Below are 55825 nucleotides of genomic sequence, written 5' to 3'. Positions count from 1 at the left end.
TGTCCGACATGATAATTTTCACCCGACGCCGCTGTGAGCTGGCGTTACCATCGGCATCCATCGACAGGCCGGGCTGACCGGCTACCGCCACGCACCGTTTGTGAGGAGACGCCCATGACTTCATCTGCCCCGCGCGCCCAGTTGTTGATGATGGGGCCGCTGCTGCCGGCCCTGGTGACCCGCATCGAGCAGGATTACTGCGTGCACCGCTTCTGGGAAATCACGGATCAGGAAGGTTGGCTGCGTGCCTACGGCGGTGCCATCGACGGGATCGCTACCAGCGGCGTGTTCGGCGCCCCGGCGGACCTGATCGGTCGCCTGCCCCAGCTCAAGGCCATCATCAGTTTCGGTGTCGGCTACGATTCCATCGACGTGGACGCCGCCCGTGCCCGCGGCGTGGTGGTGACCAACACCCCGGAAGTGCTCAACGACTGCGTGGCCGACACGGCCGTGGCCAACCTGCTGGCGTTGGGTCGGCGCATTTGCGAGGCCGACCGTTTCGTGCGCCGCGGCGACTGGCTGCAGGGGCGCTTCCCGCTGACCCACAGCATCGGCGGCAAGGTCTGCGGCATCGTCGGCATGGGCAACATCGGCCGCGCCATCGCCAAGCGCGTGGAGGCCTTCGGCATGTCGGTGATCTACCACAACCGCCGCCGCCGCGATGACATCGACTACCCCTACTACGAAGACCTCAACGCCCTGCTCGCGGCCTGCGACTACGCGGTGCTGGTGGTGCCAGGCGGGGTGTCCACCGACGGCCTGATCGGCGCCGAACAGCTCAAGGCCCTGGGGCCCAAGGGTTGCCTGGTGAACATCGCCCGGGGTTCGGTGGTGGACGAGGCGGCGCTGGTCCAGGCGCTGCAGGACGGCACCATCGCCGGCGCGGCCCTGGACGTGTTCGCCGAAGAACCGAAAGTGCCGTCCGCCCTGTTGGCGCTGGACAACGTGGTGCTGACCCCGCACATCGGCAGCGGCACCCACGAAACCCGCCAGGCCATGGCCGATCTGTTCTACGACAACCTCGACGGCTTCTTTCGCGAGGGCAAGGCGGTCACACCGGTGGCATAACCGCTAGGGGAAGGAGCGAGAGCTCGCGGGCAATCGGATTGCCGCCCAGCCGCTCTTGCAAGTGCGTAGCCCGGTCGGACAAAGCCCGTAGCCTGGGTTGAGCGAAGCGATACCCGGGGAGCGCTGCGTATCGCCACCGCCTCAAGCCGCCCAAAGCAAAACGCCCGATGCAGAGCATCGGGCGTTTTTGGTTTCAGCAAGCAGGAACAGGATCAGCGACGAGCGCCGCGTACCCCTTCGGCCAGCTGGGCGCACAGCTCCAGCACACCGTCGACGGCCTTGTCGGCGCTTTCGGCATTGGCGATCTGGTCGATCAGCGCCGAGCCCACCACCACGCCGTCGGCCAGGCGGGCGATGGTCGCTGCGTGATCGGGGGTGCGGATGCCGAAGCCGATGCTGATCGGCAGGTCGGTGTGGCGGCGCAGGCGGGCCACGGCTTGTTCGACGTGCTCGAGGGTCGCCGAACCGGCACCGGTGACACCGGCCACCGACACGTAGTACACGAAGCCGGAGCTGCCGTTGAGGACCTTGGGCAGACGCTTGTCGTCGGTGGTCGGGGTGGTCAGGCGGATGAAGTCCAGGCCGGCGGCCTGGGCCGGGTCGCACAGGTCGACGTTATGTTCGGGCGGCAGGTCGACCACGATCAGGCCGTCGACACCGGCGGTCTTGGCGTCGTCGATGAAGCGCGCCACCCCGTACTTGTGGATCGGGTTGAAGTAACCCATCAGCACCAGCGGCGTGGTCTGGTCGCCCTCGCGGAATTCGCGAACCATGCGCAGGGTCTTGGCCAGGTCCTGCTTGCCGGCCAGGGCGCGGATGTTGGCCAGCTGGATCGCCGGGCCATCGGCCATCGGGTCCGTGAACGGCATGCCCAGCTCGATCACATCGGCACCCGCCTTCGGCAGGCCCTTGAGGATCGCCAGGGAGGCGTCGTAGCTGGGGTCGCCGGCGGTGATGAACGTGACCAGGGCGGCACGGTTCTGTTCTTTCAGCTCGGCGAAGCGGCTTTGCAGGCGGCTCATCAGTGTTTCTCCTGCTGCGATTGTTCCATGTGGTGCATGACGGTCTGCATGTCCTTGTCGCCGCGGCCGGACAGGTTGATCACCATCAGGTGGTCCTTCGGCAGGGTCGGCGCGCGCTTGAAGGCTTCGGCCAGGGCGTGGGACGACTCCAGCGCCGGGATGATGCCCTCCAGGCGACAGCACTGGTGGAAGGCCTCCAGGGCTTCGTCGTCGGTGATCGAGGTGTATTCGACGCGGCCGATGTCGTGCAACCAGGCGTGTTCTGGGCCGATGCCCGGGTAGTCGAGGCCGGCGGAAATCGAGTGGGCGTCGATGATCTGGCCGTCGTCGTCCTGCAGCAGGAAGGTGCGGTTGCCGTGCAGCACGCCCGGTACGCCGCCGTTCAGGCTGGCGGCGTGCTTGCCGGATTCGATGCCATGGCCCGCGGCCTCGACACCGACGATCTGCACGCTCTGGTCATCCAGGAACGGGTGGAACAGGCCCATGGCGTTGGAGCCGCCGCCGATGCAGGCAACCAGGCTGTCGGGCAGGCGGCCTTCTTTCTCCTGGAGCTGGTCGCGGGTTTCCTTGCCGATCACGGCCTGGAAGTCGCGGACCATCGCCGGGTACGGGTGCGGGCCGGCCACGGTGCCGATCAGGTAGAAGGTGTCATGGACGTTGGTCACCCAGTCGCGCAGGGCTTCGTTCATCGCATCTTTGAGGGTGCCGGTACCGGCGACCACCGGGATCACGGTGGCGCCCAGCAGCTTCATGCGGAACACGTTGGCCTGCTGGCGATCGATGTCGGTGGTGCCCATGAAGATCACGCATTCCATGCCGAAGCGGGCGGCCACGGTGGCGGTGGCCACGCCGTGCATGCCGGCGCCGGTCTCGGCGATGATGCGTTTCTTGCCCATGCGCTTGGCCAGCAGGATCTGGCCGATGCAGTTGTTGATCTTGTGCGCGCCGGTGTGGTTCAGCTCTTCGCGCTTGAGGTAGATCTTCGCGCCGCCGCAGTGCTCGGTCAGGCGTTCGGCGAAATACAGCGGGCTCGGGCGGCCCACGTAGTCGCGCTGGAAGTAGGCCAGCTCCTTGGCGAACTCCGGATCCTGCTTGGCCTTCTCGTACTCGGCGGCCAGGTCGTGGATCAGCGGCATCAGGGTTTCAGCGACGTACTGACCACCGAAGTGGCCAAACAGGCCGGTGGTATCCGGGCCGGTGCGTAAAGAGGTCATGGCGTGCTCCTGCTCTGGCTTCCCTCGCAGGCCAGTGGCTGACGGGAGGGAGAGTGGGTGATGGGGGCATTCTATCGCCCCTGTCCGGCAGGAAAAGCGATTAGATTGAGAAAATACGTCAGAAAAACTCACGAATAGTCGCCGCCACACCCGTGACCCGCTGCACAACCCGGTGACCGGCGCGGCAGAGCGCAGAACTCGCTGTCGGCCACCCGGTCACAGGTGCAGGCGGCCAAGGGGGCCGCGCAAGGGAGAGAGCGCAATGCACAAGGCATTGGGAGTGGGGGTGGTGTGGGCCGTGCTGGTCGGGAGCGCCCAGGCGCAGCCGCTGGAACTCGGCGGCATCGGTGTGTCCCGTGACGTGCCCTGCAAAGGCCAGGACGTAGTCATCACCGGCAACGGCAATCAATTCATCCTCAGCGGCGACTGCGGCCAGGTCGAGGTGCACGGCTCCGAACATGTCGTGCAGTTGGGCAATGCCGCCAGTTTGGCGGTGACCGGTGGGGAGAACCGCATCGACGCCGCTCGCATCGGTGGCCTGCAGGTCGAAGGCACCGATCAACAGGTGAGCGCCCAGGTCGAGGGCGACGGCAAGCCGGCTGCGGTGGCGGTATACGGCGCGGACAACGTGCTCAGGCTCGACTTCCATGGCCCGGTTCAGGTCGAGGTCAATGGCAGTGGCCAGCAGGTGAACTGGCAGGGCGACGAGCCGGAAATCGCCACCAGTGGCATCGATCACCGCATCGAGCGGCAGTGAGCCCGTGCGCGGATTGGCGCCTGCCGGGGAAAGGGATTAGATTGTCCCGACCTGTCAGAAAAAGTCACCGCTAGCATGAGCCGAGAACTGCCCCCGCTGAACGCCCTGCGCGCCTTCGAAGCCGCCGCCCGGTTGCAGAGTGTCAGCCGTGCTGGCGACGAACTGCACGTGACCCACGGAGCGGTCAGCCGGCAGATCCGCATGCTGGAAGAGCAGCTCGGCCTCACCCTGTTCGACAAGGACGGCCGTGGCGTAAAGCTCACCGACGCAGGTGTGCGTTTGCGCGACGCGGCGACCGATGCCTTCGAGCGCCTGCGCGACACCTGCGCCGAGTTGAAGCGGCAGACCGAAGATGCCCCCTTCGTGCTGGGTTGCCCGGGCAGCCTGCTGGCGCGCTGGTTCATTCCGCGCCTGGACCGCCTCAACCGCGAGTTGCCGGAACTGCACCTGCAGCTCTCGGCCAGCGAGGGCGAGCTCGATCCGCGTCGTCCTGGCGTCGACGCCACCCTGCTGTTCGCCGAGCCGCCCTGGCCGGTGGACATGCAGGTGCACGAACTGGCCGCCGAGCGCATCGGCCCGGTGCTCAGCCCCCGCTATTCACGGCATGGCGCCTTGGTGCAGGCCTCGCCTGACAGCCTGCTCGGCGAACCCTTGCTGCACACCGTTTCCCGCCCCCAGGCGTGGCCGCAATGGGCGGCGGCTCATGGCTTGCCGGATGCGGCACTGCGGCTCGGCCAGGGCTTCGAGCACCTGTATTACCTGTTGGAAGCCGCCACTGCCGGCCTGGGCGTGGCCATCGCGCCACAACAACTGGTGGCTGACGACCTGGCTGCTGGTCGACTGGTGGCGCCCTGGGGCTTCGTCGAAACCGAGGCGCGGCTGGCGCTGTGGGTGCCGACCCGGCGTACGGATCGCCGGGCCGAGCGCCTGGCGGCCTGGCTGCGCAACGAGTTGAGCTGATGGCTCACGCCCCACTGTAAGTTTTGTAAAAATCTGCGGGACATGGGGGGCTTGGTTCGTCTTCATGGAAGCGATGCGGTTTTCTGCCTGCCGCCAGCTAATCTGAACGCAAGGTGGTGTTCGCCTGTCTGCACAGGACGAGCACCTGTTTCCCAACCCGAGGAGAGCGTTCATGTCGGATCACCACACCTACAAGAAAATCGAAATCGTCGGTTCTTCGCGCACCAGCATCGAAGAAGCCATCAACAATGCCCTGGAGGAATGCGCCAAGTCGGTGCGCAACCTGGAATGGTTCGAGGTCGTCGAGACTCGAGGGCATATCGAGAACGGCAAGGTCGGTCACTATCAGGTGACCCTCAAGGTCGGGTTCCGCATCGGCAACAGCTGATTCGCCGGCGACTGTCCGTCAGCCTGCTTACCCATTGGTGGCTATAGCACCGAAAAGTGCCTTCTGGTCGTGTGGGCTGGTAATCCTTAGGATGAGCCCAACCCTTTGACTCGGGTATTGGCGCCCTGTGGCGCCGTACACCCTGTAACCAGACAGGCAGGCCGATGAGCGTATTAGCGAACACTAAGTTCTCCATTCTCGACCTTGCTCCGATCCGCGACGATGGCGGCCCGGAGCAGGCGTTGCACAATTCCCTGGCGCTGGCGCAGCATGCCGAGCGCCTGGGCTTCACCCGCTTCTGGGTGGCCGAGCACCACAACATGGACGGCATCGCCAGTTCGGCCACCGCCGTGCTGCTCGGTTACCTGGCCGCCGGCACCTCGACCATCCGCGTCGGTTCCGGCGGGGTGATGCTGCCCAACCACGCGCCGCTGGTGATTGCCGAGCAGTTCGGCACCCTCGCCACCCTCTATCCGGGGCGCATCGACCTGGGCCTGGGGCGTGCCCCCGGTGCCGACCAGTACACCGCCCATGCCCTGCGCCGCGAGCGTTCGGGCAGCGCCGACGATTTCCCCGCGGATGTCGCGGAGCTGCAGCGTTACCTCGGCCCGCGCACGCCGGACCAGCGCGTGATCGCCATGCCGGGCACCGGCACCCAGGTGCCGATCTGGCTCCTGGGCTCCAGCCTGTTCAGCGCCCAGCTGGCCGGCGAGCGCGGGCTGCCCTACGCCTTCGCCTCGCACTTTGCCCCGCGCTACATGCACGAGGCGATCCGCGTGTACCGCAACCACTTCAAGCCGTCCGAGGTGCTGGACAAGCCCTACGTGATGCTCGGCGTGCCGCTGCTGGCCGCCGACACCGACGAGCAGGCCAACCACCTGGCGACCTCGGCCTACCAGCGCATCCTGGCGTTGATTCGCGGCCAGAGCCTGGTGCAGCGTCCGCCGGTCAAGAGCATGGAAGGCCTGTGGCTGCCCCACGAGATGGATGCGGTCGGCAGCTTCTTCGGCATGGCCATGGTCGGCGGCCCGGAGAAGGTGCGGGCGCGCCTGGAAGTGCTGCTGGAGCAGACCGGGGCGGACGAGCTGATCTTCACCTGCGACATGTACGACTTCGCCGATCGCCTGCACGCCTTCGACATTCTTGCCAGCCTGCGCTGAGCCGTTCGCGGTCGAACTTGTGCCGCCGTTGCCGTTCTCAATCCTGTACCCCAACGAACCTGGAGATACCGGATGAAGAAGACAGCATCAGCCCACTGGCAAGGTGGCATCAAGGACGGCAAGGGCACCATTTCGACCCAGAGCGGCGCGCTGAAGCAGTCACCCTACGGCTTCAACACCCGCTTCGAAGACAAGCCGGGCACCAACCCGGAAGAGCTGATCGGGGCGGCCCACGCGGGCTGCTTTTCCATGGCGCTGTCCAAGGAGCTGGGCGAAGCGGGCATGACCGCCGAAAGCATCGACACCACCGCCGAGGTGATACTGGACAAGGTCGATGGTGGTTTCTCCATCAGCGCCGTGCACCTCACCCTCAAGGCGAAGATTCCCGGCGCGGACCGTGCGGCGTTCGAGAAGGCCGTGGAAACCGCCAAGAGCGGCTGCCCGGTGTCCAAGGTGCTGAACGCCGAGATCACCCTGGAAGCGACCCTCGAGAGCTGACCCGACAGCCGTCGGTCAGCAACGGCCCGGGGTCAGAAAATGCCGCAGCGCAGGATCTCGCCTCGGGCCAGCACGTTGCGCTGGTCGTCATACAGCCACGCCTGGGCACTCATGATTGCGGTGCGGGCTTCCATGCGGTAACGCTTGCCCGCTTCGAAGTTGTCGTAGCGGATGCGGATTTCGCAGGTGCGTTGCATTGGCTCCGACATGATGGTGCCGCCCGAATGCACCTCGAACTGATAGCGCGCTTCCAGCTCGTGCGCCCCCGGCGTGACCTGGAAGTAGCGGCCGTCGTTCAGGCGCTCGCCGTCCAGCCGGTTGGCCATCAGCAGGTCGCTGGCGGTGGCATAGAGGTCGACCCAGGCCTGGTTCGGGTCCGGCTTGGGCAGTGGCGAGGAACAGCCGGCGAGGATGGACAGGCTGGCAATCAGGGCGAGCAGGCGCATGGCAGTGGATCCTGGGAGTGGCGGGCATCGCCTGGCTGGCGCTAGATCGCGCCGCAGCGGCCTTCTCGGCCCCTTACCAACAGGCGGTTCTGTGCATCGTAGAGTTTCGACCAGGTGCGAAAGCCGATGTTTCCGGCTTCCAGCCGATAGCGCTGGCCGGCATTGAATTCATCATAGGTCAGCAGCACCTGGCAGTCGCGGGGCAGCGGCTGGGACGTGGCGCCGATGTTGCTGGCGTCGACGTTGAAACGCAGGTGGGCCTGCAGCTCGCGGGTGCCCGGTGCGACCTGGAAGAAACGCGTGTCGTCCAGCGGCTTGTCGTCCACCTCGATGGCCAGCAGTTCGCTGGGCGCCTGGGTCTCCAGGTCGATCCAGGCCTGGCCCGGGTCGTGGGCCGGCAGCCAGGCGCAACCGCCCAGGCCCAGCAGGATGATGGTCAGCAAGGATAGGCGCATGCGTAACTCCAAGACGTGGGGCGAAAAGGCGCGCGGGCAGTGGCAGGCGTGTGGCCGATGCAGTAGTGTCCCGGCATGCCCCACACCCTGTTCTGCATACTCGACCGCTGCCTGCGTCGCTGGGTTCCCCTGGTCGGCGCCGTGGCGCTGAGCGGTTGTTCCAGCGTCGCCTATTACGGGCAGCTGCTCGATGGCCAGCTTGACCTGCTGCAACGCCGCGAGCCGGTGGCGGCGATCGTCGACGACCCTGCCCGCGACCCCGAACTGCGGCGGCGCCTGGCCCTGTCCCAGGAGGCGCGGGATTTCGCCAGCGCCCGACTGGCGCTGCCGGACAATGGCAGTTACCGGCTGTACGCCGACATCCAGCGCCCCTTCGTGGTATGGAACCTGTTCGCCACGCCGGAGTTTTCCCTGACGCCGCAGCTGCATTGTTTCCCCATCGCCGGCTGCGTGGCCTACCGCGGCTTCTACCGCCAGGGCGATGCCCGTGGCGCGGCGGCCCTGCTCAAGCAGGAAGGCCTGGACACCTACCTCGGCGGCGTCGAAGCCTATTCGACCCTGGGCTGGTTCGACGACCCGATCCTCAACACCATGCTGCGCTGGAGCGACGAGCGGCTGATCGCGGTGATCTTCCACGAACTGGCGCACCAGCAGTTCTACGTGGCGGACGACACCGCGTTCAACGAGTCCTTCGCCACCTTTGTCGAGCAGGAAGGCCTGCGCCAGTGGCATGCCGCCCAAGGCACGCCGGTGGGTGACAACGAGGGCCTGCGCCAGCGCGAGCAATTCGTGGCGCTGGTGCTGGACAGCCGCGAGCGCCTGCAGCAGCTGTACGCCAGCGACCTGGCAGCCGAGGCCATGCGTGCCGGCAAACAGGCCGAATTCGAACGCCTGCGCCGCGAGTACCGCGCCCTGCGCGACCGTGAGTGGGGCGGCGTGGGCCGCTACGACGGCTGGATCGAGACGCCGTTGAACAATGCCAAGCTGCTGCCCTTCGGCCTCTATGATCAATGGGTGCCGGCGTTCGCCACGCTGTTCGCCGAAGTAGAGGGCGACTGGCCGGCGTTCTACCGGCGGGTGGCCGAACTCGGGGCGCTGCCGATCGAGGCCCGTACCCGTGAACTTGAGACCCGGGTGAAATCCAACTAGAACTGCCTGATGGCAATTGGGTCATAGACTGGCGGATTCCCGCAAACACAGGAGGTTATGCCATGTACAGATGGACAGTAGCGGTGGTCTTGAGCCTTGTCGGCACTGCGGCGCTGGCTGCGCCCAAGCCCTGCGAAGAGCTCAAGAGTGAAATCGAAGTGAAGATCCAGGCGGCGGGCGTGCCCAGCTACACCCTGGAAATCGTGGCCAACGACGAGGTGCAGGACCAGGCCATGGTGGTCGGCAGCTGCGACGGCGGTACGCGCAAGATCGTTTACCAGAAGAACGGTTGACCCCGCGCCCCGGTCAGGCGCGGGCATGACCGCGCCGCTTTACCGCACGAAGGCCTGATGCAGATCGGCCAGCGTCGAGAAGTGGTAGGCCGGGGTTTCCCCCTGCAATTCCTCCAGGCTGCCGAAGCCGTACCCCACGGCGGCGGCGTCCAATCCGTTGCTGCGCGCGCCGATCAGGTCGTGCTTGCGGTCACCGATCATCAGGCTCTGCGCGGCCTGCAGGCCTTCCTGCTGCATCAGGTACTGGATCAGCTCGACCTTGTTGGTCCGCGTGCCGTCCAGCTCGCTGCCGTAGATCATCTTGAAATGCCGGGCGAAGCCGAAATGCCGGGCGATTTCCTGGGCGAACACCGTAGGCTTGCTGGTGGCGATGTACAGCGTGCGGCCCTGCTCCTGCAGCAATTGCAGCAACTCGAGAATGCCCTCGAACATCCGGTTCTCGTACAGCCCGGTGACCTGGAAGCGCTCGCGGTAATGCTCCACGGCGCGCCAGCCAGTCGCTTCGTCCAGGTCGTAGGTGGACATGAAGCATTGCAGCAGGGGCGGGCCGATGAAGTGCTCCAGCGCCTGCAGGTCCGGCTCGTCGATCCCCAGCTTCGCCAGCGCGTATTGCACCGAACGGGTGATGCCTTCGCGCGGGTCGGTAAGGGTGCCGTCCAGGTCGAAGAGGATGTTCTGGTAATGCATGGGGATCACTCGTGCCGTGGAAACCTGGGGCGCGAGGATACCCGCTCGGGCGACGATTGGCATGTTGCGGTGTGTCGGACAATAAACAGATAATAGGATCGATTATCATTTGTCCTGCGCTGGTGTGCCGCTCCATGTCGACGACCGATCTCACGCTGCATGATGCGATGCACCACCTCTATCGCGAGCACCACGGCTGGCTGCAGGGCTGGCTGCGCAAGCGCCTGGGCTGTGCCGAGCACGCCGCCGACGTGGCCCAGGACACCTTCCTGCGGCTCATGGCCCAGCGCAGCGCCCCTGAATTCCGCGAGCCCCGCGCCTACCTCAGCACCGTGGCGCGCAGCCTGATGATCGACATGTTCCGCCGCCGCGCGCTGGAACAGGCCTACCTGGATGCCCTGGCCGTGTTGCCGGAGCCGGTGGATATCTCCCCGGAGACGCGCAGCATCATCATCGAGACCCTGCTGGAGATCGACGCCCTGCTCGATGGCCTGGGCGAGCGCGGTCGTGAAATCTTCCTGATGGCCCAGCTCGACGGCTTGAGCTTCGTCGAGATCGGCCGCCGCCTCGAACTGTCTACCAACACCGTGCGCAAGCATTTCGTCCGCGCCCTGACCCACTGCCTGCTGCTGCTCGAGGACTGAGCCGGTGCCCGCGCCCCTCGACGTGAAGGTGCTGGAAGCCGCCGCGCAGTGGTATGTCGACCTGCGCGAAGACGGCGCCGAGCCTGGCCTGCAGGCGGCTCACCAGCACTGGCTGACCGCCAACCCCAGCCACGAGCTGGCCTGGGCGCGGGTGCAACGCCTGGAGCAGACGATGGGTCGGGTCGACGCCGGTATCGCCCGGCCGACCCTAGCCGGCCTGCGCGGCAGCCGGCGGGAGGTGCTCAAGGTTCTGTCGCTGCTGCTGGCCGCCGGCGGCAGCACGTACGCCTGGCAGGCGCTGCCCTGGCGTTCCGCCCTGGCCGAGCACCGCACCGACACCGGCGAGCGGCGTCGGCTGATCCTGCCGGACGGCACCCGCCTGACCCTCAATACCCATAGCGCGGCGGATGTGCGCTACAGCGAGCAATGGCGTGAGGTGATCCTGCATTGCGGCGAGATCGCCGTGGAGACGGCGGTCGACAGCCTGGCGCGGCCTTTTATCGTGCATTCCCCCCAAGGCAGCATCCGTGCCCTGGGCACTCGCTTTCTGGTGCGCAACGAAGACGCGCGCACCCGCGTCGATGTGCAGCAGCATGCCGTGGAAATCCGTCCCGCCGAGGCGCCGGACCAGCCCCTGCGCCTGGAAGCGGAGCAGCAAGTGTGGTTCTCGGCGAGCCAAGTCGAGCCGGTGACGCAGGCGACACGCAACGCCGACGCCTGGGTCAACGGCTTGCTGGTGGTCAGCGACTGGCGCCTGGAGACCTTCGTCGACGAGCTGTCGCGCTACCACCCGGGGCACCTGAGCGTGCACCCGGCAGTGGCCGAACTGCGTATTTCCGGCATGTTCCAGCTGGGCAAGCCCGACAGCGTGCTGGACAACGTGGCCGCGACCTTACCGATCCGGGTTCGCCGGTTCACCCGCTACTGGGCCCGGCTGGAGCCCCGTTGAAGGCGTGTGCAAATTTTCTGCTCGCAGGGGTTGTTGATTTTAATTCTCGTTCGTCTTGGTAGTAGAAGCGCAACAGGCGCCGTCTCTACCTGCCATCGGGCGAAAGGAAAATCCATGTCCTGCACGTCGTACCCCCGCATTTCGAGTGCCCACCCTGCTGTCCAGCTGCACCCCCTGCAGCGCGCGGTTCGCTATGCCTTGCTGGGCGCAGCCCTGGCCGTTCCGCTGAGCGCTGCGCTGGCCCCGGCGCCGGCCTGGGCACAAACCACGGCGGCGGAGTACGACTTCTCCATCGCGGCAGGTTCGCTGGAAGCGGCGCTGGTGCAGTACTCGACCACCGCGGGCGTGACGGTCTCGTTCGCGCCGGATGACATGCGTGGGCGCCGCTCCGCCGGGCTCAACGGACGCTACGCGGCCGACGAGGCCCTGCAGCACCTGCTGATCGGCAGCGGTCTGCAGGCGTCGCGCCAGGGTAACGGTAGCTACACCCTGCTGCCGGTGGACACCTCCGGCCTGCTCAACCTGGGCGCCACCACCGTGAGCGCCATGGGCCTGGGCGCCACCACCGAAGGCACCGGCTCCTACACCACCGGCTCGACCAGCACCGCGACCAAACTGCCGCTGTCGATCCGCGAAACACCGCAGTCCATCAGCGTGATGACCCGCCAGCGTATGGAAGACCAGGGCCTGACCCAGCTGAACGACGTGATTCGTCAGTCGCCGGGCCTGAGCCTCACCCAGAGCGGCAACGGTGGTTCCGACACCAGCCAGGTCTATTCCCGCGGCTTTGCCGTCGAGAACTACCAGATCGATGGCGTGCAGTTCCTCGACAGCAACTACAAGTCCACCGTGCAGAGCAACGACATGGCGTTGTACGACCGGGTGGAAATCATCCGTGGTGCCACCGGCCTGACCAACGGCATCGGCACCCCCGGCGCCACCGTCAACATGATCCGCAAGCGCCCGACCCAGGAATTCAAGAGCAGCGTCACGGTCACCGGCGGTTCCTGGGATTACCAGCGCACCGAAGTCGACGTGGGCGGCGCGCTCACCGACAGCGGCAACCTGCGGGCGCGGATGGTGGGCGTGTACCAGGACAACGATTCCTACGTCGACCGCCTGCACGAGCGCAAGAAGGTGCTCTACGGCATCGTCGAGGCCGACCTGACGCCCGACACCCTGCTGACCTTCGGCATGGATGCCCAGTACCACGACGCCGACGACCACGCGCGCAGCGGCTTGCCGCTGTACAACGTCGACGGTACCAAGGCCGACTGGTCGCGTTCGGACTCCGCTGCGTCGGCCTGGGCCTATTCCGAGCGTCACTTCACCTCGGGCTTCGCCAGCCTGGAACATGCCCTGAACGATACCTGGAAGGCCAAGCTGAGCCTGCAACAGGGCCGTTACCAGTACGATGAAGTGATTGGCTACGCAGCCGGCGGCAATCCTGATCCGGCCACGGGCGGCGGGGTCACCGTATGGGCCGGGCGCTGGGCTGCCAAGCCCGTGCAGCGGGCCATGGACTTGAACCTCACTGGCAGCTTCAGCCTGTTCGGCCGCGAGCACGACGCCGTGTTCGGTCACACCCGGCAAACCACCAGCTACAAGACCAACGGTTACCCGCTGTGGTGGCACGATAACTGGTCCGGCAACGTGCCGAATATCTATGGCTGGGATGGCCAGACCCCGGTCAGGCCCAACATGCCGGCGAGCAGCCGCATCGAGTACGACGAAGAACAGAGCAGCACCTACGGCAGCGTGCGCCTGCGCGCCACCGACGCGCTGTCGGTGATTCTCGGCGCACGGGTCAGCGACTGGAAAAGCCGCGAGCAGACCGACTTCTACGACGCGACCCCTGACACCGACGCCAAGCGTTCGGAAACCGGCGTGGTCACGCCCTTCGCCGGCCTGGTCTACGACCTTGACGACAACTGGTCCGTGTACGGCAGCTACACCAGCATCTTCAAGCCCCAGAACAACCGCACCGTCGACGGCGCCTACATCGATCCGCTGGAAGGTGTGGGCTATGAACTGGGCAGCAAGGCCGCGTTCTTCGACGACCGCCTGAACCTCGGCGTGGCGATCTACCAGATTGAGCAAGACAACCTGGCCGTTCGTATCGAACCAAGGGTGCCTGTTCAGGGCAATCCAAGCCAGGATGCCTTCCGCGCCGAATCCGGCACCAAGACCCGCGGCTTCGAGGTGGAACTCTCTGGTGAGCTGGCGACCGACTGGCAAGCCAGCGCCAGCTTCAGCCGCAACATCGTGCAGGACAGCCAGGGCAAGAAACTCAACACCAACGTGGCGCAGAACACCGCGAAGTTCTTCACCACCTACACCCTGCGCAGCATCGGCAATGGCCTGACCCTGGGCGGCGGCGTCAACTGGCAGAGCGAGATCTACAGCGATGGCATGGGTCCGCTCGGCGTGCGCTTCAGCCAGGAAGACTACGCCCTGGTCGACGTGATGGCGCGCTACCCGCTGACCCAGCAGCTCACCGCCACCCTCAACCTGAACAACCTGCTCGACGAGGAGTACTACACCAGCACCTCCTCCAGCTACTTCGGCACGCCGCGCAACGCCACCCTGGGCCTGCGCATGGAGTTCTGACGTATGGCCCATGGGATGTGCCTGGATGACGGGCGCTTCCCGGGCCTGGTCGCTCGCGAGTCGCTGGGCAACATGTTGTTACAGGTAGTCGGGCGTGGGGTATGGCAGTTTTTCCGAGCTCATCCGTCCTTGATGTATGAGCACCGGGTTTTTCAAGCCTATCCCCGCTCCCCCCGATACACCCACGCCATCCGCATGACCCCCGGGGTTACCTTCGTGCGTGCCACGGACGTGGCGCGGCGGTATGACACGACGATTTTTTCAAGGACGTCCGCCCCATGACCCTGCCTCTGCGCTGGTTTTCGCGCCGCTGGATTCTGCTGGCCCTGGTACCGCTGGCATTGCTCGGTGCCTGGTGGTGGCCGGGGGATCAGGCGCCGGGCTATGTCACGGCGAACGTCACCCGCGGCGACGTCGAAGCCACGGTGGTGGCCATCGGCACCCTGCAGCCGCGTCATTCGGTGGACGTTGGCGCCCAGGTGTCCGGGCAGATCATGCGCCTGCATGTCGAGCCGGGCGACCAGGTGGAGAAGGGCCAGCTGCTCGCGGAGATTGACGCCAGCCTGCACGAGGCGACGGTCGAGGCCGACCGTGCCGCCCTCGACGGCCTGCGCGCGCAACTGGCCGAGCAACAGGCGCAGCTCGACCTGGCGCGCCAGCAGCATCGGCGCCAGCAACGTCTGCTCGCCGACGAAGCCACCCGCGAAGAAGACGTGCAGATCGCCGTTGCCACCCTGCGTTCGGCCGAGGCCCGCCTGAAGCAACTGCGTGCGCAGATCGCCGAAGCCCAGGCGCGCCTGCGCGGCAACGAAGCACAGCTCAGCTACACCCGCATCTACGCGCCCATCGCCGGCTCGGTACTGGGCGTGGACGTGAAACAGGGCCAGACCCTCAACGCCACCTACCAGACGCCCACGGTGATGCGCATCGCCGATCTCTCCAGCATGACTGGCTGGACCCGGGTGTCCGAGGCTGACATCCGCCGGGTCAAGGCCGGCCTGCCGCTGTACTTCACCACCCTGGGCGGTGACGAGCGGCGCTGGCACAGCACCGTGCGCCAGGTACTGCCGGCGCCTCCGGTGCCAGCGGGCAGCCAGGGTGAAGCGACCAGCAGCACCAGTGAAACGGAAAAGGTGGTGCAGTACACCGTGCTGTTCGAGGTGGATAACGCCGACGGCGAACTGATGCCGCAGATGACTGCCCAGGTGGTGTTCGTCACGGCTTCGGCCAAAGGCGTGCTGACGGCGCCGCTGGATGCCCTGCAGGGCAAGCCGGGCGCCTATCAGGTGCGCGTCCTGGCCAGCGGCGGACAGCCCGAACTGCGCCCGGTGACCGTTGGCGCACGGGATCGCCAGGTGGCAGAAATCATCGAAGGCCTGGCCGAAGACGAGCGCCTGGTGACCGGCGACGCGCCGCCCGACAGCGGCATGTCGAGGTTCCAGTGGTAGCGCCAGTCACAGCACCGCTGATCGAACTGCAGGGCATCCGCCGCACCTACGGCGGCGAAGACGGCGCCCCGGCGGTCGACGTGCTGCGGGGTATCAGCCTGGCGATCCAGGCGGGTGAATTCGTCGCCATCGTCGGTGCCTCGGGCTCCGGCAAGTCGACCCTGATGAACATCCTCGGCTGCCTGGATCGGCCCAGTGCCGGTAGCTATCGCTTCGCCGGCGAAGACGTGGCGGCCTTCGACGCTGACCAGCTGGCCTGGCTGCGCCGCGAAGCGTTCGGCTTCGTGTTCCAGGGCTACAACCTGATCGCTACCGAATCGGCGCGGGAAAACGTTGAGGTTCCGGCCCTCTACGCCGGCATGCCGGCCGAGCAGCGCCACGCGCGGGCCTGCGCCCTGCTGCGGCGCCTGGGACTGGACGAGCGCCTGGAGCATCGCCCTGGCCAACTGTCGGGTGGCCAGCAACAGCGCGTGTCGATTGCCCGTGCGCTGATGAACGGCGGCCGCATCATCCTCGCCGACGAGCCGACCGGCGCACTGGACAGCCGCAGCGGCACGGAGGTCATGGCGTTGCTGCACGAGCTTGCCGATGCCGGCCACACCATCATCCTCATCACCCATGACCGCGACGTCGCCGCCCAGGCACGGCGGGTGGTCGAGGTGCGCGACGGCGAGGTGATCAGCGACAGCGGCGCCACCGTGCCGGGTAACGCCTTGCCGGCGCCGGACATGCAGCAGGCCGGTCGTGACCGGGGTGCGCCATTCTTCAGCGAGCTGGGCGACATGTTGCGCGGCGCCCTGCGCGTGCTGCTGATCCACCGCTTTCGCACCGCACTGACCCTACTCGGCATCGTCATCGGCGTGGCGTCGGTGATCGTCATGCTCGCCGTGGGCGAAGGCGCGCGGCAGCGCGTCGTGGCCGAGATGGGCGTGATGGGCGCCAACATGATGTACGTGAGCAGCGATGTGCCCCGCACCGGCGGCCCGATTGGCGTGCTGACCCTGGATGACATGGCCGCCATCGGCGAGCTGCGCGAAGTGGCGCGGGTGATGCCGATCCTGCGTGATCCGGCGCTGATTCGTCAGGGCCAGCATGCGTTGCAGACCGAGGTGCTCGGTGTCGGCGAACACCTGCCGCAGATCCACCACTGGCCGGTGGCCCGTGGGCGCTTTTTCAGCGCCGCGGAGAACCGCGAGATCGCCCCGGTGGCGGTGCTCGGGCACGAGGTCTACGAGACCCTGTTCCCGGATGGGGGCAACCCCCTGGGCATGATCATCCTGATCAACAGCTCGCCCTTCGAGGTGATCGGGGTGATGAGTGAAAAAGGCAGCGACGCAGGCGGCAACTACCCCGACGAGCAGGTGCTGGTGCCCCATGGCACGGGCGTGGTGCGGGTGTTTCCCAAACTGCGTGACGAGAGCTATGTGGCAATCCAGGTGCGCAGCAGCGACCTGGTCATGCCGGCGCAAACGGCCATCGAAGAGCTGATGCTGCAACGCCACGGCCGCCAGGACTTCCGCGTCTACAACTCCGCCGCCAAGCTGCAGGCCGAGGCCAAGACGCGGCAGAGCATGACCCTGATGCTCGGCCTGATCGCCGCCGTGTCGCTGCTGGTCGGCGGCATCGGTGTGATGAACGTGATGCTAATGACCGTGCGCGAACGCACCCGCGAGATCGGTATCCGCATGGCCACCGGTGCCCGCCAGCGCGACATCATGCGCCAGTTCCTCACCGAGTCGGTGCTGGTCACCCTGCTCGGCGGCAGCGTGGGCGTGGCCAGCGGCCTGCTGTTCGGCGCGCTGCTGATTCTCTGGAACGTGCCGCTGGTGTTCTCGCTCTCCGCCATGCTGCTGGCCTTCGGCTGCTCGGTGGGCACCGGCCTGGTGTTCGGCTACCTGCCGGCGAAGACCGCCGCCCGGCTCGACCCGGTGGTGGCACTGGCCGCGCAATGACAGGATTTTTCATGACCCGCTCTCTCCCCTCCGTGCTGTGCGTCGCCCTGCTGTTGGCAGGCTGCAGCCACAAACCCGACGCGCCTGCCGAGCTGCCTGCGGCACCCGCGCAATGGCGCCATATGCAGGGCGGCGAGGAGGTGACGGATACCTGGTGGCGCAGTTTTGCCAGCACCGAGCTGGATGCGCTGATCGACCAGGCGCTGCGCAACAACCAGGACCTGGCGGCGGCCGCCGCACGCCTGCGCCAGGCCGAAGCCTTGAGTCGTGCTGCCGGCGCGCCGCTGTTGCCGCGACTGGATGGCAACCTCGGCGCCAACCGTGAAGGTCGCCTCGGCGGTAATGGCGAAGCCGCTGGCAATCGTTACAGCGGCGGCCTGGCCGCCAGTTATGAAGTGGATCTGTGGGGTCGCCTGGCCGCTGACGATGATGCGGCCCGGGCCGAGCTGGCCGCCAGCCGCTTCGACCGCGACGCCCTGCGCCTGAGCCTGACCGCCAGCCTGGTCGACACCTGGCTGCGCCAGGTCGCCCTCGACGAACGCCTGCGCCTGGCCGATCTCAACCTGAGTAACGCCGAACGCGTACTCGCCACCGTGCAGGCCCGCGCCAATGCGGGTGCTGCCACCCCACTGGAACTGACCCAGCAACGTGGCCTGGTCGCCGAACAGCGGCGCAACCGCGAAGCCCTGCGCCAGCAGGCCGATGACGTGCGCAGCGACCTTGCCGTGCTGTTGGGCCAGGGCGAGCCGGCAAGCGGGTCGTCGACCTCGCTCGCCACGTTACAACCGCCTTCGCTGACGGCCGGTTTGCCCAGCGAGCTGCTATTGCGCCGCCCGGACCTGGCCCGCGCCGAGGCGCAGCTGAGCGCCGCCGATGCCAACCTGCGTGCCGCCCGCGCCGCCCTGCTGCCGCGCCTGAATCTCTCCGCGGGTGGCAATGGCTCGGCTGGCAACCTGAGCCGCGTGCTTGCTGATCCGCTGTATTCCCTGGCGGCGGCGCTGACTGCCCCGATCTTCGACGGCGGCGCCCTTGCAGCCGAACGCGATCGCAGCGCTGCCCGGCGTGAAGAACTGCTGGCCAGCTACCGCCAGCGCATCGTCGAAGCCTTTGCCGATGTGCAGATTGCGCTCAATGCCGGCAACGGCGTGGAAGCCCAGTGGCAGGCCCAGCAGGAGGTGCAGGTCCAGGCCGAGCGCGCCCTGCAACTGGCCGAACGGCGTTACCAGGCCGGCGCCGATGACCTGCTCAACCTGCTCGACGCCCAGCGCACGCTCTACGCCGCCGAAGACCAGAGCGCCCAGCTGCGCCTGGCCCGCCTGCAGAGTGGCGTGGCGCTGGCCAGGGCACTGGGTGGCGGCTGGTCGGCCACTGGCGATCTGCCTGCTCCCTGAATCGAGTCGTCGGCAGACTCAGCCCACCAGCAGCCGGTACATCACGTGGCAATCCACCAGGCCCTGGGTGCGGTGCCGGTAGGCGCCGGGCAGGGTGCCGACGATGGCGAAGCCGAGCTTCTGCCACAGGGCGACGGCGATCTGGTTGGTCGACACCACCGAATTGAATTGCATCGCCAGGAAGCCCAGTTCACGGCCGACCCCCAGCGAGTGTTCGCACAACGCCCGGGCGACGCCCTTGCCGCGGGCCGCCGGGGCGGTCATGTAGCCGCAGTTGCACACGTGATCGCCGGGGCCGGCGGCGTTGGCCTTGATGTAGTAGGTGCCGAGGATCTGCCCGTCCTGCTCGGCGACGAAGGTCGCCTTGGGCAGCTCGACCCAGGTTTTCCAGGCGGTCTCGCGGTCCATGGCCGGGTCGAAGGCGTAGGTTTCCTGGGCCTGCACGACGTCACGGATGATCGGCCAGACCTGGTCGAAGTCGGCGGCGGTAATGGGGCGGATGGTCAGCATGGAATTCGGCTCTTCCTCAGTGGTGCGCATGAAAAAATGGGGTGTGTGGCGCTCTCGTGGAGTGGCTTGAGCCACAAGACCTTGGGGCCCGTCGCGGCTAAAGCCCCTCCCACAAGGGTTTCTGTCGGGCCTCGCCACCGGGGCATGTCCACAAAACCGGTAGGAGGGGCTTCAGCCGCGAGCTTGTGTGGATGGGCCGTTGGCCACAGGGCTGGCAGCCGCCTAGCGGTCGTACCCCTCGGCCAGGTGCTGGTCTTTGAGCTTCACGTAGTTGCCCGCCGTGTAGCTGAAGAAGTTGCGCTCCTTGTCGGTCAGCGCCCGCGCCTGTTTAACCGGGCTGCCGACGTACAGGTAGCCGCTTTCCAGGCGTTTGCCCGGCGGCACCAGGCTGCCGGCGCCGATGATCACCTCGTCTTCCACGATCGCGCCGTCCATGACGATGCTGCCCATGCCGACCAGGATGCGGTTGCCCAGGGTGCAACCGTGCAGGGTGACTTTGTGGCCGATGGTCACTTCGTCGCCGATGATCAGCGGGAAGCCGTCCGGGTTGAATGGCCCGGCGTGGGTGATGTGCAGCACGCTGCCGTCCTGCACGCTGGTGCGCGCGCCGATGCGGATGTGGTGCATGTCGCCGCGGATCACCACCAGCGGCCAGACCGAACTGTCGGCGCCCAGGGTCACGTCGCCGAGCACCACCGCCGAGCTGTCCACGAAGACCCGCTCGCCGAGCTGCGGGGTGAATTGCTGGTAAGTACGTATCGCCACGATAGAAACCTCTTGAGCTGCGGATTGCCCGGATTCTAATTAAGATGCACGGCATACGGGTTGTTAAATGCCGCGCGCGGCCCAATAACCCTCTTATCTCCCTTCGCATTACAGGTGCTTGCCCGTGACCGCCAGCAACCCCCTCCTGCAGCAATTCGACCTGCCACCCTACTCCAGCATTCGCCCCGAGCATGTGGAGCCCGCGGTGGACACCATTCTGGCCGACAACCGTGTGGCCATCGCCGAGCTGCTGAGCCGCCAGTCCGGCGCCCCGACCTGGGAAAACCTGGTGCTGGTGTTCGATGAACTGCACGAGCGCCTCGGCCGTGCCTGGAGCCCGGTGAGCCACCTCAACTCGGTGTGCAACAACGCCGAGCTGCGTGCGGCCTACGAGGCCTGCCTGCCGAAGCTCTCCGAATACTGGACCGAACTGGGGCAGAACCGCGCCCTGTTCCAGGCCTACGACGCCCTGGCCACCGGCCCCCAGGCGGCCGGTTTCGACGTGGCGCAGAAGACCATCCTCGAACACGCCCTGCGTGATTTCCGTCTGTCCGGTATCGACCTGCCGGAGGCCGAGCAGCAGCGCTACGGTGCGATTCAGATGAAACTGTCCGAGCTGGCCAGCCGGTTCTCCAACCAGCTGCTCGACGCCACCCAGGGCTGGAGCAAGCTGGTCAGCGACGAAGCGGCCCTGGCCGGCCTCACCGACTCGGCCAAGGCGCAGATGAAGCAAGCGGCCGAAGCCAAGGGCCAGGATGGCTGGCTGATCACCCTGGAATTCCCCAGCTACTTTGCCGTGATGACCTACGCCGACGACCGCGCCCTGCGCGAAGAGGTGTACGCCGCCTACTGCACCCGCGCCTCCGACCAGGGGCCGAACGCCGGGCAGAACGACAACGGCCCGGTGATGCAGGAGATTCTCGACCTGCGCCAGGAACTGGCCCGTCTGCTGGGCTTCGGCAATTACGCCGAGCTGAGCCTGGCGAGCAAGATGGCCGAGAGCACCGATCAAGTGCTGAGCTTCCTGCGTGACCTGGCGGTGCGCAGCAAGCCGTTCGCCGCCCAGGACCTGGTCGAGCTGCGGGCTTTTGCCGCCGAGCAGAGCTGCAACGACCTGCAGAGCTGGGACGTCGGCTACTACAGCGAGAAACTGCGCGAGCAGCGCTACAGCATTTCCCAGGAAATCCTGCGGGCCTACTTCCCGGTGGATAAGGTCCTGTCGGGGCTGTTCGCCATCGTCGAGAAACTCTACGGCATCCAGATCAAGGAGCTGTCGGGCTTCGACACCTGGCACCCGGACGTGCGCCTGTTCGAGATCACCGAGAACGGCAACCACGTCGGCCGCTTCTTCTTCGACCTCTACGCCCGCGCCAACAAGCGCGGCGGCGCGTGGATGGACGGTGCCCGCGACAAGCGCCGCGCCGCCGATGGCCGGCTGATCAGCCCGGTGGCCAACCTGGTGTGCAACTTCACCCCGGCCGTCGGCGACAAGCCGGCGCTGCTGACCCACGATGAAGTCACCACCCTGTTCCACGAATTCGGCCACGGCCTGCACCACCTGCTGACCCGGGTCGAACACGCCGGTGCCTCGGGCATCAATGGCGTGGCCTGGGACGCGGTCGAGCTGCCGAGCCAGTTCATGGAGAACTGGTGCTGGGAGCCGGAAGGCCTGGCGCTGATCTCCGGCCATTACCAGACCGGCGAGGCCCTGCCCCAGGACCTGCTGGACAAGATGCTGGCGGCGAAGAACTTCCAGTCCGGCCTGATGATGGTGCGGCAACTGGAGTTCTCCCTGTTCGACTTCGAGCTGCACGCCACCCATGGCGACGGCCGCAGCGTGCTGGAGGTGCTCGAAACCATCCGCGCCGAGGTGTCGGTGCTGCGTCCGCCGGCCTACAACCGCTTCCCCAACAGCTTCGCGCACATCTTCGCCGGCGGTTACGCGGCGGGTTATTACAGCTACAAGTGGGCCGAAGTGCTGTCGGCCGATGCCTTCTCCAGGTTCGAGGAAGAGGGCGTATTCAACAGCGAGACCGGCCGCGCGTTCCGCGAGGCGATCCTGGCCCGGGGCGGTTCCCAGGAACCGATGGTGCTGTTCGTCGACTTCCGTGGTCGTGAGCCGAGCATCGACGCCCTGCTGCGCCACCTCGGGCTCAGCGCGGAGGCGGCATGAGCGACGCCCCTGAGAACGTGACCCCCAAGCGCTTCATCGCCGGTGCCGTATGTCCGGCGTGCAGCGAAATGGACAGCATCAAGATGTGGAACGTCGACGGCGTGCCGCACCGTGAGTGCGTGCAGTGCGGCTACGCCGACACCCTCGACGAGCGCGGCAACTCGGTGCCGAAGGAGCTGCCGACGCGGGTCAACATCAGCGCCCTGCAGCCGAAGAAAGCGGCCGACCCCAAGGTCAAGGCCGTGCAGTTCTTCCCCAATCCGAAGCTGAAGAAAGACAAGGACTGAGCCCATGTGGCACCTCGTCTGCGGCGACAACGCCGTGGCTGGCGTCCGCCGGGTGATCGGCCAGGCGGCCGCCGAGGCGGGCCTTCGCGTGCTGCGTGATGACTTGGCCGTCGGCCCGCTGGGGGATGTGGACACACCACCCTGCGCTGCCCGCGCCGCGTTCTGGCGCGGTGTCTGGCCAGAGGCAGTGACGCCCGTGCCGGACTTCGCCACGGGCTTGCCCGAGGACGCACGCTGGCTGGCGTCACTGGCCCATCAGGAGCGACCGGTTACCGTCTGGCATGGCGACAGCTGCAGCGAGCAATTGCTGCTGGCGCGTGTCGCCCATGCCCTGCAAGGCAGCGCCGTCGAGCTGTGGGAAGTGGCCTGTGGTACCGGCGACAGCCGTGTGCCGACGCGCAAGGCGGTGGCCATGCACGATCCCGACGCCCTGGCGCAGATCGCTCGACCTCGCCCGGTCGATGCCAATCGCCAGGCCGAGCTGGCGGCGCAGTGGCGGGCGTTGCTCGCGGACGGCGCGCCGGTGCGCCGCTGGCAGGCGGGGATATTCGCCAGTGAAGGCTATGCGGGCACCGATGCCGCGCTGCTGGATCACGCCGGGGATGATTGGCGGCCGCTGGACCGGGTCATGGCCGAGGTCATGGCGCGCAACGACGGCTTCTTCGCCACGGACTTCTTCCTGTACTGGCGGGTACGCGAGTTGGCCGCCGCTGGCCAACTGGTGCTGACCGGCGAGCCCGCTGAGTACGGCTACAAAGGCTTGCAGGTGCGGCGCGTCTGATGCCGTGGTGGTCGCTGGTGGATGAAAACAGCGTCATCCACCCTGCGGTTGCTTCCAGGCCGGGCGGCGGCCCCTGACGAAAACCGGCAGTCTGCTGCAAACAAAAACGCCGCTCCAACTGGAGCGGCGTTTTTGTTTGCCAGGGTGCGCGTCAGGTGCGCAGGATCTCGTTGATCGCACTGGGCTTGGGTCGCATCGAGCTGTAGACCTGCCAGAGGATGAACGCCAGTGCCAGGCCCAGGAAGGTGCCGGCGATGGGGTTGGTGAAGAACTCCGCGAAGCTGCCATCGGACAGCATCAGGCCACGGCGCAGGTTGGTCTCCGCCATCGGCCCGAGGATGAAGCCGATGATGAATGGCGCCGCCGGCATCCCCGCCTTGACGAAGCCGTAGCCGAGTACGCCGAACAGCAGGATCGACCAGACGTCGAACAGGCGGCTGGACAGACCGAAGGCGCCCACGACGCACAGCACCAGGATGATCGGCAGCAGGATGTGCTTGGGCACGTCCAGCAGCTTGATGAAGAGCCGCAGGCCATAGAACTCCATGAACAGCATCATGAAGGTGGCGACGATCAGGGCAGCGAAGATGGTGTACACCAGCGGACCCTGGCTGATGAACAGCAGCGGGCCAGGCTGGATGCCATGGATCAGGAAGCCGCCGAGCATGATCGCGGTGACCGTGTCGCCGGGAATCCCCAGGGTCATCAACGGCATCATGGCGCCGCCGATACCGGCGTTGTTGGCGGTTTCACTGGCCACCACACCGCCGATGTTGCCCTTGCCATAGGTGTCTCCGTCCTTGGCGCGCTTCTTGGCGATGATGTAGGCCACCAGGTTGGAGGTGCCGGCACCGATGCCCGGCAGGATGCCGATGCCCAGGCCGATCAGGCCGGAGCGCCCGGCGTTGGGCAGTTGCTGACGGAATTCCTTGAGCGAGAAGCCGAAGCCCTTGATGTTCTTCATGCTCACCGACTGGGCCTTGCCCTGCACCGAATGGCGGCCGGTTTCGGCGAGCTTGATGATCTCGGCGACGGCGAACATGCCGATCATCACCGTGAGCATGGAGAAGCCGCCGTTGAGCTCGCTGAAGCCGAAGGTGAAGCGGCGAATCGCTTCCACCGGTGCGATACCCACGGTGGATACGGCAAAACCCAGGGCACCGGCGAACAGGCCTTTGGCCATGGAACCGGCGGACAGGGTGGCGATCAGGGTCAGGGAGAACACCGCGATGGCGAAGTACTCATGCGGGCCGAAGCTCAGTGCCACCTTGGCCAGCTGCGGGGCGATGAACATCAGGGCCGCGATGCTGAACAGGGTGCCGAGGAAGGAGAACACGATGCCGACGCCCAGCGCTTTGGCGCCGTGCCCTTGCTCCATCAGTGGCCCGCCATCGAATACCGTGGCAATCGATGAGGGTGTTCCGGGAATTTTCAGCAGGATCGCCGAGATAAGCCCCCCCGAGGTCGCACCGATGAACAGTGCCACCAGCAGGGACAGGCCCGCCTGTGGGCCCATGGTGAAGGTCAGGGGCAGGCACAGCGCCACCGCCATGGTGGCGGACAGCCCGGGCACCGCACCGAAGACAATACCCACGGCCACGCCAATGGCCATGAGTATCAGGATGTTCAGCGAGAAGACGGCACCGAAGCCTTGCTGCAGTAATTCGAGCATGGTCGGATCCTCAGAGGAAATTGTTCAGCAGGCCAGCGGGCAACAACAGGTCGAAGGCCTCGCGGAACAGCAGGAAAATGACGGCCGATGTCGCGGTGGCGATCAGCAGGTAACTGACGTGCTTGACCTTGTGATCCACCGGCGTCAGCACGATGAACTGCAGGTACAGGTAAATGACCGTCATGATCGGGAAACCGACCGGTCCCATCAGGGCCATGTAGCCCAGGATCAGGCCCAGCGTCAGGAGCACGGTCTTGGGTTCGACCACCGGCTTGGCCGTCTCCTCCGCGGGGAGTTCAGGCAGGTCGCTGGGTGCCTTCTCGACCGGCTCGTCGGCAGAAGCCTTGCGCGGGAAGGCACTGAACAGCTGAATCACGCCCAGCAGGGCGAGCAGGCCGGCAAGCAAGACGGGTACGGTACCGGCGTCGACGCCGCCGTGGCCGGGGAGTTGGTAGGCCATCACCATGTAGGCGAGGGCGGTACCGATCATGGCGAGGCCGATGATCAGTTCCTTTTTGTTCGTGGTGGTGCTCATGGGGGAACCTCGAAGAACGAATACGCGGCGGTGACCCGGATCATTCGGGTCGCCGCCGCGTCATGACTCACTTGCCCTGGCGCAGAGCATCCTTGAACTGCATGAAGTCTTCGCGGGTCTTGGCCAGGATCGCCTTCGACTCCTCGGTGCCGAAGTAGGCGACCGGCTGCTTGAACTTCTTCAGGTCCTCGGCGTATTCCGGGATTTCGGTGATCTGTTTCATCAGGTCGGCCATTTTCTTGATGATGGCCGGGTCAGTGCCTTTCGGGAATGCGACCACGTAGGGCTTGTCGAGGGTGATGTCCAGACCTTGTTCCTTGAGGGTCGGGATTTCGCCCAGCAGGGCGTTGCGCTCTTCGTTGGGCTGGCCCAGGGCGACCATCTGGCCGCCGTTCACGTAATCCTGCACCGAGCCGTAGCTGATCGCGCCCAGGTCGAGGCGACCGCCGAGCATGCCCACCACGCGGTCGGAGACGGTACCGCCGTCGACCATCTTCAGTTTGATCCCGGAGAGCTTCTCGAGCATCAGGCCCTGGACATGGGAGAAGCTGCCCATCTCGGTACCGTAGGTGATGCTGGCCGGGTTGGCCTTGGACTTCTCGACCAGGTCTTTCATGCTGGTCACGCCGGAGTCCTTGGAGGCCACGAAGATCGCGCTCTTGTCGACACCCGCGATGCAGGCGACGTCGAAGGTTTCATAGCTGTCTTCGGTGAGGCCGGCCACTTCGTTGACGATCAACTGGCCCGGGTGGGTGAAGAGAATGGTGTTGCCATCGGGCGCCGCGCCCTTGACCTGCTCGGCCGCCAGGGTGCCGCCACCGCCGGCCACGTTGGTGACGACCATGGTCTTACCGGTGATCTGGTTGAAGTACTTGGCCATCATGCGGGCGTTGAAGTCGGTGTCACCGCCCGGGTTGGCGATCACCACCACCTGGATGGGGCGGGTCGGCCATTTGACGTCGTCAGCGAAGGAGGCGGCGCAGGAGACCAGAGCCCCCATACCGACCATGGCAGAAAGAAGTGAGGCACGGATGGTTTTTTTCATTGGAATACTCCGGTGGGATGAAGGCCGCTCGCGCTAACGAACGAAGCCTGGGTGAAGGTACGACGCAGCGCCCCGTTCGATCGATGAATCGAGCAGGTAATGGATCGTAGATGAGAGAGTCGCCCTGTTCTGCCACAGGCATGGGCGTTGCGCGGGTTGTTCGGTAGACGAACGCCGGGCGCCGGACGGGCTGGCAGAGGTGACACGAACCTGTGGTCCGCGGAAGGGCTGAGCCATGAGGTGAATCTCTAGTTATTTTTATTGATGTTGTAGGTTGTCGTATGACTGGTTTTATCAAGTGAACCCTGGAGTGTCAACGAGATACGGATGGGCAGCTGTAACCGATCCTTAGAAAGCGGGGCTGCACAGCATTAACGCGTCAAACGAAGGGCTATCGCCGCCGCTGCCCGTCGCCGATTCTGGTGCTGGCGCCGTGGAGGCGTTTGGTGTTATTTGTTGTCGTACGACAACGTATCTCATCCCGTGGCCTTGGCTGAACGGTCCGGGAACGAGGTGCTCCAGCCGGGCGCCTCTCACTAGAACAATAAGGTGCAGCCTGCATGCCCGCGTTCCCTTCGCTCCATTCGTCCGCCCCTGCCAGGGCCATGAGTCACCGCCCTTCGACACCTGACGTGAGCTGAAGCCGTGATCGCCGCCAAGACCGGGCGCGTGCGCTACGGCATCCTGATGATGCTGTTCGCGGTCACTTCGGTGACCTTCGCCGACCGTTCCAGCCTGTCCATCGCCGGCTCTGCCCTGCAGGCCGACCTGGGCATCGATGCCGTCACCCTGGGCTACATCTTTTCAGCGTTCGGCTGGGCCTACGTGGTGGCCCAGATTCCCGGCGGCTGGCTGTTCGATCGCTTCGACGTCAAGCGCGTCTACAGCATCGCGCTGTTCGCCTGGTCGCTGCTGACCCTGTTGCAGGGGTTCGTCGGCTGGCTGCCGATGGCATGGACCATCGCCACGCTGTTCCTGCTGCGACTGGCTGTGGGGCTGGCCGCAGCACCGTGTTTTCCCGGTAATGCGCGGATCATCGCCGCCTGGTTCCCGACCACCGAACGGGCCACTGCCACGGCGGTGTCCAGCTCGGCGCAGTACTGCGCCACTGCGCTGTTCGCGCCCCTGATGGGCTGGGTGGTGCAAACCATGGGCTGGCAACAGGTGTTCATCGTGCTCGGCGGCTGCGGGTTGGTGCTGTGCGGTCTGTGGCTCAAGTTCATGCACGGCCCGCGCACCCACCCGCACATCGGCGAGGCCGAGTTCAAACACATCGAGGCCGGGGGCGGGCTGCTCGACCTGGCGCCGCTGGAGAACACCGGCGGCCGTTCGCAGCGCGGCTACCTGGGGTTGCTGCTGCGTCAGCGCACCTTGCTCGGTGTCTATATCGGGCAGTATTTCAGCAACGCCACCACCTATTTCTTCCTGACCTGGTTCCCGGTGTACCTGGTCCAGGAGCGCGGCATGACCCTGGTGGGCGCCGGCTTTGCTGCAGCGCTGCCGGCGATCAGCGGGTTCGTCGGCAGCCTGTGCGGCGGGTTGCTGTCCGATGGGCTGCTGCGCCGTGGCCATTCGCTGACGCTGGCGCGCAAGCTGCCCATCGTCTCCGGCCTGATGCTGTCCGCGAGCATGGTGCTGTGCATCTACGCAGAGTCGGACGCGGCAGCGGTCGGCCTGATGGCCCTGGCGTTCTTCGGCAAGGGCTTCGGCACCCTGGGCTGGACGCTGGTGGCCGATACCTCGCCGCGGCAGATCGTCGGTCTGTCCGGTGGGCTGTTCAATACGTTCGGCAACCTGGCGGCGATCATCACCCCCATCACCGTCGGCTACCTGGTCAGCCGCACCGGCAATTTCGATCTCGCGCTGGCCTACGTGGCGCTCAACGCCATCCTGGCCGCGCTCTGCTACCTGTTTCTGGTGGGGCGTATCGAGCGGATCGTGTTCGATGCCCCTGAAAAGGCTCCAGGAGCCGAGGCCAACACGCGCTGAGGCTGGGCGCGATCAAGAGAGGAATAGCGTCATGAGCACGATGAGCGAACTGGTACAGGCATTGGAGCAGGTGGTCGGCAAGGCCGGCCTGGTTCGTGATCCGGCGCTGATGGGCAGCTACCTCAGCGATTGGCGCAATGCCTACCGCGGCCAGGCGGCGCTGGTGGTGCGTCCAGGCTCCACCGAGGAAGTCGCATCCGTGGTCCGGCTGTGTCACGACGCACGTGTGGCGCTGGTGCCCCAAGGCGGCAACACCGGCTTGTGCGGCGGTTCGATCCCGGATGACTCGGGCCAGCAGGTCGTGCTGTCGCTGACCCGCATGACGCGGATTCGTGATGTCGACCCGGCCAACGAAACCATCACCGTGGAAGCCGGGGTGATCCTGCAGCACCTGCAGGAGGCCGCTGCCGAAGCCGGGCGTCTGTTCCCGCTGTCGCTCGGGGCCGAGGGCAGTTGCACCGTCGGTGGCAACCTGGCGACCAATGCCGGCGGCACCGCGGTGCTGCGCTACGGCAACATGCGCGACCTGGCCCTGGGCCTGGAGGTGGTGCTGCCCGACGGGCGCATCTGGAACGGCCTGCGCGGCCTGCGCAAGGACAACACCGGCTACGACCTCAAGCACCTGTTCATCGGTTCGGAAGGCACCCTGGGCATCATCACCGCGGCGGTGCTCAAGCTCTATCCCGCCATCCACAGCCGCACCACGGCCTGGGCGGCATTACCGAGCCCGCAGGCGGCGGTCGAGCTGATCGGGCGGATGCGCGCACTGTGCGGCGATCGCCTGACCGGTTTCGAGCTGATGTCCCGGCAGAGCGTCGAGTTCGTGCTGCGCCATGTGGCCGGCTGCACCGACCCATTCGCCGAGGTGCATCCTTGGTACGTGCTGATCGAGCTGAGCGACACCCTGCCCGATGCGCCGCTCGCGCAGATGCTGGAAACCGGCCTGGGCTCGGCGTTCGAGGCCGGAGAGGCGCTCGATGCGGTGGTCGCCAGCAGCGAAGCGCAGGTCGATGCTCTGTGGGCGATTCGGGAAGGGATTTCCGAGGCGCAGAACCACGAGGGGCCGAGCCTCAAGCACGACATCAGCGTGCCGGTCAGCTGCATTCCCGCCTTCGTCGAGGCGGCCGACCAGCGCTTGCAACAGGCTTTCCCCGGCGTGCGCATCGTTGCCTATGGGCATGTCGGCGATGGCAACCTGCACTACAACATCAGCAAGCCGGCGGGCAGCGACGATGCGCCGTTCAAGACCCAGGCCGAGGCCATCATGGGGCTCATCTACGACGTGACCCTTGAATTCGACGGCAGCATCAGCGCCGAGCATGGCATCGGGCAGGCCAAGCGCGAAGCCGCCCATCACTACAAGGCGCCGCTGGAGCTCGAGCTGATGCGCAGCCTCAAGCAGGCCCTGGACCCGACCGAGCTGATGAACCCGGGCAAGGTGCTCTGAGCGGCGCGTTCGTCGGGTTTCGCCGCCTGGGTTGTCGATTTGCCCAGGCGCCATCCGACCAGTCGGTAGCCATGCGTGGTGCATGGCCCGATTCGTCCAGGAGGAGACCCCTATGCCCCGCATCGCGCGCATCGCCCCTTGCCTGTGGTTCGACGACCAGGCCGAGCAGGCCGTTGAGCTGTATCTGTCGGTCTTTCCAAATTCGCGGATTACCGGCACTGCCCGCTACGGCGAGGCGGGCCGCGAGTTTCATGGCAAGACGCCCGGGTCGGTGATGACCGTCGCCTTCGAGCTGGACGGGCACCCCTTCACCGCCCTGAATGGTGGCCCGGTGTTCCGTTTCAACGAGGCGATATCGCTGCAGGTGTTCTGCGATTCACAGGCCGAACTGGACCATTACTGGGACACACTGTCGGAAGGCGGCGACCCCCAGGCCCGGCAATGTGGCTGGCTCAAGGACCGCTTCGGGGTGTCCTGGCAGGTGGTGCCCACGGTTCTTGCCGACATGCTCGACGGCGGTGACAGCCCGCGCGGGCAGCGGGTGATGGCGGCCTTGCTGACGATGCAGAAGCTCGACATCGCCACCCTGCAACGAGCCTGCGATGGCTAGTCGCGGAAGAACTCACCCGGCGTGCTGCCGAACTGTTGGCGGAAGGCGGCGATGAAGGCCGAGGTGGATTCGTAGCCACAGGCCAGGGCCACGTCGGTGACCCGCTGGCCGCGCTCCAGCGGTCCGAGGGCACCGAGCAGGCGCAGGCGCTGGCGCCAGGCGCGGAAGGTCAGGCCGGTATCGCGCAGGAACAGGCGGCTCAGGGTCTTTTCCGACGCGCCCAGCAGCACGCCCCACTGGCCCAGGCTGCGGCTGTCGTCCGGCTGGCGCTGCAGGTGGCGGCACAGCTGCTGCAGGCGCGCGTCGCGGGGCAACGGCAGTGACAGGCTGACCTCCGGGGCGGCGCGCAACTGGTCGAGCAGCACCTGGGCCAGGCGTCCGTCGGCGCCCTGTTCGTCGTATTCCACGGGGCCTGCGCAGAAGCGCTCCACCAGCTCCCGGGTCAGGCGGTCGATCTCCAGCACCCGGCAGTGGTCCGGGGCCCAATCGGTGGCGCTGTGCGCCAGGTACAGGCTGCGCATCTCGGTATTGGGCGAGCTGATGACTTCATGTTCCAGGCCGGCAGGCACCCAGATCGCCCGTTGCGGCGGGGCGACGAAGCTGCCGGCGGCGGTGTGCACGTGCAGCACGCCCTGGATGGCATAACTCAACTGCACCCAGGGATGGCTGTGGCGCGGTGTACCGACCTGCCGGGGCAGGGACTCGGTGCGCGCATACAGCGGGCGGGGCAGGGCCTGCAGGTCGGGAACCTGGCGCTCCGGCAGGGCATGTTGTCCGTTTGGCGACATTCTCTGGCTTGATGGCGTTAGTCGGTAAGAAGTCGCCACGATAGAGTGGCCGCACGCCTGCCTGCAAGGCCCTGCAACCTGTTCCGGATACTTCTCACCATGGCCCGCTCCCGTTTACTGCCTGACAATTTCACCCTGACCCTGATCGCCGTCGTGGCCGCCGCCAGCCTGCTGCCCGTCAGCGGTGGCGCCGCCGTGGCGTTCGGCTGGATCACCAACCTGGCCATCGCCCTGCTGTTCTTCCTGCACGGCGCCAAACTGTCGCGCGAGGCGATCCTCGCCGGGGCCGGTCACTGGCGCCTGCACCTGCTGGTGTTCAGCTGCACCTTCATCCTGTTCCCGATCCTCGGGCTGGCCCTCAAGCCGCTGCTGTCACCGCTGGTCGGTATCGAGCTGTACCTGGGCATCCTCTACCTGTGCGCCCTGCCGGCGACGGTGCAGTCGGCCATCGCCTTCACCTCGCTGGCCCGGGGCAACATTCCCGCGGCAATCTGCAGCGCGGCGGCGTCCAGCCTGTTCGGCATCTTCCTCACGCCGCTGCTGGTGGCGATCCTCATGGGCGTGCACGGCGACGGCGGCTCGATGCTCGACGCCATCGGCAAGATCACCCTGCAACTGCTGGTGCCGTTCATCGCCGGCCAGGTGGCGCGCCGCTGGATCGGCGCCTGGGTCGGGCGCAACAAGGACTGGTTGAAGTACGTCGACCAGGGCTCGATCCTGCTGGTGGTCTACACCGCGTTCAGCGAGGCGGTGGTCGAAGGGCTGTGGCACCAGGTGTCGCTGCCGACCCTGGTCGCCCTGGTGTTCGCCTGCTGCGTGCTGCTGGCGCTGGCCCTGGGCATCACCGCGCTGCTGGGCAAGTGGTGCGGCTTCAGCCTGGAAGATCGCATCACCATTCTCTTCTGCGGCTCGAAGAAGAGCTTGGCCACCGGCGTGCCGATGGCCCAGGTGCTGTTCGCCGGCAGCGCCATCGGCCTGCTGATCCTGCCGCTGATGCTGTTCCACCAGATCCAGCTGATGGTTTGCGCGGTGCTGGCCCAGCGTTATGCCAGGCGGCCAGAAGAGCCAGCGGCCGAACAGGCCAAACCCGTCGCCCCCTGACCTGGCGTATCCGCGCTGCGCGACGACTGACCGACGAACCGACTGGCGCCATGGGGTAATTTCAAATACTGTTCATGCATACAGTATTCGGAGTTTCCCATGTCCGTCTCTTTGCCACCGCGCGGTCGTGGCACGGCCAGTAATCCGCACAACCGTTATGCCCCGACGCAGATCATCGCCAGCGATGACGGCTGGTACCAGGAGGTGCCGCCCAGCCGCGCCACGGAAGTGCGGGCGGAAACCGCCAAGACCCTCATCACCCGCAACCAGTCGCCGGACCTGCCGTTCGACCGCTCGATCAACCCCTACCGGGGCTGCGAGCACGGCTGCATCTACTGCTACGCCAGGCCCAGCCACGCCTACTGGGACCTCTCGCCGGGCATCGACTTCGAGACCCGGCTGATCGCCAAGACCAACGCCGCCGCAGTGCTCGAACAGCAATTGAGCAAGCCGGGCTACCAGTGCGCGCCGATCAACCTGGGCTCCAACACCGACCCCTACCAGCCCATCGACCGCGAGCACCGCCTGACCCGCCAGGTGCTGGAGGTGCTGCTGCGCTACCGGCACCCGGTGACCATCGTCACCAAGGGCTCGCTGATCCTGCGCGACCTGGACCTGCTCACCGAGCTGGCGCAGATGAACCTGGTGTCGGTGTACATCAGCCTTACCACCCTGGACGACGAGCTCAAGCGCATCCTTGAACCCCGGGCGGCGGCGCCGTCGGCCCGGTTGCGGGCGATCCGCGTGCTGCGCCAGCATGGCATTCCGGTCGGGGTGCTGTGCTCGCCGATGATCCCGATGATCAACGACATGGAACTGGAGCGCCTGCTCGAATCGGCGAAAAAGGCCGGCGCGCAGAGCGCCAACTACATGCTGCTGCGCCTGCCGCGGGAGGTGGCGCCGCTGTTCGAGGAGTGGCTGCAGGCGCATCACCCACAGCGTGCCGAGCACGTGCTCAGCCTGATCCGCCAGAGCCGGGGCGGCGAGCTGTACGACAGCCGTTTCGGCACGCGCTTTCGTGGCGAGGGCGCGTTCGCCGACCTGCTGGAGCAGCGCTTTGCCGTGGCCATCCGCCGCTTCGGCCTGGCGCGGCGCCAGCCCCATTCGCTCGATTGCAGCCGTTTCGCGCCGCCGGGTGGCCAGCTTTCGCTGCTGTGAAATGCCTGGCCACGAAAATGCCCCGGCCTGCTGGTTGTCGCCTCCCCTGCTTGAGGCGACACTTGGCGTGTGACTCGCCACCCGCAGAAGCTGTCGCTTTAACAGCGAATTTCAGGTCCATAGAGGTCAAGGGCATGCCTTACAAACACCAGGTCATTCCACTCAAGGCCCACGAGGGCAATGAAACCGCCGATGAGGCGCTGAAAAGCATCGTCGACGGTTTCAAGCACTTCCGTAACGAAATCTTCCCGCAGCAGGAAGAGCTGTTCAAAAAGCTCGCCACCGCGCAGAACCCACGGGCCATGTTCATCACCTGCGCCGACTCGCGCGTGGTGCCGGAACTGATCACCCAGAGCTCGCCGGGCGACCTGTTCGTCAACCGCAACGTCGGTAACGTGGTGCCGGCCTACGGCCAGATGATGGGCGGCGTCTCCACCGCCATCGAATACGCGGTCATGGCCCTGGGCGTGCAGCACATCGTGATCTGCGGCCACTCCGACTGTGGCGCGATGAAGGCGGTGCTCAACCCGCAGTCTCTGGAAACCATGCCGACGGTCAAGGCCTGGCTGCGCCATGCCGAAGTCGCGCGCACGGTTGTTGCGGAAAACTGCAGCTGCGCCACCGACAAGGAAACCCTTGAGGTGCTCACCGAGGAGAACGTGGTGGCCCAGCTCGACCACCTGCGTACCCACCCGTCGGTCGCCTCCAAGCTGGCCAGCGGTCAGCTGTTCATCCATGGCTGGGTGTATGACATCGAAACCAGCCAGATCAAGGCCTACGACGCCGAGCTGGGTGGCTTCCTGCCGCTCGATGGCGACAAGGTACCCATGGCCACGCCGCGCGCCCGTTATCCACAGGGCTGAGTCTGTGGTGGTGAGCACGCCCGTGCTCACCGCCCGTTTGGCCCTCGCGCCGAATGTGCTAAAAAAGCGGCTTCCGACGCAATGAGCGGCACCGCCCATGACCCGTCTATCCCGCGCCCACGATCCGTCCTATGAACTGATGGACGACCACGAAGGCCACTCGCTGATCTACCGTCAGCATGGCTTTCCCAGCCCCCTGGTGCGCTGGCATTTCCACAAGGAATACGAGCTGCACCTGATCGTCGCCAGCTCCGGCAAGGTCTTCATCGGCGACTACATTGGCAACTTCTCCGCCAACACCCTGTTCCTCACCGGCCCCGGCCTGCCCCACAACTGGATCAGCCAGGTGGAGGACGGCGAAGTGGTGGAAACCCGCGACATGCTGGTCAACTTCACCGACGAGGTGCTGGAAAGCGGCACGGCGGTGTTCGCCGAACTCAAGAGCCTGGCGCCGCTGCTGGCGCGGGCGCAGTTCGGTATCGAATTCCGCGACCCGCAGGTGATCCGCGAGGCCGGCCTGCTGATGCGGCGGATCGCCGACAGCCAGGGCATCACCCGCCTGGGGCACTTCTTCATCCTCATGGAGCTGCTGGCCGGCACCGAGGATTACCAGCTGCTGTCGGCGGTGACCGCCTCGGCGCTGGGCGACGAGCACCACGTCGAGCGCATCAACCGCGCGGTGGATTACATCTTCCAGCACTACGCCCAGGACCTCGGCCAGGAGGAAGTGGCGGACTACCTGGGCATGACGCCCACCTACTTCTCGCGGTTCTTCAAGCAGGCCACCGGGCGCGGCTTCGTCGAGTTCGTCAACCGCCTGCGGGTGAGCAAGTCCTGCGAGCTGCTGAGCAAGAGCGACAAACCGGTGACCGAGGTGTGCTTCGAGTCCGGCTTCAGCAACATCTCCAACTTCAACCGGCGGTTCCAGCAGCTCAAGGGCATGACGCCCTCGGGTTACCGGAAGCTGGCGGTGCAGCGCCTGACCGAGCAAAACCTGTACTGAATAGGCTTTCGCTATTTATCCCGTTGTTCGCTGGAACCCCATTCCAGACGGCGTTGTCGGTGTTCAGGTGGCTTTTTGCCTGTTTCCAAAGTGCAAAAAAGTATCGGTTGCTGTGCGCTCAAGGATTTGTTCGAGGGGGCGTACGGGGTTGTAATCCGGCCCGAGCCATACAAAAACAATAATGTTCTTCTGTCGCCGCACTGGCGCGGAAGAGGAGTTCAAAACCATGAACCACTCAGTAAAAACACTCGTTGCCGCCTCCTGCCTCTCCCTTGCGGTCGCTGCCCAGGGAGAAACCCTGACCATCGCCACCGTCAACAACAGCGACATGATCCGCATGCAGCGGCTCGCCAAGACCTTCGAAGAACAGAACCCCGACATCAAGCTCAAGTGGGTGGTGCTCGAAGAGAACGTGCTGCGCCAGCGCCTGACCACTGACATCGCCACCCAGGGCGGCCAGTTCGACGTGCTCACCATCGGCATGTACGAAGCCGCGCTGTGGGGCGAGAAAGGCTGGCTGGAGCCGATGACCGACCTGCCGGCGGACTACGCCCTGGACGACGTCTTCCCCTCGGTGCGCGAAGGCCTTTCGGTCGATGGCACGCTCTACGCTCTGCCGTTCTACGCCGAAGCCTCCATCACCTATTACCGCAAGGACCTGTTCGAGCAGGCTGGCCTGCAGATGCCCGAGCAGCCGACCTGGGAGCAGATGGCGGAATTCGCCAGCAAGCTGCACCAGCCGGACAAGGGCCAGTACGGCCTGTGCCTGCGTGGCAAGGCCGGCTGGGGCGAGAACATGGCGCTGATCACCACCGTGGGCAACGCCTTCGGCGCGCGCTGGTTCGATGAGCAGTGGAAGCCGGAATTCACTGGCAGCGAGTGGAAGAACGCCCTCAACTTCTACGTCGACAACATGAAGAAGTACGGCCCGCCGGGCGCCTCCAGTAACGGCTTCAACGAGAACCTGGCGTTGTTCAACAGCGGCAAGTGCGCGCTGTGGGTCGATGCCAGCGTGGCCGGCTCCTTCGTGACCGACAAGACCCAGAGCAAGGTCGCCGATTCGGTCGGCTTCACCTTCGCCCCGACCCAGGTCACCGACAAGGGCGCTTCCTGGCTGTACTCCTGGTCGCTGGCGATTCCGACCAGCTCCAAGTCCAAGGCAGCCGCCAAGACCTTCAGCGCCTGGGCCACTTCCAAGGCCTACGGCGAGCTGGTGGCCAAGACCGACGGCGTGGCCAACGTGCCGCCGGGCACCCGCGCCTCGACCTACAGCGATGCCTACATGCAGGCGGCGCCGTTCGCCAAGGTCACCCTGGACTCGCTGAAGAAGGCCGACCCGGCCAACCCCAGCGCCAAGCCCGTGCCCTACGTGGGCATCCAGCTGGTGACCATCCCCGAGTTCCAGGCCATCGGCACCAGCGTCGGCAAGCTGTTCGCCGCCGCCCTGACCGGCCAGATGCAACCGGAACAGGCCCTGCAGGCGGCCCAGCAGAGCACCGAGCGGGAAATGAAGCGCGCCGGCTACCCGAAGTAGTCGATCCGTAGGGTGGGCTTTAGCCCACCAGGGTTTCACCGAGAGTTCGTGGTGGGCTGAAGCGGAGCGCCGCCCGGCCCACCCTACGTCTCTGTCACCACGACACCGCCTTTCGGAGGCACCATGAACACCTCGGCCATCGACACCCCTGCGCAGCGCGCCGGCGAGCCTGCTACCCGCAAGCCGCGGCGCCTGGCGCCGGGCTGGTTCCTGGTCAGCCCCTCGGTCGTCCTGCTGCTGGTGTGGATGATCGTGCCGCTGGGCATGACCCTGTACTTCTCGCTGATCCGCTACAACCTGCTGTACCCCGGCGAGAACGATTTCGTCGGCCTGGAAAACTTCGAGTACTTCGTCACCGACGCGGCGTTTCTCAGCGGCGCGGGCAACACCCTGCTGCTGGTGGGCAGCGTGTTGCTGATCAGCGTGGTGTTCGGCGTGCTGATCTCCGCCCTGCTGGAGGCCAGTGAGTTCTTCGGCCGGGGCATCGTGCGGGTGCTGTTGATCTCGCCGTTCTTCATCATGCCCACGGTCAGCGCGCTGCTGTGGAAGAACCTGATCTTCCACCCGGTCTCGGGGATTCTTGCGGCGATCTGGCAGTTCTTCGGCGCCCAGCCGGTGGACTGGCTGGCGCACCACCCGATGTTCTCGATCATCATGATCGTGTCCTGGCAGTGGCTGCCGTTCGCCATCCTGATCCTGATGACCGCCATGCAGTCCCTCGACCAGGAGCAGAAGGAAGCGGCGCGGCTCGACGGCGCCGGGCCGATCGCCATCTTCTGGCACCTGACCCTGCCGCACCTGGCGCGGCCGATCGCGGTGGTGGTGATGATCGAAACCATCTTCCTGCTCTCGGTGTTCGCCGAAATCTACACCACCACCAGCGGTGGCCCCGGCTACGAATCGACCAACCTCGCCTACCTGATCTACACCCAGGCGCTGTTGCAGTTCGACGTGGGCATGGCCTCGGCCGGCGGCCTGATCGCAGTGGTCATCGCCAACATCGCGGCCATCGTGCTGATCCGCATGATCGGCAAGAACCTGACCGAACGGCAGTAGGAGCGCAGCATGCTGACCTTGAAGCAATCCCGTCGCCTGCAGAGCGTGCTGATCGGCCTCCTGGCCTGGGGCATCGCCGCGGTGATCTTCTTTCCGATCTTCTGGATGGTGCTGACCAGCCTGAAGACCGAGATCGACGCTTTCGCCACGCCGCCGCAGTTCATCTTCACCCCGACGCTGGAGAACTACCTGCACATCAACGAGCGCAGCGACTACTTCGCCTTTGCCTGGAACTCGGTGCTGATCTCCTTTTCCGCGACCCTCCTGTGCATGCTGTTCGCGGTGCCGGCGGCCTACTCCATGGCCTTCTTCGAGACCCGCCACACCAAGCGCACGCTGCTGTGGATGCTGTCGACCAAGATGCTGCCGCCGGTGGGCGTGCTGGTGCCGATCTACCTGCTGGCCAAGCAGTTCGGCCTGCTCGATTCGCGTATCGCGCTGATCGTCATCTACACCCTGATCAACCTGCCGATTGTGGTATGGATGGTGTACACCTACTTCAAGGACATCCCCGTCGACATCCTCGAGGCGGCGCGCCTGGACGGCGCCACCACCTGGCAGGAAATCGTCCGCGTGCTGCTGCCCATCGCCCGTGGCGGCCTGGCCTCGACCATGCTGCTGTCGCTGATCCTGTGCTGGAACGAGGCGTTCTGGTCGCTCAACCTGACCAGCTCCGCCGCCGCCCCGCTCACCGCCCTGGTGGCCTCCTACTCCAGTCCCGAAGGCCTGTTCTGGGCCAAGCTGTCGGCGGTCTCGACCCTCGCCTGCGCGCCCATCCTGATCTTCGGCTGGATCAGCCAAAAACAACTTGTCCGCGGCCTGTCCTTTGGCGCGGTGAAATAACGGAGAACATCGACATGGCTGATCTGAAGATCCGCAATCTGAAAAAAGGCTTCGATGGCACGGCGATCATCCGGGGTGTCGACCTGGACATCCGCGACCGTGAGTTCGTGGTGTTCGTCGGCCCGTCCGGCTGCGGCAAGTCCACCCTGCTGCGGCTGATCGCCGGGCTGGAAGAGGTCAGCAGCGGCACCATCGAGCTCGACGGCCAGGACATCACCGACGTCGCCCCGGCCCGCCGCGACCTGGCGATGGTGTTCCAGACCTACGCGCTGTACCCGCACATGACCGTGCGCAAGAACCTGTCCTTCGCCCTCGACCTGGCCGGCGTGGCCAAGAAAGAGGTGGAGGAAAAGGTCGCCAACGCTGCGCGCATCCTCGAACTGGCGCCGCTGCTGGAGCGCAAGCCCAAGCAGTTGTCGGGCGGCCAGCGCCAGCGCGTGGCCATCGGCCGTGCCATCGTGCGCAACCCGAAGATCTTCCTGTTCGACGAACCGCTGTCGAACCTCGACGCCGCCCTGCGCGTGCAGACCCGCCTGGAGCTGGCGCGGCTGCACAAAGACCTGCAGGCCACCATGATCTACGTGACCCACGACCAGGTCGAAGCCATGACCCTGGCCGACAAGGTGGTGGTGCTCAACGGCGGGCGCGTGGAGCAGGTCGGCTCACCCCTGGAGCTGTACCACCACCCGGCCAACCTGTTCGTCGCGGGTTTTCTCGGCACGCCGAAGATGGGCTTTCTGCGCGGCACCCTGAGCCAGATCGACGTCAGCCGCTGCGAGGTACAACTGGAATGCGGCAGCCGCGTCAGCATGCCGCTGGCGGCCGGTACGCTGGCCGTGGGCAGCCCGGTGACCCTGGGCGTGCGGCCCGAGCACCTGAACGTGGTGGCCGCCGGTCAGGGGCGCCTGCAGGTGACCGCCGATGTCAGCGAGCGCCTGGGCAGCGACACCTTCTGCCACGTGCGCAGTGCCTCCGGGGAAATGCTCACGGTGCGGGTACGCGGGGATTTCGCCCCGGCCTATGGCGAGACCCTGAGCCTGGATTTCGACCCGGCCCACTGCCACCTCTTCGACGCCGACGGCCAGGCCGTCGCCAAACCCCTTCAGCAGGCTGCCTAGCGCCTCTCTTTCTCGGGACCTTTCGCATGAAACTCAATCGCCAGCACCTTTCCCAGCTCGGCGGCGCTGTCGCGCTGCCCGCGTACAGCCCCGACAGCCTGCGCCAGGGCATCGTCCACATCGGCGTGGGCGGCTTTCACCGGGCCCACGAGGCGGTCTACACCGACGCCCTGATGAACCAGGGGCTGGCGCTGGACTGGGCCATCTGCGGCGCCGGCCTGCGCCCGGACGACCGCGCCATGCGCGATGCCCTGGCCGGACAGGATTACCTCTACACCCTGGTCGAACTGGGTGACGAGCCGAACCTGCCGGTGCGGGTGATCGGCGTCATCAACGACATGCTGCTGGGCGAAGAATCGCCCCAGGCGCTGATCGACAAGCTGGCCGACCCGGCCATTCGCATCGTGTCGCTGACCATCACCGAGGGCGGCTACTGCATCGACGACAGCACCGGCGAATTCCTCGCCGACCTGCCGGCCATCCAGCACGACCTGCGCCACCCCGAGTCGCCGAAAAGCGTGTTCGGCTTCCTCTGCGCGGCGTTGGCCAAGCGCCGCGAGGCGGGCATCCCGGCCTTTACGCTGATGTCCTGCGATAACCTGCCGCACAACGGCGCGGTGACCCGCAAGGCGCTGCTGGCCTTCGCCCACCTGGCCAACCACGAGCTGGCGACCTGGATCGACCACCACGTGACCTTCCCCAATGCCATGGTCGACCGCATCACGCCGATGACCAGCGCCGCCCACCGCCAGCAACTGGCCGACCAGCACGGCGTCGAGGACGCCTGGCCGGTGGTGTGCGAGCCGTTCGTGCAGTGGGTGCTGGAAGACAAGTTCGTCAGCGGGCGCCCGGCCTGGGAGCAGGTCGGCGTGCAGTTCACCGACGACGTCACTCCCTACGAGGAAATGAAGATCAAGCTGCTCAACGGCAGCCACCTGGCGCTGACCTACCTGGGTTTTCTCAAGGGCTACCGCTTCGTCCACGAAACCATGAACGACCCGCTGTTCCGTCGTTACGTCCGCACCTTCATGGACCTCGACGTGACCCCGCAGCTGGCGCCGGTGCCGGGCATTGATCTGGACGACTACAAGGACACGCTGATCGAGCGCTTCTCCAACCAGGCGATTGCCGACCAGCTGGAGCGGGTCTGCTCCGATGGCTCGTCGAAGTTTCCCAAGTTCATCGTGCCCACTCTCCACCGCCTGATCGAGGACGGCAAGTCGCTGGAGCGCGTGGCCCTGGTGGTGGCGGCCTGGGCGCTGTACCTCAAGGGTGTGGACGAGAACGGCGTGCAGTACCGGATTCCCGACCCGCGTGCCGAGCACTGCCAGGGGCTGGTCGCCGACGATGCGTTGCTGACGGCCCGGGTGCTGGGTGAAGAGGCGATCTTCGGTGTGGCGCCGGCGCAATCGGCAGCCTTCGTCTCGGCGTTCGAACTGTGCCTGGAGAGCCTGCGCAAGCGCGGCGTCAGCCAGACCTTGCACACCCTGCTGCGCGACTGACCTTCGGAGAGCGCCATGTACCTCGGGATCGATTGCGGCACCCAGGGCACCAAGGCCCTGGTGCTCGACGCCGGCACCGGCCGGGTGCTGGGCGAAGGCAGCGCCAGCCACACCCTGCAGAGCGGTGCCAACGGCCGGCGCGAACAGCAGCCGAGCGAGTGGCTGGCGGCGTTCGCCCAGGCGACCCGCACGGCGCTGGCGGCTGCCGGGATCAGTGGCGAGCAGATCCTCGGCATCGGCGTGTCCGGCCAGCAGCATGGCCTGGTGTTGCTCGACGAGCACGGTCAGGTGCTGCGCCCGGCCAAGCTCTGGTGCGACACCGAGTCGGCTGAGCAGAACCAGCGACTGCTGGATTACCTGGGCGGCGAAACCGGTTCGTTGCAGCGCCTGGGCGTGGCCATCGCTCCGGGTTATACGGTGTCCAAGCTGCTGTGGACCCGGGAGCAGCACCCGGAGGTGTTCGCCCGCATCGCCCACATCCTGCTGCCCCACGACTACCTCAATTACTGGCTCACCGGCCGCTATTGCAGCGAGTACGGCGATGCCTCCGGCACCGGCTATTTCGATGTGCGCCGCCGGCGCTGGGATACCGACCTGCTGTCCCACATCGACCCGTCCGGGCGGCTGCAGGCCGCACTGCCAGAGCTGGTGGAGTCCCATCAGTCGCTGGGCCGTATCCTGCCGGATGTCGCCCGTCAGTTGGGCCTCAACCCGCAGGCCCGGGTGGCCAGCGGCGGTGGCGACAACATGATGGGCGCCCTTGGTACCGGCAACATCCGCCCGGGTGCGATCACCATGAGCCTGGGCACCTCTGGCACCCTGTACGCCTATGACCACCAGGCGCGTGTCAGTCCGCACCCGCAGGTGGCGACCTTCTGCTCGTCGTCGGGCGGCTGGCTGCCGCTGATCTGCACCATGAACCTGACCAACGCCAGCGGGCTGATCCAGCAACTGCTGGCGCTGGATATCCAGGCGTTCGGCGAGCTGGTCGAGCAGGCACCCATTGGCGCCGGGGGCCTGCTGATGCTGCCGTTCTTCAACGGCGAGCGGGTGCCCGCGCTGCCCACGGCCCTGGCGAGCCTGCAGGGCATGGACAGCGACAACCTGACCCGCAGCAATCTGTGCCGGGCGGTGGTCGAAGGGACGCTGTTCGGCTTGCGCTATGGCCTGGACCTGCTGCGCGCCAGCGGCCTGGAAAGCCAGACCATTCGCCTGATCGGCGGTGCGGCGAAAAGCCCGGTGTGGCGACAGGTCGTCGCTGAGATCATGGGCACGCCCCTGGTCTGCCCCCGGTACACCGAAGCCGCCGCGCTGGGTGCGGCGATCCAGGCCGCCTGGTGCCTGGCGCCGGGTGATGACCCCCAGGCTACGCTGGCGGCGCTGTGCGAACGCTGCGTGCACCTGGATGCCGGCAGCGAAACCCGGCCGGACCCGGCGCGTGTGGCGCAGTACGAGACGGTCTACCAGCGCTACCGCGAACAGGTCGCGCAGTTGCAATGAACCCGAGAATCCGGCGCCACGGCGCCCTGCTCTGATGCGGAGATGATCATGTACCTGGTATGTGGCGAGGCGTTGTTCGATGTGTTCATTCAGGACGACGGTGCGCGCAGCAGCGAGCTGGCGTTCAAGGCGATCGCGGGCGGCTCGCCGTTCAACGTGGCGGTTGGCCTGCGCCGCCTGGGCGTCGACTCGGCGCTGTTCACCGGCATTTCCTCCGACTACCTCGGTGCCCGGCTGCGCCGTGTGCTGGGGGACGAGGGCGTGAGCGACGCCTACCTGGTGGACAGCGATGCGCCCACCACCCTGGCCATGGTCGGGGTGGATGCCCACGGCTCGCCGCAGTATTCGTTCCGCGGTGAAGGCTGCGCCGACCGTCAGCTGCGCCCGGAGCACCTGCCGCCGCTGGACCACCAGGTGCGTGGCCTGCACGTCGGCTCCTTCTCGCTGGTGGTGAGCCCAGTGGGCGACACCCTGCTCGAGCTGGTGCAGCGCGAGCACAACCAGCGCCTGATCAGCCTGGACCCCAACGTGCGCCTCAACCCGGCGCCGGATATCGCGCGGTGGCGGGAGCGGGTCGAAGCCTTCGCGGCCTACGCGCACCTGATCAAGGTCAGCGAAGAAGACCTGCAACTGCTCTACCCCGAGCAGGACCCGCAGCAGGTCGCGGCGGGCTGGCTCGGCGAGCGCTGCCACCTGGTGTTCCTCACCCACGGCAGCGACGGTGCCAGTGTGCACAGCCGCCACGGGCAGTGGTCGGTGCCGGCGGTGGCCGTGCAGACCCGCGACACCGTGGGTGCTGGCGATACCTTCCAGGCGGCGCTGATCAGCTACCTGATCCGCCATGGCCTGGACAGCCCGCAGGCCCTGGCCAGCGTCAGCCGCGAGCACATCGACGCCATGCTGCGTTTCGCCGTGCGCGCGGCTGCGCTCACCTGTTCCCGGGTCGGCCCGGACCTGCCGTACCGCCACGAACTGGACGCCGTCTGATGGCGTACAGGCCCCCGTCCCAGGACGTCACGCGCCTGGCCAGTTGGCAGGCGCTGGGCGAACACCGCCAGGCCCTCGACGGCTTCAGCCTGCGCCAGGCGTTCACCAGCGATCCACAGCGCTTTACCCGCTTTTCCCTGGATGATTGCGGCCTGTTCCTCGACTATTCGAAGAACCTCATCACCGAGCAGACCCGCGGGTTGCTGGTTGGGCTGGCCGAAGAAGCCGGGCTGGCCCAGGCCATCGCCGACCTGTTCGACGGCAAGCTGATGAATGCCTCGGAGCGACGTCCGGCCCTGCACACCGCCCTGCGCCGGCCGCTGGGGGACAAGGTGCTGGTCGACGGCGTGGACGTGATGCCCCAGGTGCAGCGGGTGCTGCAGCGCATGAGCGAGCTGGTGGGCCGCGTGCACCACGGCCTGTGGCGCGGCTACAGCGAAAAGCCGATCACCGATGTGGTGAACATCGGCATCGGTGGCTCGTTCCTTGGCCCGCAACTGGTGTCCGAGGCGCTGCTGCCCTTCGCCCAGCGCGGGGTGCGCTGCCATTACCTGGCGAACATCGACGGCAGTTCGTTCCAGGAGCTGGCGGCCAAGCTGTGCGCCGAGACCACGCTGTTCATCGTCTCGTCCAAGACCTTCTCCACCCTGGAAACCCTGAAGAACGCCCAGGCGGCGCGCAGCTGGTACCTGGACCAGGGCGGCTCCGAGGCGGAGCTGCACCGGCACTTCATGGCGGTGTCCAGCAACATTCCGGCGGCCACCGCCTTCGGCATCCGCGAAGAGAACATCCTGCCGATGTGGGACTGGGTCGGCGGGCGTTATTCGCTGTGGTCGGCCATCGGCTTGCCCATCGCCATGTCCGTCGGCATCTCCAACTTCAAGGAGCTGCTGTCGGGTGCCTACCGCATGGATGCGCATTTCCAGCAGGCGCCGTTCGCACGCAACATGCCGGTGCTGCTGGCCTTGCTGGGCGTCTGGTACGGCAATTTCTGGGGCGCGCAGAGCCACGCGATCCTGCCGTACGACCATTACCTGCGCAATATCACCAAGCACCTGCAGCAGCTGGACATGGAGTCCAACGGCAAGCGTGTGCGCCAGGACGGCAGCGCCGTGGACATCGCCACCGGTCCGGTGATCTGGGGCGGTGTCGGCTGCAACGGCCAGCATGCCTACCACCAGTTGCTGCACCAGGGTACGCCGCTGATCCCGGCGGATTTCATCGTGCCGGTGAGCAGCTACAACCCGGTGGCCGACCACCATCAATGGCTGTTCGCCAACTGCCTGTCGCAAAGCCAGGCGCTGATGCTCGGCAAGTCCCAGGACGAGGCGGAGGCCGAGATGCGCGTCCAGGGCCTGGCGCCGGAGCAGGTGCAGCACCTGGCGGCGCACAAGGTCATCCCCGGCAACCGGCCGAGTAACACCCTGGTGCTCGAGCGCATCAGCCCCGGGCGCCTGGGTGCGCTGATCGCCCTGTACGAGCACAAGGTGTTCGTGCAGAGCGTGATCTGGGGCATCAACCCCTTCGACCAGTGGGGCGTCGAGCTCGGCAAGGAGCTTGGCAAGGGCGTCTACTCGCGCCTGGTAGGCACCGAAACGAGCGCCGCCGAGGACGGCTCCACCCAGGGCCTGATCGACTTCTTCCGCAGCCGCCACCGCGGCTGACCATCCTGCCATCCCGGTGACCGCTGCCGCTCAAGGGCGGCGCGTCACTGCGTTTTTGCTTGAACTAAGCCGAGCGCCTCCCACCCAAGTTCAGACGAACCTGGCAGGAGGAACGGATGGATCTTATCGATCTCGTACAGTGGCCCGCGATGCTCGCCACCGTGGTGGCCGCGTGGTTGATCGCGTCGCTGGAGCGGCGGCGCCGCACCATTGGCTTCTGGTGCTTCATGCTGAGCAACGTGCTGTGGATCATCTGGGGCCTGCATGCCAGCGCATGGGCCCTGATCGTTTTGCAGGTCTGCCTGGCGGGCCTGAATATCCGGGGGGCGAGGAAGAATGCCCCCGGAAATGCCTAGAGCTGGTGGCTCAGCTCGCCGCGCGGGTCTGGTTCAGCACCAGCTCTACACCCAGCTGCCGCGACAGGCACGGCCAGCGCTGCCAGGCGGCCTCGGTCTCGGGGTCGCTCAGGCGGTCCCGGTAGGCCTGCACGGAGCGCTGGTTGAAGCTCTCTTCGTCGAGCATGCCGTCCACGGCACGGTGCACCGCTTCGTCCAGCTGATTGGCGAACGGCTCGCCGATCAGCTGGTGGGCGATCAGGTTGGCCACCGTGGTGTCCAGCGGGATCAGTGGCTGACCCAGGTGGGCGATGTAGCGGTCGTTCACTTCCTCGACCAGGCGGTGGGCCAGGTAGGCCTCGTCCAGCAGGCCGTCGAGCCCCTCATGGCCGGCCATCAGTGCCGGCGGTTGCAGGAAGAACTGCTCGGCCACCTTCAGCACCGGTTTGATCTGCGCTTCGATGCCGGCCTCGCGGGCCACCTGATTGGCGGCTTCGAGCACGTCCGGGGCGTTATCCACATAGGCCGTGACGAAGCGCGTCAGGGCGCCCAGGGCGTCGGTCTGGGGCAGGCGAATGGCCGGGTGCAGGCGTTCCATCTGGCTGCCGAGCTGACGGGCGAGCTGGCCGGTGGACGCTTCGTGTTTATGGGCGCGGTGGATCAGGTCGCGCAAGGCGGGGGTGTTCATGACGACTCCGGGTGAGGGGACATGGGCGTGAACCTTAGCTGGCGGCAGCCGGCGGCTAAGACGCGATTGTCATAATTTTTTCATGGTTATGCGACTCGGCTATATCGGCCCGTTCTCATTTCTCTCCAGACCGCGTGTTGCGTGGCGTTCGGTGCACGGGGGCGGTGGCAGCAGTGCTGCTTGCATCCGAATTGCGGGCTTCAAGTCGCCGTCTATACTCGAAATCGAAAGGCAGTACCTGATGGAACCGGACGGGCTTAGGCACGGAGAGGTTTCGACAGTAGTCGCCAGCAGTCGCCGGTTCCGGGAACGCAATGAATGCGAACTTCCCAACCGCAATGGCAGTCGATCCCTTAGCCGCAGGCTCAGCCGGCGGGATAACAAGAACGATAAGGGGAACCCGCAATGATGCGACATCCACGAGTTTGGATGGGCCTCCTGCTGTGGTTGGTATTCAGCTCCGCACACGCGAGCTGGACCATCAACATGACGCCAGGTGTGACCGAGGTCAGCCGCTCGGTCTTCGACTTGCACATGACCATTTTCTGGATCTGCGTCGTGATTGGCGTCATCGTCTTCGGCGCCATGTTCTGGTCGATGATCCTGCACCGCCGATCCACCGGGCAGCAGCCCGCGCACTTTCACGAAAGCACCACGGTGGAAATTCTCTGGACCGTGGTGCCGCTGCTGATCCTGGTGCTCATGGCCATTCCGGCCACCAAGACGCTGATCGATATCTACGACAGTTCTGAATCCGAGCTGGATATCCAGGTCACCGGCTACCAGTGGAAATGGCACTACAAATACCTGGGCCAGGACGTCGAGTTCTTCAGCAACCTGACCACGCCCCGCGACCAGATCAACAACAAGGCCGACAAGGGCGAGCACTACCTGCTGGAGGTGGACGAGCCGCTGGTGGTGCCGGTCGGCACCAAGGTGCGCTTCCTGATCACCGCCGCCGACGTGATCCACTCCTGGTGGGTGCCGGCGCTGGCGGTGAAGAAGGACGCCATCCCCGGCTTCGTCAACGAATCCTGGACCCGCATCGACGAGCCCGGCATCTACCGCGGCCAGTGCACCGAGCTGTGCGGCAAGGACCACGGCTTCATGCCGGTGGTGGTCGAAGCCAAGTCCAAGGAAGACTTCGCTGCCTGGCTGGCCGAGCGCAAGCAGGTCGCGGCGGCCGAGAAGGAGCTGACCAGCAAGGAATGGACGCTGGAAGAACTCATGGCCCGCGGCGAGAAGGCCTACAACACCGCCTGCGGCGCCTGCCACCAGGCGACGGGCGAAGGCCTGCCACCGATGTTCCCGGCGCTCAAAGGCTCGGACATCGCCACCGGCCCGGCCGCAGCGCATATCGAGATCGTCTTCAACGGCAAGCCGGGTACGTCCATGGCGGCGTTCGGCAAGCAGCTCTCGGAAGTCGACCTCGCGGCCATCATCACCTACGAACGCAACGCCTGGGGCAACAATGTCGGTGACATGGTCACGCCTAAGGACATCCTCGACTTCAAGAAGGCTCAGGAGTAAGGACATGAGTGCAGTGATCGATCACGGTCATGGTCATAGCGACCACCACCATGGCCCGGCCAAGGGCTTGATGCGCTGGGTGCTGACCACCAACCACAAAGACATCGGCACCATGTACCTGTGGTTCAGCTTCGCCATGTTCCTGCTCGGCGGCAGCATGGCCATGGTGATCCGTGCCGAACTGTTCCAGCCCGGCCTGCAGATCGTGCAGCCGGAGTTCTTCAACCAGATGACCACCATGCACGGCCTGGTGATGGTGTTCGGTGCGGTGATGCCGGCGTTCGTCGGCCTGGCCAACTGGATGGTGCCGCTGATGATCGGCGCGCCGGACATGGCCTTGCCGCGGATGAACAACTTCAGCTTCTGGCTGCTGCCGGCGGCCTTCGGCCTGCTGGTCAGCACGCTGTTCATGGAGGGGGGCGGGCCGAACTTCGGCTGGACCTTCTATGCGCCGCTGTCGACGACCTACGCGCCGGAATCGGTGACCTTCTTCATCTTCGCCATCCACCTGATGGGCATCAGTTCGATCATGGGGGCGATCAACGTGGTCGCCACCATCCTCAACCTGCGTGCCCCGGGCATGACCCTGATGAAGATGCCGCTGTTCGTCTGGACCTGGCTGATCACCGCCTTCCTGCTGATCGCGGTGATGCCGGTACTGGCCGGGTGCGTGACCATGATGCTGATGGACATCCACTTCGGCACCAGCTTCTTCAGCGCGGCCGGCGGCGGCGATCCGGTGCTGTTCCAGCACGTGTTCTGGTTCTTCGGCCACCCCGAGGTGTACATCATGATCCTGCCCGCGTTCGGCGCGGTCAGCTCGATCATTCCGGCCTTCGCGCGCAAGCCGCTGTTCGGCTACACCTCGATGGTCTACGCCACGGCGTCGATCGCCTTCCTGTCGTTCATCGTCTGGGCGCACCACATGTTCACCGTCGGCATCCCGCTGACCGGCGAGCTGTTCTTCATGTACGCCACCATGCTGATCGCCGTGCCCACCGGGGTGAAGGTGTTCAACTGGGCCAGCACCATGTGGCAGGGCTCGATGACCTTCGAGGCGCCGATGCTGTTCTCGGTGGCCTTCGTCATCCTGTTCACCATCGGCGGCTTCTCCGGGCTGATGCTGGCCATCGCCCCGGCGGACTTCCAGTACCACGACACCTACTTCGTGGTGGCGCACTTCCACTACGTGCTGGTGCCTGGCGCGATCTTCGGCATCTTCGCCTCGGCCTACTACTGGCTGCCGAAGTGGACCGGCCACATGTACGACGAGACCCTGGCCAAGCTGCACTTCTGGATGAGTTTCATCGGCATGAACCTGGCGTTCTTCCCGATGCACTTCGTGGGCCTGGCCGGCATGCCGCGGCGGATCCCGGACTACAACATGATGTTCGCCAACTTCAACATGGTGTCGAGCATCGGTGCCTTCATGTTCGGCGCGACCCAACTGCTGTTCCTGTTCATCGTCATCAAGTGCATCCGTGGCGGCAAGCCCGCCCCGGCCAAGCCATGGGACGGTGCCGAAGGCCTGGAATGGACGGTGCCGTCGCCGGCGCCCTACCACACCTTCCAGACCCCGCCGGAAGTGAAGTAAGGAGGCCGTGCCATGAGCGAAGCCCTGCCAACCCGCCGTCTGGTCATCCGCCTGCTGTTCGTGGTGGTGGGCATGTTCGGCTTCGGCTTCGCCCTGGTGCCGATCTACGACGTGATGTGCCAGGCCTTCGGTATCAACGGCAAGACCGCCGGCGCCTACCAGGCCGGCAGCCAGGAGACCGACGAAGCGCGCCAGGTGCGGGTGCAGTTCCTCGCCACCAACGCTGCCGGCATGGTCTGGGAATTCGGGCCCGAGGCCGACGAGGTCGAGGTCCACCCGGGGGCCAGTACGCAGATGGTGTTCGTCGCCTACAACCCCACGGACAAACCGATGACCGCCCAGGCGATTCCCAGCGTGGCGCCGTCCAAGGCGGCGGCGTTTTTCCACAAGACCGAGTGCTTCTGCTTCACCCAGCAGGTGCTGCAGCCGGGCGAGCGCATCGAGATGCCGGTGCGCTTCATCGTCGACCGGGACCTGCCCGCCGACGTCCGACACCTGACTCTGGCCTACACCCTGTTCGATATCACTGCGAGTAAACCGCCGGTTGCCCAGGCGGGCCAATAAGGAGAACAAAGATGGCGTCTCACGAGCAGTATTACGTTCCGGCCCAGAGCAAGTGGCCGATCATCGCCACCATCGGCCTGTTGATCACGGTCTACGGCGTTGGCGTCTGGTTCAACGACATGAAGGCCAACCGCGACGAATCCAACGGCCCGCTGATCTTCTTCGTCGGCGCGCTGTTCCTGGCCTACATGCTGTTCGGCTGGTTCGGCAACGTGATCAAGGAAAGCCGCTCCGGCCTGTACAGCCCGCAGATGGACCGCTCATTCCGCTGGGGCATGAGCTGGTTCATCTTCTCCGAGGTGATGTTCTTCGCCGCCTTCTTCGGCGTGCTGTTCTACATCCGCATGTGGTCCGGTCCCTGGCTCGGTGGCGAAGGCGACAAAGGCATCGCCAACATGCTGTGGCCGAACTTCGAATACACCTGGCCGATGCTCGACACTCCGGACCCCAAACTCTACCCGGCGCCGAAGGGCGTCATCGGCGCCTGGGGCCTGCCGCTGATCAACACCATCCTGCTGGTGACCTCCAGCTTCACCCTGACCTTCGCCCACCACGCGCTGCGCAAGAACCACCGCAAGCCGCTGAAGATCTGGCTGGCGCTGACCGTGCTGCTGGGCCTGGCCTTCCTGGCGCTGCAGATCGAGGAATACATCCACGCCTACACCGAGCTGGGGCTGACCCTGGGTTCCGGGATCTACGGGGCGACCTTCTTCATGCTCACCGGCTTCCACGGGGCCCACGTGACCCTGGGGGCGCTGATGCTGACGGTCATGCTGGTACGCATCCTGCGCGGCCACTTCACCGCCGACCAGCACTTCGGCTTCGAGGCCGCGGCCTGGTACTGGCACTTCGTGGACGTGGTGTGGATCGGCCTGTTCGTCTTCGTCTACGTGCTCTGAACAGGCGCTACCAGGTGACGTGGGAAATCAGCTGGCCGGAATAGAAACCCCAGGCGATCAGTCCGACCGTCAGGGCCGTGAGGGTGACACGAACAGTCAGTGCATTGACCACCCGCGAGGTGCGGCCCTCGTCCTTGACCAGGAAGAACAGGCCGCTGAACAGACTGACCAGGGTGGCCAGTAGCAAGAGGACGATCGCGGCCTTGAGCATGCGAGACTCCGGGGGAAGGGGAATGGGGTTCACATGCAGTATAGCCAGCTTCATCGGCTCCCCAGGGAGGCGCTCATGAGTGCCTTCCGCCCGGGTGTGCTGCCCAGCCTGGTGGTTCTCGCCCTGCTGCCGGCGCTGGTCTGGCTGGGCTTCTGGCAGCTGTCGCGGGCCGAGGAAAAGCGTGAGCTGATCGCGGTCCACGAAGCCCGCCTGGCGGCCGCCCCGATGAGCCTGGGCGCCCTGGAGCGCGAATCCGACCTGGCCTATGTGCGGGTCCGCCTGCGGGGCCACTTCGACGAGCGCCACAGCCTGCTGCTGGACAACCGCATCCGCAACGGCCAGGCCGGCGTCGAGGTGTTGCAACCCTTCTATGACCAGGCCAGCGGCCTGTGGGTACTGCTCAACCGCGGCTGGCTGCCCTGGTCCGATCGCCGGGTCACCCCGACCTTCGACACCCCGGACACGCCCCTGGAACTCACCGCCTCGGTCTACGTCCCGCTGGGCGGCGGCCTGCAACTGCGCCCCGAGCGCACGGCCAGCACCTGGCCGCACCTGATCACCGACGTCCGCCCGAATGCCCTGTGGCAACAACTGGGGCGCGGCGGCCTCGCTTACGAACTGCGGGTCGAGCCCGGCCCCGCCAGCTTCCAGGCGGACTGGCCGGTGGTGGCCATGAGCCCGGACAAACACCTGGGTTACGCCGTGCAGTGGTTCGCCCTGGCGGCGGCCCTGGTCGGCCTTTTCATCTACTTCGGTTTGCATAACGCGCGGGAGACTCGCCATGAACCCAGCCATCGCCCTGCCTGAGGCCCCGACCCACCGCCGCTGGCGCGGCCGGTTGCAGCTGATCCTGATCCTGGCCATCGTCATCGGGCCGATGCTGCTGGCCAGCGCCATGTACCAGTGGCGCTTCTGGGTGCCGGAAACCCGCAACTACCACGGCGTGCTGATCGGCACCGGGCAGAAGCTCGCCGACCTGGGGGTGGTGGGGGGCGAAGCCGAGCGCTGGCAGTTGCTGGTGACCGCACCGCAGACCTGCGACCTGGACTGCAAGCAGCTGGTGTTCCTCGCCCGGCAGATTCACATCGGCCTCAACCGGGAGGTGTCGCGGGCGGGGCATGCCCTGGCAGTCAGCCAGCCGCTGGAGGCGGACTACGACGCCCAGCTGCGCCGCGAATTTCCGCAGCTGGGTCGCTATGGCCTGGAGCCGGCGGCCTACGAACAACTGGTCGACCCGGCGCAAGGGCCGCAGCTGTGGATCGTCGACCCCCACGGCAACCTGGTCTTGCGTTACGACGGCACCAGCAAGGGCAAGGCGATCCTCGATGACCTGCGCCACCTGCTGAAAATTTCCCAGATCGGTTGATACGCCGTGACCAAGGAGAGCCCGATGGCCAAACCCGGATACCGCCTGGCGCTGTTCGCCACCCTGCTGGCCGTGGTGGTGGTGTTGCTGGGGGCCTACACGCGCCTGACCCACGCCGGACTCGGCTGCCCGGACTGGCCCGGCTGCTACGGCTTTCTCGGCGTGCCGATGAGCGAGCACAAGCAGGCGGTGGCCGTCGAACGCTTTCCCCATGCCCCGGTGGAGGTCGCCAAGGGCTGGTACGAAATGATCCACCGTTACTTCGCCGGCGCCCTCGGCCTGGTGATTCTCGGCCTGGCGGTGCAGGCCGTGCGCCAGCGCGGTGAGCCGGGCCAACCGCTGAAGCTGCCGCTGTTCCTGCTGGGCCTGGTGACCCTGCAGGCGGCCTTCGGCATGTGGACGGTGACCCTCAAGCTCTGGCCCCAGGTGGTGACCGCCCACCTGCTCGGTGGCTTCGCCACGCTCAGCCTGTTGTTCCTGCTGACGCTGCGGCTGTCCGGGCGCTTCCCGGCGCAACGGATGTCGGCCCGGCTGCGTGCCCTGGCGGCCGCGGCGCTGCTGCTGGTGATCGGGCAGATCGCCCTGGGTGGCTGGGTCAGCAGCAACTACGCGGCGGTGGCCTGTGTCGATCTGCCCACCTGCCATGGTGAGTGGTGGCCGGCGATGGACTTCGCCAACGGCTTCCACCTCACCCAACACATCGGCCCCAACTACCTCGGCGGCCAGCTCGACAGCGACGCCCGCACCGCCATCCACATGACCCACCGCATCGGCGCGTTGCTGGTGACCCTGGTGCTGCTCCTGCTGGCCTGGCGCCTGCGGGTTAATGGCCTGGCCCGGCTGTCCAGCCTGGTGCTGCTGGCGCTGGCCGTGCAGGTCAGCCTGGGCATCAGCAACGTGGTCTTCCACCTGCCGCTGCTGGTGGCGGTGGCGCACAACGCCGGTGGTGCTGCGTTGCTGCTGGTGATGGTCAGCGTCAATTACCGCCTGCGGGCCGTTGCCCGGCAGGCAGAGAACCGAGCCAGTACAAGCGTGGCGAACAAGAACAACGAACCGGTGGCGCCGACCCTGGTCCAGATCAGCAAGTAATCGAAAGGAGAAACCCCATGGCGACTCTATTGCGCACCCACCAGGCCCACGCGACCTGGCGCGATTACCTGGAGCTGACCAAGCCCAAGGTGGTGGTGCTGATGCTGATCACCTCGCTGGTCGGCATGTTCCTCGCGACCCGCGCGGGCGTGGCCTGGGAGGTGCTGATCTTCGGCAACCTGGGCATCGGCCTGTGCGCCGGTTCGGCGGCGGCGGTCAACCACGTGGTGGACCGGCGTATCGACTCGATCATGGCTCGCACCCACAAACGGCCGGTGACCACCGGGCGCCTGTCGCCGACGGCAGCCCTGAGCTTCGCCCTGGTATTGGCGGTGGTGGGGATGACCCTGCTGCTGACCTTCACCAACGAGCTGGCGGCCTGGCTGACCCTGGCCTCGCTGCTCGGCTACGCGGTGCTCTATACCGGCTTTCTCAAGCGTGCCACGCCGCAGAACATCGTGATCGGCGGCCTGGCTGGTGCGGCGCCACCGCTGCTGGGCTGGGTGGCCGTGACCGGGCACCTGTCCGCCGAGCCGCTGCTGCTGGTGCTGATTATCTTCGCCTGGACGCCGCCGCACTTCTGGGCCCTGGCGATCCACCGCAAGGAGGAATACGCCAAGGCGGACATCCCCATGCTGCCGGTGACCCACGGCGAGCACTACACCAAGGTGCACATCCTGCTCTACACCGCCGCGATGTTCGCCGTGACCCTGCTGCCCTACGCGATCCACATGAGCGGACCGCTCTACCTGGTGTGCGCCATCGGCCTGGGGGCGCGCTTCCTGCACTGGGCCTGGGTGTTGTACCGTGACAGCAAACCGCACGCGGCGATCAACACCTTCAAGTACAGTATCTGGTACCTGTTCCTGTTGTTCATCGCCCTGTTGGTCGATCACTACCTGCTGCTCAACCTGTAATCGTTGGTGCCATGACCCGTACCCAGATCACCGTTTTCGTTCTCGTTGCCATCGTCGCCCTGGTGCTGGGCCTGACCGTCAACAAGGTGCTGACCAGCAAGGGTCAGGCCGACCCGACCCAGCTGCTCGATGCGGGCATCGTGCTGCTGCCGCAGAGCCGGTCGATGCCGTCGCTGAGCCTGGTCGACCAGGATGGCCAGACCGTCGAGGTCGATGGGTTCAAGGACAAGTGGAGCCTGCTGTTCTTCGGCTACACCTTCTGCCCGGACATCTGCCCGGCCACCCTCGCCCAGCTGCGTCAGCTGCGCGGTCAACTGCCGGAAGAAACCTGGGCCAACCTGCGGGTGGTGCTGGTCAGCGTCGACCCGCACCGCGATACCCCGGAGCAGCTGAAGAAGTACCTGGCGTACTTCGACGCGGGTTTCCTGGGCCTGACCGGGGAAGAGGCGACGCTGCAGAAGTTCGCCAACGCGGTGAGCATTCCGTACATCCCGGCGGACACCAGCAAGGAAAACTACACCGTCGACCACAGCGGCAACCTGGTGATCATCGGCCCGGACGGTACCCAGCGCGGCTTCATCCGCGCGCCGCTGAACAACGAGAAACTCGC

At 66.0% G+C, this 55825-nt stretch carries 55 protein-coding genes; 42 read left to right on the top strand and 13 right to left on the bottom strand.

All coding sequences use genetic code 11. The annotated features are described in order from the left end of the window. Window positions 1–114 precede the first annotated feature (114 nt). Window positions 115–1068 carry a 2-hydroxyacid dehydrogenase gene (locus tag N5C28_RS18040; RefSeq protein WP_279824489.1) on the top strand — a complete coding sequence of 318 codons (954 nt, stop codon included), beginning with the start codon at window positions 115–117 and terminating at the stop codon, window positions 1066–1068. A gap of 212 nt (window positions 1069–1280) precedes the next feature. On the opposite strand, the gene trpA is transcribed toward N5C28_RS18040, so the two are convergent. Together trpA and trpB are read right to left on the bottom strand one after the other, a co-directional pair. Next, complete coding sequence (gene trpA / locus N5C28_RS18035; protein ID WP_279824486.1) at window positions 1281–2090, bottom strand: tryptophan synthase subunit alpha; 810 nt, start codon at window positions 2088–2090, stop codon at window positions 1281–1283. Next, window positions 2090–3304, bottom strand: a complete 1215-nt coding sequence (trpB, locus tag N5C28_RS18030; RefSeq protein ID WP_279824485.1) for a tryptophan synthase subunit beta — start codon at window positions 3302–3304, stop codon at window positions 2090–2092. The genes trpA and trpB overlap by 1 nt, the downstream gene beginning before the upstream one ends. A gap of 262 nt (window positions 3305–3566) precedes the next feature. Between trpB and N5C28_RS18025 the strand changes: the two genes are divergently transcribed. The 5 genes from N5C28_RS18025 to N5C28_RS18005 all read left to right on the top strand — a co-directional run bounded on the left by N5C28_RS18025 (window position 3567) and on the right by N5C28_RS18005 (window position 7067). Beyond that, window positions 3567–4061, top strand: a complete 495-nt coding sequence (locus N5C28_RS18025) for a DUF3060 domain-containing protein (RefSeq protein WP_279824483.1) — start codon at window positions 3567–3569, stop codon at window positions 4059–4061. Window positions 4062–4136: 75 nt separating this feature from the next. Beyond that, a complete protein-coding gene (locus tag N5C28_RS18020; RefSeq protein WP_279824481.1) occupies window positions 4137–5021 on the top strand; it encodes a LysR family transcriptional regulator in 885 nt (294 codons plus the stop codon). Window positions 5022–5193: 172 nt separating this feature from the next. Beyond that, a complete protein-coding gene (locus N5C28_RS18015) occupies window positions 5194–5409 on the top strand; it encodes a dodecin (protein ID WP_279824480.1) in 216 nt (71 codons plus the stop codon). Between the two features lie 164 nt (window positions 5410–5573). Then, window positions 5574–6569, top strand: a complete 996-nt coding sequence (locus N5C28_RS18010) for an LLM class flavin-dependent oxidoreductase (protein WP_279824479.1) — start codon at window positions 5574–5576, stop codon at window positions 6567–6569. A 72-nt stretch (window positions 6570–6641) separates the two neighbouring features. After that, on the top strand, window positions 6642–7067 hold the full coding sequence (locus N5C28_RS18005; RefSeq protein ID WP_279824477.1) for an OsmC family protein: 426 nt from the start codon (window positions 6642–6644) through the stop codon (window positions 7065–7067). Window positions 7068–7099: 32 nt separating this feature from the next. On the opposite strand, the gene N5C28_RS18000 is transcribed toward N5C28_RS18005, so the two are convergent. Beyond that, window positions 7100–7513, bottom strand: a complete 414-nt coding sequence (locus tag N5C28_RS18000) for a hypothetical protein (protein ID WP_279824476.1) — start codon at window positions 7511–7513, stop codon at window positions 7100–7102. A gap of 41 nt (window positions 7514–7554) precedes the next feature. Next, window positions 7555–7968, bottom strand: coding sequence for a hypothetical protein (locus N5C28_RS17995; protein ID WP_279824475.1), 414 nt, complete (start codon window positions 7966–7968; stop codon window positions 7555–7557). A 75-nt stretch (window positions 7969–8043) separates the two neighbouring features. Here N5C28_RS17995 and N5C28_RS17990 point away from each other — a divergent pair, with 75 nt between their 5' ends. Beyond that, window positions 8044–9117 carry an aminopeptidase gene (locus N5C28_RS17990; protein ID WP_279824473.1) on the top strand — a complete coding sequence of 358 codons (1074 nt, stop codon included), beginning with the start codon at window positions 8044–8046 and terminating at the stop codon, window positions 9115–9117. Window positions 9118–9179: 62 nt separating this feature from the next. Further along, entirely contained in the window at window positions 9180–9410 is a 231-nt protein-coding gene (locus tag N5C28_RS17985) for a DUF1161 domain-containing protein (RefSeq protein ID WP_279824471.1), read from the top strand. Window positions 9411–9449: 39 nt separating this feature from the next. Here the strand turns inward: N5C28_RS17985 and N5C28_RS17980 are convergent, their stop codons facing one another. Next, a complete protein-coding gene (locus N5C28_RS17980; protein WP_279824470.1) occupies window positions 9450–10097 on the bottom strand; it encodes an HAD hydrolase-like protein in 648 nt (215 codons plus the stop codon). A gap of 134 nt (window positions 10098–10231) precedes the next feature. Between N5C28_RS17980 and N5C28_RS17975 the strand changes: the two genes are divergently transcribed. The 6 genes from N5C28_RS17975 (at window position 10232) to N5C28_RS17950 (ending at window position 19091) form a co-directional block, all read left to right on the top strand. Next, complete coding sequence (locus N5C28_RS17975) at window positions 10232–10741, top strand: sigma-70 family RNA polymerase sigma factor (RefSeq protein WP_279824468.1); 510 nt, start codon at window positions 10232–10234, stop codon at window positions 10739–10741. A gap of 4 nt (window positions 10742–10745) precedes the next feature. Further along, complete coding sequence (locus tag N5C28_RS17970; RefSeq protein ID WP_279824466.1) at window positions 10746–11690, top strand: FecR domain-containing protein; 945 nt, start codon at window positions 10746–10748, stop codon at window positions 11688–11690. 114 nt (window positions 11691–11804) lie between these two features. Further along, a complete protein-coding gene (locus N5C28_RS17965) occupies window positions 11805–14300 on the top strand; it encodes a TonB-dependent siderophore receptor (protein WP_279824465.1) in 2496 nt (831 codons plus the stop codon). A 278-nt stretch (window positions 14301–14578) separates the two neighbouring features. Beyond that, a complete protein-coding gene (locus tag N5C28_RS17960; protein WP_279824464.1) occupies window positions 14579–15748 on the top strand; it encodes an efflux RND transporter periplasmic adaptor subunit in 1170 nt (389 codons plus the stop codon). Further along, entirely contained in the window at window positions 15742–17700 is a 1959-nt protein-coding gene (locus tag N5C28_RS17955) for a MacB family efflux pump subunit (RefSeq protein WP_279824462.1), read from the top strand. The genes N5C28_RS17960 and N5C28_RS17955 overlap by 7 nt, the downstream gene beginning before the upstream one ends. Window positions 17701–17711: 11 nt before the next feature. Continuing rightward, window positions 17712–19091 (top strand): efflux transporter outer membrane subunit, encoded by a 1380-nt coding sequence (locus N5C28_RS17950; protein ID WP_279824460.1) that lies wholly within the window; start codon window positions 17712–17714, stop codon window positions 19089–19091. An 18-nt stretch (window positions 19092–19109) separates the two neighbouring features. Here the strand turns inward: N5C28_RS17950 and N5C28_RS17945 are convergent, their stop codons facing one another. Further along, a complete protein-coding gene (locus tag N5C28_RS17945) occupies window positions 19110–19601 on the bottom strand; it encodes a GNAT family N-acetyltransferase (protein WP_279824458.1) in 492 nt (163 codons plus the stop codon). Between the two features lie 222 nt (window positions 19602–19823). After that, complete coding sequence (locus N5C28_RS17940) at window positions 19824–20366, bottom strand: gamma carbonic anhydrase family protein (RefSeq protein ID WP_279824456.1); 543 nt, start codon at window positions 20364–20366, stop codon at window positions 19824–19826. A 124-nt stretch (window positions 20367–20490) separates the two neighbouring features. Here N5C28_RS17940 and prlC point away from each other — a divergent pair, with 124 nt between their 5' ends. From prlC to N5C28_RS17925, 3 genes are read left to right on the top strand one after another with little or no spacing between them, the layout of a single operon-like run. Beyond that, a complete protein-coding gene (gene prlC, locus N5C28_RS17935; protein ID WP_279824455.1) occupies window positions 20491–22539 on the top strand; it encodes an oligopeptidase A in 2049 nt (682 codons plus the stop codon). After that, window positions 22536–22826 (top strand): YheV family putative zinc ribbon protein, encoded by a 291-nt coding sequence (locus N5C28_RS17930; RefSeq protein WP_279824454.1) that lies wholly within the window; start codon window positions 22536–22538, stop codon window positions 22824–22826. The genes prlC and N5C28_RS17930 overlap by 4 nt, the downstream gene beginning before the upstream one ends. Window positions 22827–22830: 4 nt before the next feature. Further along, window positions 22831–23607: a DUF1835 domain-containing protein gene (locus tag N5C28_RS17925; protein ID WP_279824453.1), complete on the top strand. Its 777-nt coding sequence runs from the start codon at window positions 22831–22833 to the stop codon at window positions 23605–23607. Window positions 23608–23758: 151 nt separating this feature from the next. Here the strand turns inward: N5C28_RS17925 and N5C28_RS17920 are convergent, their stop codons facing one another. The 3 genes from N5C28_RS17920 to N5C28_RS17910 form a co-directional block, all read right to left on the bottom strand. Further along, the gene (locus N5C28_RS17920; protein ID WP_279824452.1) at window positions 23759–25279 is read right to left on the bottom strand and encodes a tripartite tricarboxylate transporter permease; all 1521 of its coding nucleotides are present in this window, start codon (window positions 25277–25279) and stop codon (window positions 23759–23761) included. Window positions 25280–25289: 10 nt separating this feature from the next. Beyond that, the gene (locus tag N5C28_RS17915) at window positions 25290–25814 is read right to left on the bottom strand and encodes a tripartite tricarboxylate transporter TctB family protein (protein ID WP_279824451.1); all 525 of its coding nucleotides are present in this window, start codon (window positions 25812–25814) and stop codon (window positions 25290–25292) included. 67 nt (window positions 25815–25881) lie between these two features. Then, window positions 25882–26859 carry a tripartite tricarboxylate transporter substrate binding protein gene (locus tag N5C28_RS17910; RefSeq protein ID WP_279824450.1) on the bottom strand — a complete coding sequence of 326 codons (978 nt, stop codon included), beginning with the start codon at window positions 26857–26859 and terminating at the stop codon, window positions 25882–25884. 645 nt (window positions 26860–27504) lie between these two features. Between N5C28_RS17910 and N5C28_RS17905 the strand changes: the two genes are divergently transcribed. The 3 genes from N5C28_RS17905 to N5C28_RS17895 all read left to right on the top strand — a co-directional run bounded on the left by N5C28_RS17905 (window position 27505) and on the right by N5C28_RS17895 (window position 30905). After that, a complete protein-coding gene (locus N5C28_RS17905; RefSeq protein ID WP_279824449.1) occupies window positions 27505–28848 on the top strand; it encodes an MFS transporter in 1344 nt (447 codons plus the stop codon). 31 nt (window positions 28849–28879) lie between these two features. Then, window positions 28880–30295, top strand: a complete 1416-nt coding sequence (locus tag N5C28_RS17900) for an FAD-binding oxidoreductase (protein ID WP_279824447.1) — start codon at window positions 28880–28882, stop codon at window positions 30293–30295. 112 nt (window positions 30296–30407) lie between these two features. Further along, window positions 30408–30905 (top strand): VOC family protein, encoded by a 498-nt coding sequence (locus N5C28_RS17895; protein ID WP_279824446.1) that lies wholly within the window; start codon window positions 30408–30410, stop codon window positions 30903–30905. Here the strand turns inward: N5C28_RS17895 and N5C28_RS17890 are convergent. After that, entirely contained in the window at window positions 30902–31693 is a 792-nt protein-coding gene (locus N5C28_RS17890; RefSeq protein ID WP_279824445.1) for a helix-turn-helix transcriptional regulator, read from the bottom strand. The two genes, N5C28_RS17895 and N5C28_RS17890, sit on opposite strands and share 4 nt — an antisense overlap. Before the next feature lie 99 nt (window positions 31694–31792). On the opposite strand from N5C28_RS17890, the gene N5C28_RS17885 reads away from it, so the two are divergent. The 13 genes from N5C28_RS17885 to N5C28_RS17825 all read left to right on the top strand — a co-directional run bounded on the left by N5C28_RS17885 (window position 31793) and on the right by N5C28_RS17825 (window position 46378). After that, window positions 31793–32794 carry a bile acid:sodium symporter gene (locus tag N5C28_RS17885; protein ID WP_279824443.1) on the top strand — a complete coding sequence of 334 codons (1002 nt, stop codon included), beginning with the start codon at window positions 31793–31795 and terminating at the stop codon, window positions 32792–32794. A gap of 99 nt (window positions 32795–32893) precedes the next feature. Then, on the top strand, window positions 32894–33952 hold the full coding sequence (locus tag N5C28_RS17880) for a PA0069 family radical SAM protein (RefSeq protein WP_279824442.1): 1059 nt from the start codon (window positions 32894–32896) through the stop codon (window positions 33950–33952). 134 nt (window positions 33953–34086) lie between these two features. Beyond that, complete coding sequence (locus tag N5C28_RS17875) at window positions 34087–34815, top strand: carbonic anhydrase (protein ID WP_279824441.1); 729 nt, start codon at window positions 34087–34089, stop codon at window positions 34813–34815. Window positions 34816–34912: 97 nt separating this feature from the next. Beyond that, window positions 34913–35818, top strand: coding sequence for an AraC family transcriptional regulator (locus tag N5C28_RS17870; RefSeq protein WP_279824440.1), 906 nt, complete (start codon window positions 34913–34915; stop codon window positions 35816–35818). A gap of 226 nt (window positions 35819–36044) precedes the next feature. Next, window positions 36045–37352: a sugar ABC transporter substrate-binding protein gene (locus N5C28_RS17865; RefSeq protein WP_279824439.1), complete on the top strand. Its 1308-nt coding sequence runs from the start codon at window positions 36045–36047 to the stop codon at window positions 37350–37352. Between the two features lie 123 nt (window positions 37353–37475). Then, the gene (locus tag N5C28_RS17860) at window positions 37476–38408 is read left to right on the top strand and encodes a sugar ABC transporter permease (protein WP_279824438.1); all 933 of its coding nucleotides are present in this window, start codon (window positions 37476–37478) and stop codon (window positions 38406–38408) included. A 9-nt stretch (window positions 38409–38417) separates the two neighbouring features. Beyond that, on the top strand, window positions 38418–39251 hold the full coding sequence (locus N5C28_RS17855; protein ID WP_279824437.1) for a carbohydrate ABC transporter permease: 834 nt from the start codon (window positions 38418–38420) through the stop codon (window positions 39249–39251). 14 nt (window positions 39252–39265) lie between these two features. Then, entirely contained in the window at window positions 39266–40369 is a 1104-nt protein-coding gene (gene ugpC / locus N5C28_RS17850; RefSeq protein ID WP_279824436.1) for a sn-glycerol-3-phosphate ABC transporter ATP-binding protein UgpC, read from the top strand. Window positions 40370–40395: 26 nt separating this feature from the next. Next, window positions 40396–41871: a mannitol dehydrogenase family protein gene (locus N5C28_RS17845; RefSeq protein ID WP_279824435.1), complete on the top strand. Its 1476-nt coding sequence runs from the start codon at window positions 40396–40398 to the stop codon at window positions 41869–41871. Window positions 41872–41886: 15 nt separating this feature from the next. Then, window positions 41887–43371 (top strand): xylulokinase, encoded by a 1485-nt coding sequence (gene xylB, locus N5C28_RS17840; RefSeq protein ID WP_279824433.1) that lies wholly within the window; start codon window positions 41887–41889, stop codon window positions 43369–43371. A gap of 48 nt (window positions 43372–43419) precedes the next feature. Further along, window positions 43420–44358 carry a carbohydrate kinase gene (locus tag N5C28_RS17835; protein WP_279824432.1) on the top strand — a complete coding sequence of 313 codons (939 nt, stop codon included), beginning with the start codon at window positions 43420–43422 and terminating at the stop codon, window positions 44356–44358. Continuing rightward, the gene (pgi, locus tag N5C28_RS17830; RefSeq protein ID WP_279824430.1) at window positions 44358–46022 is read left to right on the top strand and encodes a glucose-6-phosphate isomerase; all 1665 of its coding nucleotides are present in this window, start codon (window positions 44358–44360) and stop codon (window positions 46020–46022) included. The genes N5C28_RS17835 and pgi overlap by 1 nt, the downstream gene beginning before the upstream one ends. Window positions 46023–46138: 116 nt before the next feature. After that, window positions 46139–46378: a hypothetical protein gene (locus tag N5C28_RS17825; protein ID WP_279824429.1), complete on the top strand. Its 240-nt coding sequence runs from the start codon at window positions 46139–46141 to the stop codon at window positions 46376–46378. Between the two features lie 10 nt (window positions 46379–46388). Here N5C28_RS17825 and N5C28_RS17820 read toward each other — a convergent pair whose 3' ends face one another. Continuing rightward, window positions 46389–47045, bottom strand: coding sequence for a hypothetical protein (locus N5C28_RS17820; RefSeq protein WP_279824428.1), 657 nt, complete (start codon window positions 47043–47045; stop codon window positions 46389–46391). Between the two features lie 405 nt (window positions 47046–47450). On the opposite strand from N5C28_RS17820, the gene coxB reads away from it, so the two are divergent. The 4 genes from coxB to N5C28_RS17800 are packed head-to-tail and all read left to right on the top strand — an operon-like array spanning window position 47451 to window position 51632. Beyond that, window positions 47451–48575 carry a cytochrome c oxidase subunit II gene (coxB, locus tag N5C28_RS17815; protein ID WP_279824426.1) on the top strand — a complete coding sequence of 375 codons (1125 nt, stop codon included), beginning with the start codon at window positions 47451–47453 and terminating at the stop codon, window positions 48573–48575. A gap of 4 nt (window positions 48576–48579) precedes the next feature. Then, entirely contained in the window at window positions 48580–50169 is a 1590-nt protein-coding gene (ctaD, locus tag N5C28_RS17810; protein WP_279824424.1) for a cytochrome c oxidase subunit I, read from the top strand. Between the two features lie 12 nt (window positions 50170–50181). Beyond that, the gene (locus tag N5C28_RS17805; RefSeq protein WP_279824423.1) at window positions 50182–50733 is read left to right on the top strand and encodes a cytochrome c oxidase assembly protein; all 552 of its coding nucleotides are present in this window, start codon (window positions 50182–50184) and stop codon (window positions 50731–50733) included. Window positions 50734–50744: 11 nt separating this feature from the next. After that, entirely contained in the window at window positions 50745–51632 is an 888-nt protein-coding gene (locus N5C28_RS17800) for a cytochrome c oxidase subunit 3 (RefSeq protein ID WP_279824421.1), read from the top strand. Between the two features lie 7 nt (window positions 51633–51639). On the opposite strand, the gene N5C28_RS17795 is transcribed toward N5C28_RS17800, so the two are convergent. Continuing rightward, window positions 51640–51843, bottom strand: a complete 204-nt coding sequence (locus N5C28_RS17795; RefSeq protein WP_279824420.1) for a twin transmembrane helix small protein — start codon at window positions 51841–51843, stop codon at window positions 51640–51642. Between the two features lie 75 nt (window positions 51844–51918). Between N5C28_RS17795 and N5C28_RS17790 the strand changes: the two genes are divergently transcribed. From N5C28_RS17790 to N5C28_RS17770, 5 genes are all read left to right on the top strand, one after another. Continuing rightward, entirely contained in the window at window positions 51919–52650 is a 732-nt protein-coding gene (locus N5C28_RS17790) for an SURF1 family protein (RefSeq protein ID WP_279824419.1), read from the top strand. Next, window positions 52625–53209, top strand: coding sequence for a hypothetical protein (locus tag N5C28_RS17785; RefSeq protein ID WP_279824418.1), 585 nt, complete (start codon window positions 52625–52627; stop codon window positions 53207–53209). Before N5C28_RS17790 ends, N5C28_RS17785 begins: the two co-directional genes overlap by 26 nt. Window positions 53210–53233: 24 nt before the next feature. Beyond that, window positions 53234–54298 (top strand): COX15/CtaA family protein, encoded by a 1065-nt coding sequence (locus N5C28_RS17780; protein WP_279824416.1) that lies wholly within the window; start codon window positions 53234–53236, stop codon window positions 54296–54298. A 17-nt stretch (window positions 54299–54315) separates the two neighbouring features. After that, complete coding sequence (cyoE, locus tag N5C28_RS17775; RefSeq protein WP_279824415.1) at window positions 54316–55215, top strand: heme o synthase; 900 nt, start codon at window positions 54316–54318, stop codon at window positions 55213–55215. Window positions 55216–55226: 11 nt separating this feature from the next. Next, a partial coding sequence (locus N5C28_RS17770; RefSeq protein ID WP_279824414.1) for an SCO family protein occupies window positions 55227–55825 on the top strand: 599 nt, incomplete at its 3' end.

The organism is Pseudomonas sp. GD03944 (assembly GCF_029839275.1).
Classification (GTDB): Bacteria; Pseudomonadota; Gammaproteobacteria; order Pseudomonadales; family Pseudomonadaceae; genus Aquipseudomonas.
This window is presented reverse-complemented; position numbering and strand designations above follow the sequence as displayed.

Excerpts from the sequence above, each read along its gene's own strand:
- N5C28_RS18040 (WP_279824489.1), top strand. The coding sequence starts at position 115 with ATGACTTCATCTGCCCCGCGCGCCCAGTTGTTGATGATGGGGCCGCTG.
- trpA (WP_279824486.1), bottom strand. The coding sequence starts at position 2,090 with ATGAGCCGCCTGCAAAGCCGCTTCGCCGAGCTGAAAGAACAGAACCGT.
- trpB (WP_279824485.1), bottom strand. The coding sequence starts at position 3,304 with ATGACCTCTTTACGCACCGGCCCGGATACCACCGGCCTGTTTGGCCAC.
- N5C28_RS18025 (WP_279824483.1), top strand. The coding sequence starts at position 3,567 with ATGCACAAGGCATTGGGAGTGGGGGTGGTGTGGGCCGTGCTGGTCGGG.
- N5C28_RS18020 (WP_279824481.1), top strand. The coding sequence starts at position 4,137 with ATGAGCCGAGAACTGCCCCCGCTGAACGCCCTGCGCGCCTTCGAAGCC.
- N5C28_RS18015 (WP_279824480.1), top strand. The coding sequence starts at position 5,194 with ATGTCGGATCACCACACCTACAAGAAAATCGAAATCGTCGGTTCTTCG.
- N5C28_RS18010 (WP_279824479.1), top strand. The coding sequence starts at position 5,574 with ATGAGCGTATTAGCGAACACTAAGTTCTCCATTCTCGACCTTGCTCCG.
- N5C28_RS18005 (WP_279824477.1), top strand. The coding sequence starts at position 6,642 with ATGAAGAAGACAGCATCAGCCCACTGGCAAGGTGGCATCAAGGACGGC.
- N5C28_RS18000 (WP_279824476.1), bottom strand. The coding sequence starts at position 7,513 with ATGCGCCTGCTCGCCCTGATTGCCAGCCTGTCCATCCTCGCCGGCTGT.
- N5C28_RS17995 (WP_279824475.1), bottom strand. The coding sequence starts at position 7,968 with ATGCGCCTATCCTTGCTGACCATCATCCTGCTGGGCCTGGGCGGTTGC.
- N5C28_RS17990 (WP_279824473.1), top strand. The coding sequence starts at position 8,044 with ATGCCCCACACCCTGTTCTGCATACTCGACCGCTGCCTGCGTCGCTGG.
- N5C28_RS17985 (WP_279824471.1), top strand. The coding sequence starts at position 9,180 with ATGTACAGATGGACAGTAGCGGTGGTCTTGAGCCTTGTCGGCACTGCG.
- N5C28_RS17980 (WP_279824470.1), bottom strand. The coding sequence starts at position 10,097 with ATGCATTACCAGAACATCCTCTTCGACCTGGACGGCACCCTTACCGAC.
- N5C28_RS17975 (WP_279824468.1), top strand. The coding sequence starts at position 10,232 with ATGTCGACGACCGATCTCACGCTGCATGATGCGATGCACCACCTCTAT.
- N5C28_RS17965 (WP_279824465.1), top strand. The coding sequence starts at position 11,805 with ATGTCCTGCACGTCGTACCCCCGCATTTCGAGTGCCCACCCTGCTGTC.
- N5C28_RS17960 (WP_279824464.1), top strand. The coding sequence starts at position 14,579 with ATGACCCTGCCTCTGCGCTGGTTTTCGCGCCGCTGGATTCTGCTGGCC.
- N5C28_RS17950 (WP_279824460.1), top strand. The coding sequence starts at position 17,712 with ATGACCCGCTCTCTCCCCTCCGTGCTGTGCGTCGCCCTGCTGTTGGCA.
- N5C28_RS17945 (WP_279824458.1), bottom strand. The coding sequence starts at position 19,601 with ATGCTGACCATCCGCCCCATTACCGCCGCCGACTTCGACCAGGTCTGG.
- N5C28_RS17930 (WP_279824454.1), top strand. The coding sequence starts at position 22,536 with ATGAGCGACGCCCCTGAGAACGTGACCCCCAAGCGCTTCATCGCCGGT.
- N5C28_RS17925 (WP_279824453.1), top strand. The coding sequence starts at position 22,831 with ATGTGGCACCTCGTCTGCGGCGACAACGCCGTGGCTGGCGTCCGCCGG.
- N5C28_RS17920 (WP_279824452.1), bottom strand. The coding sequence starts at position 25,279 with ATGCTCGAATTACTGCAGCAAGGCTTCGGTGCCGTCTTCTCGCTGAAC.
- N5C28_RS17915 (WP_279824451.1), bottom strand. The coding sequence starts at position 25,814 with ATGAGCACCACCACGAACAAAAAGGAACTGATCATCGGCCTCGCCATG.
- N5C28_RS17910 (WP_279824450.1), bottom strand. The coding sequence starts at position 26,859 with ATGAAAAAAACCATCCGTGCCTCACTTCTTTCTGCCATGGTCGGTATG.
- N5C28_RS17900 (WP_279824447.1), top strand. The coding sequence starts at position 28,880 with ATGAGCACGATGAGCGAACTGGTACAGGCATTGGAGCAGGTGGTCGGC.
- N5C28_RS17895 (WP_279824446.1), top strand. The coding sequence starts at position 30,408 with ATGCCCCGCATCGCGCGCATCGCCCCTTGCCTGTGGTTCGACGACCAG.
- N5C28_RS17890 (WP_279824445.1), bottom strand. The coding sequence starts at position 31,693 with ATGTCGCCAAACGGACAACATGCCCTGCCGGAGCGCCAGGTTCCCGAC.
- N5C28_RS17885 (WP_279824443.1), top strand. The coding sequence starts at position 31,793 with ATGGCCCGCTCCCGTTTACTGCCTGACAATTTCACCCTGACCCTGATC.
- N5C28_RS17880 (WP_279824442.1), top strand. The coding sequence starts at position 32,894 with ATGTCCGTCTCTTTGCCACCGCGCGGTCGTGGCACGGCCAGTAATCCG.
- N5C28_RS17875 (WP_279824441.1), top strand. The coding sequence starts at position 34,087 with ATGCCTTACAAACACCAGGTCATTCCACTCAAGGCCCACGAGGGCAAT.
- N5C28_RS17870 (WP_279824440.1), top strand. The coding sequence starts at position 34,913 with ATGACCCGTCTATCCCGCGCCCACGATCCGTCCTATGAACTGATGGAC.
- N5C28_RS17865 (WP_279824439.1), top strand. The coding sequence starts at position 36,045 with ATGAACCACTCAGTAAAAACACTCGTTGCCGCCTCCTGCCTCTCCCTT.
- N5C28_RS17860 (WP_279824438.1), top strand. The coding sequence starts at position 37,476 with ATGAACACCTCGGCCATCGACACCCCTGCGCAGCGCGCCGGCGAGCCT.
- N5C28_RS17855 (WP_279824437.1), top strand. The coding sequence starts at position 38,418 with ATGCTGACCTTGAAGCAATCCCGTCGCCTGCAGAGCGTGCTGATCGGC.
- ugpC (WP_279824436.1), top strand. The coding sequence starts at position 39,266 with ATGGCTGATCTGAAGATCCGCAATCTGAAAAAAGGCTTCGATGGCACG.
- N5C28_RS17845 (WP_279824435.1), top strand. The coding sequence starts at position 40,396 with ATGAAACTCAATCGCCAGCACCTTTCCCAGCTCGGCGGCGCTGTCGCG.
- xylB (WP_279824433.1), top strand. The coding sequence starts at position 41,887 with ATGTACCTCGGGATCGATTGCGGCACCCAGGGCACCAAGGCCCTGGTG.
- N5C28_RS17835 (WP_279824432.1), top strand. The coding sequence starts at position 43,420 with ATGTACCTGGTATGTGGCGAGGCGTTGTTCGATGTGTTCATTCAGGAC.
- pgi (WP_279824430.1), top strand. The coding sequence starts at position 44,358 with ATGGCGTACAGGCCCCCGTCCCAGGACGTCACGCGCCTGGCCAGTTGG.
- N5C28_RS17825 (WP_279824429.1), top strand. The coding sequence starts at position 46,139 with ATGGATCTTATCGATCTCGTACAGTGGCCCGCGATGCTCGCCACCGTG.
- N5C28_RS17820 (WP_279824428.1), bottom strand. The coding sequence starts at position 47,045 with ATGAACACCCCCGCCTTGCGCGACCTGATCCACCGCGCCCATAAACAC.
- coxB (WP_279824426.1), top strand. The coding sequence starts at position 47,451 with ATGATGCGACATCCACGAGTTTGGATGGGCCTCCTGCTGTGGTTGGTA.
- ctaD (WP_279824424.1), top strand. The coding sequence starts at position 48,580 with ATGAGTGCAGTGATCGATCACGGTCATGGTCATAGCGACCACCACCAT.
- N5C28_RS17805 (WP_279824423.1), top strand. The coding sequence starts at position 50,182 with ATGAGCGAAGCCCTGCCAACCCGCCGTCTGGTCATCCGCCTGCTGTTC.
- N5C28_RS17800 (WP_279824421.1), top strand. The coding sequence starts at position 50,745 with ATGGCGTCTCACGAGCAGTATTACGTTCCGGCCCAGAGCAAGTGGCCG.
- N5C28_RS17795 (WP_279824420.1), bottom strand. The coding sequence starts at position 51,843 with ATGCTCAAGGCCGCGATCGTCCTCTTGCTACTGGCCACCCTGGTCAGT.
- N5C28_RS17790 (WP_279824419.1), top strand. The coding sequence starts at position 51,919 with ATGAGTGCCTTCCGCCCGGGTGTGCTGCCCAGCCTGGTGGTTCTCGCC.
- N5C28_RS17785 (WP_279824418.1), top strand. The coding sequence starts at position 52,625 with ATGAACCCAGCCATCGCCCTGCCTGAGGCCCCGACCCACCGCCGCTGG.
- N5C28_RS17780 (WP_279824416.1), top strand. The coding sequence starts at position 53,234 with ATGGCCAAACCCGGATACCGCCTGGCGCTGTTCGCCACCCTGCTGGCC.
- cyoE (WP_279824415.1), top strand. The coding sequence starts at position 54,316 with ATGGCGACTCTATTGCGCACCCACCAGGCCCACGCGACCTGGCGCGAT.